The following is a 57,671-nucleotide window of genomic DNA, read 5'->3' as shown; positions in this document are numbered from 1 at the left end:
CGTTGTGCGGGTCATGCCAGACCTCGAGCCCGAGCTCGGCACAGCTGCCGAGCGTGTCGGCACGGCCGACATGCAGCAGCGGACGCCCGAGCCAGCCCGCCCCCGCCGTCACGACGGGATGCTCGTCGGTGTACTCCCGCAGACCGGCGAGACTCCCGGTACCTGACCCCCTGGCCAGGGCCAGCAGCAGTCCCTCCGCGTCGTCGTCGGCGGTGTGGGCGACGAGGACGGGGCGTCCGTCGGCGTACTCCCCCAGCGCCCGGTACCGCGCCTCCCGCGCCGCCGCCTCGCCCGCCCCGGCGACCGCCACCCGCACGGTCCGGGCCGTCGCGCCCAGACCGCGGCAGTTCCGTGCGGCGTCCCGTGCCACCTGTGCCGAGGCCTCCTGGAGACCGTGGTCGACGGTCACCGTGGTGACGTCCAGCCCGGCGTGCACGCAGGCGGCGGCCAGCGCCAGTGAGTCCCCTCCCCCGGAGACGCCGCAGACGACGGCGTCACCGGCGGTGATGTGCGGGGCCTGCGCCCGGAGGAAGCGGCGCAGGCTGCGCCGGACGGCGAGGGTGTGCGGCGTGTCAATCACGGGTCGCCACCCCGCTCATGACGCCGAACGCAGTGCCGCGGCGAGCCGGTCCAACGCCGCCCGGCCGTCCTCCGCGTCAGAACCGTTCGACAGGAAGGCGAAACTGAGGACTCGCCCCTCCTCCGACGTCACCGTGCCCGCCAGGGTGTTCACCCCGTCCAGCGTGCCGGTCTTGGCACGCACCCACCCCGCACCGCCGGACGCACCCGAGCCCGCACCGTAGCGGTCGAGAAGTGTGCCGTCACCGGCGGCGACGGGCAGTCCGTCCAGCAGCACCCGCAGGCTGTCGTCGGTCGCCGCCGCGGTGACGATGCCGTCGAGGATACGGGCGTTGAGCCGGTTGTCCTCACTCATCCCGGAGTTGTCGCGCAGCACCGCCGTACTCACGTCCAGACCTTCCTCGGTCAGCGCCGCCAGGGTCGCCTTCGCGGCACCCGCGAACGTCGGCTCCTCGCCCCGCGCCTCAGCGACCTCACGCGCCACGGCCTCGGCGAGCAGGTTGTCGCTGTGCAGGAGCATGTCCCGGATCCGGGTGCCCAACGGAGCGGACGACACCTCCCCCAACGGGGCACCGTCACCGACGTCGACGGCGCTGTCGGTCACCGACACCGAGGCACCGGACGCTCCCAACGCGTCGGCGAGGGCGCCGGCCACGTCGGAGGCCGGTGTCGTCGACCGGGGAGAGTAGGAGTCGGTGGGGTCCAGACGTCCGGCATCCAGCATCACCGCCGACAGCGGGGCGACATTGCCGGCCCCGATGTCATCACGCGACCACGTCTTGTTGAACAGGGACCCGGCGCGGGCGGAGTTGTCCACGACGATCTCCGTGACGGCACCACCACTGTCACCCAGTGCGTCCGTGACCTGCGCGGCGAGGTCGTCGATGTTCGCCGGGGAGGTGAAGAACCCTGACCCTGCCGAGCGTTCCAGGGTGATGTCGCCGTCGCCCTTGAGGACGATCTGCCCGGGCTCCGCACCCGCGTACACCCGGGTCGGGACACGATCATCCTCGTCGAGCGTGACCAGGGCGGCAGCGGCCGTCGCCAGCTTCGTCGCGGATGCCGGGACCAGCATCGTGTCCGGGTTCGTCGACCAGAGTTCCTCGCCGGTGACGACGTCGGTGACATGCCCCGACAGCCGCCCCAGTGCTCCGTCGGAGGCCGGGCCGGCGAGTTCGTCGCTGACGTCCGGTGCGGGGCCGTCCGTCTGCGCAGGGGCGAGGACCGCCGCCGGCTCCGGCAGCGGCGGTGCGTCCGCCACGGTGTAGGCGTTGCGCTGGTGCACCACCAGCGCGGCCACCACCACCACGACTACGACGACGACGAACGCAAGGATGCCGACCAGCCATCGGCGCGAGGCGGAAGTGCTCATCGGGGCATCGGTGCCTTCCTGGCGGGGGTGCTGACTGCGTGCGGGACCACACCAGCGTATCCGACGGAGGCCCGGGTTCCGTGTCCCGGTCGCGCACCCCGGCATTCTCCTGCGCCGGGCCGGAAGGGGGCCGTAGAGTCATCGTCATGTCGACCGCACTGATCACCGCCACACGTACCGTCAACGCCGCGCCCCGGGACGTCTGGGCCGTCGTCTCCGACCTGACGGCCATGGGCGACCGCAGCCCGCAGTGCCGGAAGATGGTCGTCCTGGGCGGCACACCCGGAGTCGGCACGACCACGCTGAACCTGAACCGGCGGGGCGTGCTCTTCTGGCCCACCTGGTCCACGGTCACACAGTGGGCACCGGAGGACGTGCTCGAGTGGCGTGTCCCGATCAACGGATCCCGCTGGCGGTTCAGTCTCACCGACAACGGCGACGGCACCACCGACCTCACCGAGTCCCGCCTCGTCGACGGCGACACCTCCGTCATTTCCCGCGCGATGGTGGCGGCCTTCCTGGGCGGCAACGACACCTTCGAGTCCGAGCTGGCGGAGGGGATGGAGCAGACGCTGGCGGCGATCGCGTCCTCCGCGGAACGGGCAGGGTAAACTCTCCACCCATGAGCATCGAAGTCACCATCGAAATCCCCAAGGGTTCCCGCAACAAGTACGAGGTCGACCACAAGACCGGCAAGGTCTACCTGGACCGCTACCTCTTCACACCGATGGCCTACCCGGCCGACTACGGATTCATCGACGAGACGCTCGGCGAGGACGGCGACCCGTTGGACGCCCTGGTGATCCTGCCGGAGTCCGTCTTCCCGGGAGTCATCGTCGAGGCCCGCCCGGTCGGCGTCTTCAAGATGACCGACGAGGCCGGCGGCGACGACAAGCTGCTCTGCGTCGTCGACGACGTGCGCTACGAGAAGTTCCAGGACATCAACGACATCGCGCAGGACGTCAAGGACGAGATCGAGCACTTCTTCGTCCACTACAAGGACCTGGAGCCGGGCAAGGAAGTCCACGGCTCCGGCTGGGGCGACAAGGCCGAGGCCGAGCGGATCCTCGCCGAGGCAGTGGAGCGTCACAAGTAGGACGCAGGAACGTCGAGGGGGGGATCGACGGGGTCGGAAGAGTCGGGCCGTCGCGTTTTATGACTCTTTATGGGTTGCCCGACTCATAGAGAGTCATAAAGCTGTGATCGCCACTCCCCCTCGGCGTCGCGGGTGAAACGCCGGAGTGTCCCGTCGGCGAGCCACACCGTGTCGCGGTCATCCACCTGAATGTGAGGACGCGGACCACAGGGTTCGCTGAACACAACGGCCAGGTTCTCCGGGTCCACCAGGGAGATCCGCACACCGGCCGACTCCCGCCCATCGTCGGCATAAGAGATGACGACCGACTGGACCACCAACCACGGGCCTGCCGTGTCGATATCGAGGTACTCAGAGCCCAGTTCAGACGGCAGCCGGGCCTCGGTTGTCACCTGCAGTTCAGGGCCCAGGAACTGCAGCACGTCGTTCTTCCAGGTCATGACGTTGCTGTCCGTGGCAAGGATCCGGGCACACGTGCTCGGACCGTTGGAGTCGTCTTTGTTCAGCCAGGTCAGAGAGCCTTCATCACTGACACGCCCGAGATGCAGGGCACCTCGCTGCTCTGGGCCGTGCCAGGTCCCGTCCGCCGCACGCGGCGCCTGCGGATCAGCCTCCTCATACCTGCCGACAATCCAACCGCTCCACGCCGCCGGCGCATCGACAACCTGGTCGATCCCCTCAGTAAGCACCGATGGCACCGGCACCTCACTCACGGAAATCCGACTGCCGTGAATCCCAGCCTGCAGCAGCAGCCTGCGGTGGCCCGTGAGTGCCACCAGACAACCGCCGCGCTGGGGCCCCACGATCACGCGCGGATGCTGCTTGAACTGGCTGATCTTCACCGGAAGAGTCACCGTCTCCGACTCGCCACTGTGCAGGTCGGTCTTCCAGACCAGGGGAAGCGCCTCATCAACACGCCAGAGTGTCCCTGACATCCCCGATTCCTCGGAGGGGGCCACAGAGCTGCCTGGACTGACAGCGAATCCGTCGAACCAGGTAGGTGTCGCCTTCCACGGCTCCGGCGCTGGTACCTCGTCGAGATCCAGTGTGAACCGGACTGATCGAACGCCGACATAGCTGCGTTTGTCCCTCACCGACGGGAATGGCAGTCGCACAGCCCCGACATCGACCTCGACGTCATCGCCGGCCAGCTGAATCCGGCAGACCCTGCCCCTCGTCGGAGATATGTCGGGAAGACCGATCCGGTAAGGATCATGCTGCAGGCTGCCGGTCACCCGCACATAGCCGATCACCGGCCGCGGTGCCGCCCACTGCGCCGTCCACCCGTCGCCACGCAAACTCGTCCACCACCGCCACTCGCCGCGCTGCTCGACATTCCAGGTCGGCGCGACTACCTCCTCGGCCCACGCATCCAGAGTCACGACGTCAGCACCGCCCACGTCTTCGTCACCGGCCTCGGCGAACACCAGGAGAAACGACTCGGTGTCGCCGAGCGACGGAAGCCGATGACCGTCATCCTCGATCATCCAGGCCGGCACCTGCACCGGCAGTATCCGGTGCCGGGCAGGCGGGGGTTCAGGCTGAGGTACAGCCAGCTTCTCCAGCTCCGCCCGGAATGAGGCGGCCGCGTTCCACCCAGCGTCCGAGGCTTCGTCAGCGTTTGCCATAGGTCCGACCGTACCGTGCAGCGGATGCCTCACGGGCCAGGGACGGCGTACACTGCGGCACCATGAGTGATTTCGAGACAGTGACACCGACCGAGGTCCCGGACGGGGCCCAGCTCATCGACATCCGCGAGCCGGACGAGTACAACCAGTGGCACGCCGAGGGCGCCACCAACCTGCCGCTCTCACAGCTGCAGGCCCGTTACGGCGAGTTCGACTTCGACCGGGACATCTACCTCATCTGCCTCTCCGGCGGCCGCTCGGCGAAGGCCGCCCAGTGGCTCGAACAGAACGGTATCGACACCATCAACGTCGGCTCCGGCACCATCGGCTGGCGCGACGCGGGCCTGCCGATCATCGGCACGGAAGGGTAGAAAGGCCCTCTCCGCGATAGCGGGGGACCCCCATAGTTCGTGTATCCCATTCGGGAGACGATAGAATGGTGGCATGCCAGAAACCGCGCATCTCCCCAGCGAGCTCCTGAAGTCGCCGTCCTTCCAGCTCGAGCGGCTCCGTCGCCGAACCCGCGTTTTCGTGGAGACCGCGCTGCTGTCCGAGGGGTTCAACCTCCGGGAGTACTGGGTGCTGACCTACCTGGTGGACGGCGACGCCGCCAGCCAGGCAGAACTCGGCGAGATCATCGGGGTCGACCGCTCCGACATGGTCCGACTCGTCGATTCGCTGGAGAAGCGCAAGCTGGCCAAGCGGGACAAGGACCCCAACGACCGGCGGCGCCAGATCATCTCCGTCACCAAGAAGGGCCGCAAGGCTCAGCTGGTCCTGTCCCCCATCGTGCAGAGCGCGGAGGACGAGGCGCTCGACGAATCGACTTCCAAGCAGCTCAAGCACCTCAAGAAGCTGGCGAAGTCGATCATCGCGGCCGAGGAAGAGGGCGACGGGGCGGACGGCGACAACATCGACGACTCCACCGGGGCTGCTGCCCCCACCCGCTGAGCGGGCCTCCGACCGGGACCGTGATCAGTCCCCGATCTGGTCCCGCCCGCGCTTCACGATCTTCGGGTCGGGCTGGCCGACGACATCATGGTCCTTGCCCGTGTAGTTGAACTTGCTCAGCACGTACCGCATCGCGTTGAGCCGGGCGCGCTTCTTGTCGTTCGACTTGATCGTGATCCACGGCGACTCGTTGGTGTCGGTGTAGCGGAACTGCTCCTCTTTCGCACGGGTGTAGTCGTCCCACTTGTCGAGGGACGCCAGGTCCATCGGGGACAACTTCCACTGCCGCACCGGATCCACCTGCCGGATGGCGAAACGGGTGCGCTGTTCCTTCTGCGTCACCGAGAACCACAGCTTCGTCAGGCTGATGTCGGAGCCCATGAGCATGTTCTCCAGCATCGGCACCTCCCGCAGGAACTCCGCGTGCTGGTCGTCCGTGCAGAATCCCATGACCCGCTCCACACCCGAGCGGTTGTACCAGGACCGGTCGAAGAAGACGATCTCACCGGCGCACGGGAAGTTCTGGATGTAGCGCTGGAAGTACCAGGAGGTCGACTCCCGCGGGCTCGGCTTCTCCAGCGCGACGGTGCGTGCACCACGGGGGTTGAGGTGCTCGTTGAACCGCTTGATCGTGCCACCCTTACCGGCGGCGTCACGGCCCTCGAACAGGATGATGTGCTTCTGACCGGTGTCTTTCGTCCAGTTCTGCCACTTCAGCAGCTCGATCTGGAGTGAACGCTTCGTGGTCTCGTACTCCTCGCGGCTGAGCCGTTCGCCGTACGGGTAGTTCTCCCGCCAGGTGTCCACGCGGTGACCGTCCGGCGTGATCAGGACCGGATCATCCTCGTCCGAGTCATCGACGATGTAGCCTTCAGTCGCCGCCAGATCGACGATGTGGAAGTCCTGCTCGTCCGGTGCGCCCTGATCGCTACTGTCGTTGGTCATACTTCCATGCTAGTGGTTCTCCGACGCGGCCACACGGCGCCACGAACCTGCCACCCCCACTCAGCGTCCGCCGGGCACCACCGACGGCTTTCCCCGGACACACCTCGACCCCGCCCCCGCCCCGCGACAGAAGTCGCAGGCAGGGAACGGGGTCGTGGAGTGCGGTCGGTGGACCGGACGGATCAGAAGGGGATCAGAATCCGCCCATGCCACCCATGCCGGCCATCTCGTCGGCACCGGCGCCGGCAGCCTCAGGCTCCGGCTTGTCGGCCACGACGGCCTCGGTGGTGAGGAAGAGGCTGGCGATCGAGGCGGCGTTCTGCAGTGCGGAACGGGTCACCTTGACCGGGTCGGAGATACCGGCGGACAGCAGGTCGACGTACTCACCGGTGGCAGCGTTCAGGCCGTGGCCCGCGTCCAGACCGGCGACCTTGTCGACGACGACGCCGGGCTCGAGGCCGGCGTTGAAGGCGATCTGCTTCAGCGGTGCGGACAGGGCGGCCTGGACGATCTGAACGCCCGTGGCCTCGTCGCCCTCAAGACCGAGGTTGCCGTCGAGCACGTGGGCCGCCTGCAGCAGCGACGCGCCACCACCGGCGACGATGCCCTCGTCAGCGGCAGCCTTGGCGTTGCGCACGGCGTCCTCGATGCGGTGCTTGCGCTCCTTGAGCTCGACCTCGGTGGCGGCACCGACCTGGAGGACGGCGACGCCGCCGGCCAGCTTGGCCAGGCGCTCCTGCAGCTTCTCCTTGTCGTAGTCGGAGTCGGCGTTGTCGATCTCCTGGCGGATCTGACGGACCCGGCCGGACAGCTGCTCGGAGGAACCGGCGCCGTCGACGATGGTGGTGTCGTCCTTGGTGACGACGACCTTGCGGGCGGTACCCAGCAGGGGCAGGTCAGCGGTCTCGAGGGAGAGGCCGACCTCCTCGGCGATGACCTGGCCACCGGTGAGGATGGCGATGTCCTGCAGCTGGGCCTTGCGGCGGTCGCCGAAGCCCGGGGCCTTGACGGCGACGGACTTGAAGGTGCCGCGGATCTTGTTGAGCACCAGGGTGGACAGGGCCTCGCCCTCGATGTCCTCGGCGATGATCAGCAGCGGCTTGCCGGACTGCATGATCTTCTCCAGCAGCGGCAGCAGGTCCTTGACGTTGGAGATCTTGGAGGAGACCAGGAGGATGTAGGGGTCCTCCAGGACAGCCTCGCCGCGCTCGACGTCGGTGGCGAAGTAGGCCGACAGGTAGCCCTTGTCGAAGCGCATGCCCTCGGTGGTCTCGAGGGTGACGCCGAAGGCGTTGGACTCCTCGACGGTGATGACACCGTCCTTGTTCAGCTCACCGTCGCCGACGGCGTACATGGCCTCGGCGATCAGCTCGCCGATCTTCTCGTCCGCGGCGGAGATGCCGGCGGTCGCGGCGATCTGCTCACGGGTCTCGATCTCCTTGGCACCGGCCAGCAGAGCCTCGGTGACCTTCTCGACGCCGGCCTGGATGCCGCGCTTGATGCCCATGGGGTTGGAGCCGGCCGCGACGTTGCGCAGGCCTTCCTTGACCAGGGACTGCGCCAGGACAGTGGCGGTGGTGGTGCCGTCGCCCGCGACGTCGTCGGTCTTCTTGGCGACCTCCTTGACGAGCTCCGCACCGATCTTCTCGTAGGGGTCCTCGAGGTCGATCTCCCGGGCGATGGTGACACCGTCGTTGGTGATCATCGGGGCACCCCACTTGCGCTCAAGCACAACGTTGCGGCCCTTGGGGCCGAGGGTGACCTTCACCGCGTCGGCGAGGGTGTTGAGACCCTTCTCCAGACCGCGGCGAGCTTCCTCGTCGAATGCAATCATCTTTGCCATGTGGCTCTTGATCCTCCGTTGTAGAGATAGGAGCGACACGTTCGGGTCAGATCCAGCGCCCGCGACGGCACGGATGGACGCATGTCGCGACGTCCACCCTCACTGCATCTGAGTGAGACTTTGTTTCTGTTGTTCGTTCTGGCACTCCGCAAGAGCAAGTGCTAACCCCGTTTCTAGCAGTCTCCCTCGCCGAGTGCAAGGTCACCTGCGTGCGGGACGTCCAGGGCCCGCTCCGGCCGTCCCCGGTACGCGCACGGTGAACGACGTCCCCACCCCGAGACTGCTCTCCACCTCGATGACACCCTCATGCGCCTGAACGATCGCACTGGCGATCGTGAGCCCCAGACCCAGACCCGGGATCGTGGACTCCTTGACCTCCGGGGTACGGAAGAACTGCTCGAAGACCCGCAGGCGGTCAGCCTCGGTCATACCCCGGCCGGTGTCACTGACACAGACCTCCAGACACCCCCCGTCCGACCGGCATGAGGTTGTGACGGTGTCTCCCGACGACGAGTACTTGATCGCGTTGACGATCAGGTTGTCGAACACCTGGTGCATCCGCGCCGGATCGAACTCCCCGGCCAACCCGGAAACCGTGCTGTCGACCAGGATGACCCCCGCCGACTCGGCGTACGGCCGTGCCGACTCCAGGCTGGACCGGACGACATCGGTGAGGTCACCGGACTGCAGACGGACCGACGGCCGCGACGCCGACTCGAGAAGATCGGAGACCCGCAGCAGCAGCCTCTCGGCGTTGCGCTCCACCACCTGGAGATTCGCCGCGAGCTGGTGGAGGTCATGATCCGCGCGCTCCTGCCCAACCCGGTCGACCTGCTCAAGTTCCTCCAGGGCGAGGTCGAGGTAGCCGAGAATCGACGTCAGCGGGGTACGGAGCTCATGGCTGACCCGGTGCAGGAAGGCGTCTTTGGCGTCCAACGCCTCCATCAGGTCCGTGACGTCGTTGAAGACGATGACCGACCCGGCGTACGTACCGTCCGGATCCTGGATCGGCCTCGCAGACACCGACATCGCCCGCAGGTGCCGCTCCCCGATCCACATCAGCTGATTGACCACCTCCTCACCCGCGATGGCCCGACGGACCGGTCGCTCATCGGCGGGGAGTGCCGTGGTCTTGTCCGCGGCGAAGAGGAGCAGCTGGTCCTCGCGCGGATCGTCGAGGTCGCCCGGACTCGCCACATGGTGCAGCTGCCGCTGGTGACTGTTCATGAGCACGTCGTTGCCGTCCCCGTCCACGACCACGACCCCGGTGGGCACGGTTTCGATGACCGTGTCCAGCAACTGCGCATGACGTTCGCGCTCCGCGGCGACGGACCGGAGTTTCCTGTCCTTGTCCCTCAGCTCCCACTGCTGGGTATGGATGCTGTGGCTGACGCTGGCGGTGAAGACACCGACCACACAGAGGATGGCGGGGACGAGCAGCAGCCCGAGGATGGACGTCGCCGAGAGCGTCGCCCCCGCCAGGATGATCGGACCCCAGACGATCACCAGGGTCGCCGCCAGGTTCAGCAGGTGCACCCGCCGGGTACCGTGGTAGATCCACGAGACCCAGATGACGGGGAACACAGCCACGAGGCTCAGACCGGTCAGGCTGTCGCTGCCTCCGGCCCGCAGGAGTGCGACCGCACCGAACTGCATCAGCGGAGTCAACCAGTTCAGCAATGCCGTGCGGTAGCGCAATGACGGAACGGCACCGGGAATCCTGGTGAGAACGGTGACCACGATTCCGGCGAGGAACAACGGATTTCCGTAGAGCTGCGGCAGGACGACAGCGACCAGAACCAGGACGAAACCGACGGTGAGCAGGAAAGGTCGCTGGTTGATGACCGCGCTTTCGGCCGCATCAGGTTCCCTCGTGCGGGAATTCGCGGCGCCGAACGCGGGAACCAACCAGGGCATGGTGGTCATCATAAGTGGTTTCTCCCGTGCTCGCCGGTGCTGGTGTTGCCTGTGCCACCCGTGCCACCCGTGCCACAGAGCTGACCGACGCGCACTCCCCCGGCCCTCGACTCGTTTTGTAGGATAAAATGCAGCATGTGAAACAGTGAAAGAACGATGAATGAATCTGGGCATGAGGAGTGGTCAGAGTGGCTCAACGTCATGGTGGTGACGATGCCGCGGGTACCGCGGTGGTGATCGAGGACGACCCCGACATCCGGGAACTGATTTCCTCGGTGCTCCAGCAGTCCGGTTTCCAGGTCCACACCTCCGCAGACGGAGCGGCGGGAGTCGCGGCCGTGGAACTCCACCACGCCGACCTCGTCACGGTCGACCTCGGCCTCCCCGGCATAGACGGTTTTGAGGTGGTGCGGCAGATCCGGCTGCACAGCGACTGCTACATCGTGATGGTGTCGGCGCGGACCGATGAAGTGGACACCCTGATGGCCCTGAACACCGGCGCAGACGACTTCATCACCAAACCGTTCCGGCCCCGCGAACTGCGTGCGCGGGTCACGGCGATGTTCCGTCGCCCGCGCGCCGCCCACGTGCCGGACGTCGGGGACCCCGCCGGGGACGGCGCCGGCGGCGCCCTCCGCGTCGGTCAGGTTCCCGGCGCGCTCTCCGACCCCGGTTCGCCCGGCGCTCCGGACGCCTCGGCAGGGTCGGCAGCCTCGGCAGGGTCGGCCGCTTCCCCGGCCGGGTCGCCGATCCTCTCGCACGACAACCTCCGGCTCGACCCGGATGCCAGGACGGTCAGCATCGGTGACGATGACATCGTGCTCACCAGGACCGAGTTCGAACTGTTGCACACCCTTCTGCTGAGTGGTCGGCGGGTGCGCACCAAGACGGACCTCGTCCGCCACCTGCGGGCCGGGGAATCGGCCGGTTCCGCCGCCTACGTGAGCGAGGCCGACGAACGCGCCGTCGAGGTGCACATCGGCAACCTGCGTCGGAAGCTCAGTCGGGGCGACCAGGCGGCACCGCCCGCCGCAGTCATCGAAACCGTCCGCGGCGTCGGCTACAAGCTGGCCCCGGCGTCTGCCTGACACGGGTCCACCGGACCGCCGTCCGCGGGCCGTCGTCGCGATCACGGAACCCGTCCTCGTCCGCTTCCCGGCCCCGCTAGACGGTGAAGCCATGATGGCGTCGCAGTGCCTTGCGGAGCATGAAGAAGGTCATGACCATGGTGGTGATGTAGAGCACCGGCCAGCCGAGGGAGAGGATCGCGGACTGCACACCGGCCGTCTGCTGGAACCACGCGTACATCGCACCACCGACGACCAGCGCCGCGACGATCAACGGAGCGAGGAACGCGGATCCGCGTCCGCCCTCGGCCTTCGCCTGGGCCGCCCAGTTGTCGGTCTGGGCCTTGCTGAAGAACTTCGCCCAGGCCCGGAGGAAGTGCCCCATACGGATCCACAGGTAGATCTCGGACGGGAAGAACAGCAGAGCGAAGAGGATGTCACGGGCGGTGTGGCCCCGGATCGACAACGCGATCCGCAGGTTCAGGATGACCGAGACGGCCGGGGGAATGAGCCAGACCGGACTGAACACGAAGGCGTCGATGCTGAGGGACGCGGCGAGCAGGAGCAGGAATCCGAGGCGGATCAGGATGTTCCCCAGCATCGAGATGTTCTCGAACCACCGCAGCCGCAGGTTCGGGTGGAACGGCTGTCCGGCGGTGGTCGAGCGTTGTCCCGGCCACATCAGGTCGATGGCCCCGAAGTTCCATTTGACCTGCTGCCCGTCCAACGCGCGGACGGTGTGCATGCCACCGACGAAAGCCCGGGCGGTCGCACTGATCTTGGTTGCGGCACCGATGCTGCGCAGCTGGAGGGACAGCAGGGAATCCTCGACCTCGCTGTCGCGTACCCACGGGGTCGCCTGCCGGTTGGCCTCCATCACGTCTTTCAGCGCCTGCATGGAGAACAGCGAGCACTGGCCCCCGAGGACGGCCATGTTCCGGCCCCGCAGGAGGTTGTCCATGGTGAACGCCGCGAACTGCGCGCGTTGGCCGGTGGTGAGGAAGGACGAGACGACACCGCGGCTCGACGCCTGGTCGACGGTGTAGATGGCCGAGATACCGCCGATGCGGGACTCCGCGCGTGCCTCCTGTTCAAGGCGTTCGACGGTGTCGTACTCGAGGATGGTGTCGCCGTCGACGCCGAGCAGGTAGTCGAAGTTGTCGCAGACCTTCGCGAACCCGTAGTTCAGGGCACCGACCTTCTTGTCCTCGTTCTCGCCGATGTCGTGGACGAAGACATAGGTGGAGTACGTCTCCACGGTGTGGCCCGGACCGTCACCGGACTGCAGGTGCTCGCCGGCGTATCCCCGGGCAATCGCGAAGGTGCGGTCGGTGGTGTTGTTGATGACCACGTGGACGACCTCAGGCGGGCGCGACTGGGACAGCAGGGAGTCCAGGACTCCGGCGATGGAGTCCTCTTCGTTGTACGCCGGAATGACACAGGCGATGGAGGTGTGCGGGCGGGTCCGCGAGACCGAGCCCTGGGAGGTGACGGTGACGAAGCCGTTGTCGGTGGACTCGACGGCGGGTTCCTGCGGTGTGGCGGTGGTCTGCACCGGTGTGATGGTCATTGCTCTCCCTCGATCGTCCTCGATGACCTGTGGTTTCGTGAGTCTTGCTGCCCTGTCCCGGGAGGTCCGGGAGGTTCATGGGTTCAGTCTGCAACGGCAACCTCAAGGAACAGCTCCGGGTACACGCAGGTTTTCCGCAGGAGATCCCGGCCACGGACGAAAGCTTCCCCCACCGGCACCGCATGACGCGGGAACGCGTCGGTCTAGGGTGGAGGCCATGCCTGACAACAATCCCCGCACGCTCTCCGCCGACTCCGCCCGCACCGCCGTCTCCGCACAGATGCCGTGGCTGCGGCAGGCGCTCACCGACCTCGTCGCCTTCCGTTCGGTGCACTCCACCCCGGGCCTCGAGGACGACAACGCCGGCGCCGCCCGATGGGTCACCGACGCCTTCCGCGCCGAGGGGATCCCCGTGGAGCCGCACACCACCACCGACGGGTCCGTGTCGGTCATCGGTGTCCGTGAGGCCGCCGAGGGCTGGCCCACCGTCCTGCTCTACTCCCACTACGACGTGCAGCCCGCCAGCGACGTCGACAACTGGACGTCCTCCCCCTGGGAGCTCACCGAGCGCGACGGCCGCTGGTACGGACGCGGCGCCGCCGACTGCAAGGGCCACGTCGTGATGCACCTCGCCGTCCTGCGCGCACTCAACGCCCTCGTCGACTCCGGCGACCTGGACGACGACACCGCCACGGCGCTGTCGAGCATCGGCATCCGGGTCGTCGTCGAAGGCTCCGAGGAGCGCGGCGGGTACGGCCTCGAGGACCTGCTGTCGTCCGACCCGGAGCTCTTCGCCGCCGACACCTTCCTCATCGCCGACTCCGGCAACGACGCCCTCGGCGTCCCCGCCGTCTGCACCGCGCTGCGCGGCACGGCACCGGTCACCGTCCGGCTGCGGACCCTCGAGCAGCCCATGCACTCCGGACAGTTCGGCGGTGCCGCCCCGGACGCCCTGCTCGCCCTTATCAAACTGCTGGCCACCCTGCACGACGATGACGGCCTCGTCGCCGTCGACGGGCTGATCTCCGGGGCACGCTGGGAGGGACGTGGCCCCGACGAAGCCACCTTCCGTGCCGACGCCGGCGTCCTCGACGGTGTGGACGTCCTCGGTGCAGCACAGGGCCTCGCCCCCAACGACCTCACGATCTCCCGCCCGTCGATCACCGTCACCGGCCTGGACTCCCTCTCCGTCGCCGACTCCGTCAACGCCGTCGTCGCCGAGGCCGGCGCGGTGGTGAGCCTGCGCATCCCGCCGGGAATGGACCCGAAGGACGGGCAGGACGCCCTGGTCCGGCACCTGGAGGCCCACGTCCCGCACCACGCCCGGCTCAGCATCGAACGCGAGTCACTCGCCTCCCCGTTCTCCGCCGACACCTCGGGCCCCGCCCTGAAACTGCTGTCGCAGGCCCTCGCCGACGCCTACGGGGCCGACGAGACAGCCGAGATCGGTTCCGGCGGTTCCATCCCGCTCAGCAACGCACTGCTGGAGAAGTACCCGGACGCTGAACTCGCCCTGTTCGGCATCGAGGAGCCGTCCTGCCGGATCCACTCGGCCGACGAGTCCGTCGACCCGACCGAGATCGCCGCCATCGGCACCGCTGAACTGCTGTTCCTCGCGCGGTCCGGCGCGCTGACGAGCTGAGGTCACCGGAAACTCACCCGGGTGTGGGCGAAATGTTGCCTGTCGGCAGTGATACAGATAACATCATCGGCATGATCAACACCCTCAAGCGAGTAGCCCACCCGGGTGGAGGCGCGGACTGACCCCTCCACCACGGGGAAGTCACGCTACTCGCAAGCGGTTGCGTCGGTCCACATCCCACCGACGGTAACCAGCACAAGGGAAAGACCCACTCATGTTCGAGTCACAGGACAACCGGATGCCCACCACCACGATGATTCGCTTCGCCCGGCCCGACGAGGCCCGCGACGACCGTCTCGCCCCCGTCTACACCGACCGCCCGGGTCTGCGCCGTTCCACAGCCGTCACCTACCGCGAGGGCAACCCGACCCGGCTCGAGAAGCGTCGCAACCGCACCCGGGTCTTCGCCGAGGACCCTTTCCGCGCCCGCTTCGGACAGCGCCTCCCCGCCGGGATGCGCCAGGAGGCGCGCGGCATGGAGTGGCGGAAGTTCATCACCACCTACGCCCCCTCCACCTACCGGGTCGAGTCGATGTCCACCACCCGACGCCCGGCCGGTCGGCGGGACTTCGACCTGACGATCTCGGGGTTCCGCGAGGACGCCGGCACACAGGTCTCGATCACCTCGATGGGTGCGGCGTCGGCGATGACGCAGATCCTCGCCGACCACGGACGACGCGTCGAGATCCTCGAGTTCCACCAGTACGACATCTTCGAGGCGACCGTCACTTTCGTCTTCGCCCAGCACGAGACGAAGAAGGTCTGGGCCGTCGGCTTCGGCTCCGACCGGGACCTCTCCATCGCCAGCGCCCTGGCGTCCGCCGCAGGCCGCCTGCACGGGTAGAACGGCCGGCCGCCGCTGACCCAAAGTAGCCGAGCCTCCCGTCGCTGACACGACCACGTGAGGGCGGTTTGTCCCGCTCAGACCGCCCTCACGTGGTCGTGCCGGGGGTGGGACTCTCCTGCTCCGCAGGCGGGGGCGCCGGCGAGGCAACCTCAAGCGATCTCATCCGGCGAAGAGCCCTGTCCCGCGCCTTCCCCACCCGTTCCTGAACCACCGCCGGCGACCGGATCGACTCCTTGGTGAACCGGAGCGCCTCCCAGTCCAGATCCCGCAGCGCATGGAACTGGTCGAAGTCCACGTCTGTCTGCCTGGCGGTCCCATGGTGCCCACCGTCGTAGTACAGAGCCAGCCGGAGCTCCTCGCAGCCCAGGTCAGGAAGTGTCCGCGGCGTCCATCCTGCCACGGCCCCCGGCGCGAGATCGACCCTGATCTGTGACTGCCACCGGTGCGGCGGGGCCAGGACGTCCCGGACGATCAACCTCATCACCGTCTCCATCGGTGACTGTGCACCGTCGTCCGCCAGCGCAAGCAGGCCCTCCATCACCCCACGGTCGATCGTCCCCCGTGCCGCCTCCAGGAGCTGGGCCCGGGTGACCCAGGTGCACTGGCAGAAAGCATCGATGAACTGCACCGCCCTCACCTCTTCCCTGCGCAGTCCCGGCACGTCGTGCACCCACCAGGTGTGCCGGCCGGTGAGGATCGTCCACAGACAGTGCACCGCCGCCACCTGCGGAGCAACCACCCTCAAACCCGGAAACCTACGGGACGGTCGCCTGGTCTCCAGCCCCGCAGGACGTGGACGGATGACCGGCCGCACCGGATGCCGTGCCGCCGTCGTGGACCGGGTCGACCCGTGGGAGGTCACGCCGCAGAGCAGCAGGACCGGCGCAGAATCGCACCAGTCCGGCAGCAGCCCGTACAACCCGGCCGCCGCCCATCCCGCCACCACCGCGTCCGGCCGGACGAGGTGGTGGGCCCAGGCCCGTGTGACACAGTCGACGCCGAATCCTCCATGGTCCGTCGGGTCGAACCCTTCCGGCGCAGGGACCACCATCCCGGGGGCCACCTGCACGTACCCCCGCTTCAGCTTCCAGTCGGTCACCGTCCCCGACGCCGCAAGCTCTTTCCGGACAACCGGCACCGTCGTCGGCATGCGCCTCCAGGTGTATTCCGGGCCGCGGCCCGGCGCTCCCCTACTTTCCCGCACACGTCCCCCACTGTGTCCGCTTGTGCCTGCTTGTGTCCGCTTGTGCCTGCTTGTGTCCGCTTGTGCCTGCTTGTGTCCGCTTGTGCCTGCTTGCTCCCGCTGTTTCCCACTGGATTGCGCCAGTGTCCCCGTCCCGCGCTTCATGAAGTACAGCAGAGCCCGTCCTCCGCTGTCCACCTGTCCCCTGTTGCTGTGGACAAATTCAGCCCCACGGCATCCAGCTATCCACAGCCCCTGGCAGCAGACCCCTACGAAGGGCACGTCCCAGTGCGTGGGACGACCACGTCAGGGCGGTCTGGCCCCGGCAAAACACCCTCACGTGGTCGTGTCAGCCTCGGATACACCATCCATACGGCGCCCCCGCCACACGGCACCGCCGCCGGTCTACCGCACCGACGCCCGCAAGGTCTCCACCGTGAGATCCACCGCCGCGATCCAGGCCTCGGGTTGTGTGAACCCTTCTTCGGCCCCGACATCGCCCCGGGTCCGCGTCCCGGGCTCCAGTGCAGCCCCGGCCTCGCGGGCGGCGGCGCGTTGCAGGGCGTAGTCCCCGCCGCGCTCCATGATCCCCCGGACGTCCTGCAGTGCATCGGCGCACCCGAACTCCTCGGCGATCGGCGCGAGGACGTCGAGCCAGTCGGAGATGTCCTGGGTGACCCACCGTTCCGTGGTGTCCCGGTCGGTGATGATCAGCGCCTCGAGGCCGTAGCGTGCCGCCCGCCACTTGTTCTCGGCGACGTGCCAGTGCTGCAGCGTCGGCAGCTCCCGTCCGGCCTCCCACTCCCGTTCGTAGTACACGACCAGGCAGTGGATGAAGGCCGCGATCGCCCCGACCTCACGGATGTCCATGGTCGCGTCGGCGAACCGGACCTCCACCGTCCCGTACTTCGACGGCCGCACGTCGAAGTGCATCGAACCGGTGTGGTTGATCACCCCGGAGCGGTCCTGGTCCTCGTTGAACGCCTCCCAGTCCGCCCAGTCGGCGAACTGGTAGGGCATGCCGGCGGTGGGCAGCTGCTGGTACAGCAGCGTCCGGTTCGACGCGTAGCCGGTGTCGAGCCCCTCCCAGGCCGGGGAGGACGCCGACAACGCCAGGACGTGCGGGTACTGCGTCATCACGGCGTTGATGATGGGCCAGACACGGTCCCGCCCACCGACGCCGACGTGCACGTGGATGCCCCAGATCAGCATCTGGCGTCCCCAGTACTGGGTACGCTGGATGATCTCCTGGTAGCTGCCCTTGTCGCTGAGGATCTGGTCACCCCAGTGGGCGAAGGGGTGCGTCCCGGCGGAGAAGACGTTGACCCCCAGGTCGTCAGCGACCTCGAGGATCTGGGTCAGCTGTTCGCGCAGGTCCTCCACCGCGTCCGGGATGGTCTGGTGGACGCCCGTGACCATCTCGACGGTGTTCGCGAGAAACTCGCGGGTGACGCGGTGCCCCGGAAAACGCTCGTCGAGGGCGTCGACGAGTTCGGGGGCGCGCGGGACGAGGTCCCTCGTCTCGGGGTCGACGAGGGCAACCTCCCACTCGATGCCGACCGTCGGGGCTGAGGACGGAAATTCCATGGGAGGGATGTTACTGCATCAGGGTCACAGCGGGCCGGTCAGCACGACGACCACACCGTCGGCACGCGGCCCGGTGCGGACGTCCGCCTCACCGAAGCGGTCGTAGTAGTCCGGGTTACCGGGGGCGGCGGTGATGCCCAGGTCTCCGGCGACCTGCTCGGCCGCCGCCTGCGACTGGGCGTTGCCCTCAGGATAGTAGACCCGCGACTCCTCGCTGATGCCGTCTATCCTGCCTCTGAGGTTGCCGTAGCCGACGTTGGTCCACTGTTCCCCCCGCAGCCGGTCTGCGGTGCTCTGGGCGACGGGCTCGCCGCTGTTGTTCAGGACGGTGACCGCGGTGGCTCCCCGGTCGACCCCGGGTGCACCCGCTCCGCCCCCGGAGTTCCCTGCGGCCTCCGGGTCGCCGCCGTTGCCGGTGGCGTCGGGGGCGGCAGGATCGTCAGGGTCGGCGGAGTCGGCAGGGTCGTCGCCGTTGTCCCGGTCGCCTGACGCGGCGTCCGTGCCCTCGCCGTCCTCCCCGTCCGCCCCGTCGGTCGCGGAGGAGGCGCCGTCAGCGCCCCGGCCACTGCCGTCCTGCGCCGCACCGGAGGCATCCTGACCTGCGACGGTCTCCTGCGTGGAGTCGTCACCGTCGTCGCCGCCGACGAACGAGTAGACGCCCCAGGCGATCAGGACGACGGCGACGGCGGTGAGCACCATGGCCAGGCCGCGCAACGGGGGGCCACCGGCGGCATCCGCACCGGCTGCACCGGTCGTGCCTGCAGCACCGGCACCTGCGGCGCCGGCATCCATCGCGTACTCGTCGTCGTATGCCGTGTCCGGGTTCGGGTCGTAGACGGCGTCGTCTCCGTGGCGGGGTCCGTTCTGATCAGTCACGCCCCAATACTAACGTCAGTCACACCAGTCACGTCCACGTGACACCCCGGGGGAGTGCCACCGGTCGTCACCGACGTCAGCCGGACACCCCCGTCACCGCTCCCGACGACGCAGCAGCGCCCCCACCACCACCGGGGCGACGTCCAACGCCTCCGGCCGCGATATCAACGCATTGAGCTGCTGGTAGTAGCGCACAGGACTCACCCCGAAACGGCGGCGGATCTCCTCCCCCTTCGCACCCTCGTCACGCCACCACAGTGACTCGAAGTCCAACATCTCCCGCTCCCGCTCAGAGAGGCCTCCCCCCGCCCCGTCCGTCGATTCATCCACGGTGAATCAGTTTAGCTGACCCGAGATGGTAGTTTCACTCCATCAGGGCGGCGCTGCTGCGTACAGTACATCTGCCCGGACGGACAGCTTCCCGGTGATCCGTCCCCTCATCCCGGAGAGACCCAGAGAGACACACATGAGCACCTCCCCGTCAGTCACCGACAAGGCGTCACCGTCGGCCCCGTCCAGCTCGAAGCAGACCCCGGAGCAGAGGCGTGTCCTCGCCGGCACCCTCGTGGGCACCACCATCGAGTGGTACGACTTCTTCATCTACGCGCAGGCCGCCGCCTTCGTCTTCGCGCCGCTGTTCTTCGCCCCACTGGGCGAGTCGACGCTGGCGCAGGTGATCTCCTGGGCCACCATCGGCATCAGCTTCCTCTTCCGTCCGCTCGGCGCCGTGATCGCCGGCCACCTCGGCGACCGCTACGGGCGCAAGATGGTCCTGGTCGTGACGCTGTTCGGCATGGGTGTGGCCACCGCGCTCATCGGTCTGCTGCCCACCTACGAGACGATCGGGGTGGCGGCACCGTTGCTGCTGATCCTGCTGCGCATCATGCAGGGCCTCTCCGCCGGCGGCGAGTGGGGCGGTGCGGCCCTGATGGCCGTGGAACACGCCCCCCGCGACAAGCGCGGCATGTTCGGCTCCTACCCGCAGATCGGTGTGCCGCTGGGCCTGATCCTGGCGTCGTCGTTCATGTTCCTGCTCACCAACGGCCTCTCCGACGAGGACTTCCAGAGCTGGGGCTGGCGCATCCCGTTCATCTCCTCGGTCGTGCTCATCGCCGTGGGCTACCTGATCCGCCGCGCGGTCGACGAGTCCCCGGTCTTCCTGGAGATGCAGCAGCGCCGCAAGGAGGCCTCGGCACCGCTGGGCAACCTGTTCCGGAACCACTGGCGTCGGGTCCTGCTCGCCGCCCTGATCTTCGCCGGAAACAACGCCGCCGGCTACATGATCATCGCCTTCTTCTCCTCCTACAGCGCCAACGAGCTCGGCATGGCGAAGTCGCAGACCCTGATCGCCACCCTCATCGGCGGCGTGTCCTGGCTGGTGCTCACCATCTGGTCCGGCCGGATCTCCGACAAGATCGGGCGTCGCGAGACCTTCATCATCGGTTACATCCTCATCGCGGCGTGGGCCGTGCCCATGTGGTTCTTCGTGGACAAGGGTGAGCTGCTCTGGCTGGTCCTGGTGATCGTCGTCCTGACGATCGGCCTGGCGCCGTCCTACGCCCCGCAGTCGGCCCTGTACGCCGAGATGTTCCCGGCGGAGGTCCGTTACTCCGGTACCTCGATCGGCTACGCCCTCGGCTCGATCCTCGGCGGTGCCTTCGCCCCGATGATCGCCCAGCTGCTGCTGGACTCCACCGGGAAGACCTGGACGATCGGGCTCTACCTCGCGGCCATCGCGATCGTCTCGGCCGTCGCCGTGTGGCTGGTGCCGAAGTCCGTGGAAAAGTCCGACCTCCACGTCTGACGCCACGCCCGGCGGTTATTCTGGAGGACATGTCAGTTCTCCCCGTCGTCATCTGCGGCGACCCCGTCCTCCATCATCCCACTGAACCCGTCGCCGAGACGGAGATCGGTGGCGAACAGCTCAGCGGCCTCATCGCCGACATGTACGAGACCCTGGACCGCGCCCACGGCGTGGGGCTGGCCGCGAACCAGGTCGGCGTGTCCAAGCGGCTGTTCGTGTACAACTGCCCCGACATCGACGGCCCCGACGGCTCCCGGAAACCCGGGGAGGACATCAGCGCCCAGGGCGGCCCGATGCGTCGCGGTTGTGTGGTCAACCCCGTGCTCGAGACCTCCGAGATCCCGGAGACCATGCCCGACGAGGAGGACGACGTCGAGGGCTGCCTCTCCGTCCCCGGCTACGACTTCCCCACCGGTCGCGCCGACTGGGCACGGGTCACCGGCGTCGACGAGCACGGTGAGCCCGTCACTGTCGAGGGGTACGGCTTCTTCGCCCGGTGCCTGCAGCACGAGGTCGGTCACCTGGAGGGTCTCCTCTACATCGACACCCTCATCGGACGGAACAAACGTGCCGCCCGGAAGACGGTGAAGCGCGAGGGGTGGACCGTCGCCGGCAACTCCTGGACCCCCGGGGTCGACCCGGACCCCTTCGGCCACGATGAGTGACGGTTCCCCCGACACCTCCTGGTCGGCGGCCCGTGCCGGCGCGGTTCCCCCCGAGGTCACCGGGCTGCCGTTCGCGGTGTCCCGGCACACCGACCCGCTCAGCGTCCGCACCGGGGCCCGTGCCACCGTCCGGCGACGTCTCCCCACGTCCGACCCGGCCACCGGCCGTCCCCGGGTCAGCGACGTCATCGGTGTGATCGAGAGTCTGGATCCGCTGCGCGTCCGGGCCACCGACGGGACGGTGCACACCGTCCCCGCCGACGAGGTCGTCGTCCTCAAGACCCTCGCCGACCGCCCGGTGCGGGTCTCCGACATCCGCGCCGTCGAGCAGGCCACGGCCGCCGCCTTCCCCGGGATCACCAACGACACGGTGTCCGGCTGGCTGATGCGCGCCGGTGACGGGATCACCGAACGCTCCAACTCGGCGGTACCCCTCGGCCCGGAGACCGGCACCACCCCGGTGCCGCTGGACGCCATCCACGCGTTCTACCGGACGCACGACCTCCCCACCCGGATCCTGCTGCCCGACCGTGCGGCACGTCCCGCCGAACACCTCCTCGGTCTGCCGGGCACGCAGGCGGGTCCGGAGATCATAGTGATGACCCGCCCGCTCGACGGTGAGCTTCCGCCGGTTCCCGACGGGCCCCCGGAGGTCAGGTTCTCCGTCTCCGACGAGCCGGACGACGAGTGGCTGAGCCTCTACCACTTCCGTGGTGAGCCGCTGCCCGAGCACGCGCTGCGGCTGCTCGCCGGTCGGATCGACGGCACGCTCGGCTTCGCCCGCCTCACCGTCGACGGTCGGATCGTCGCCGTCACCCGCGGGACCGTCACCACGGGGGGACGTGAGCAGCATCTCGGGTACTCGGCCGTGGAGGTCGCCCCGCAGTGGCGACGACGGGGGCTCGGACGCCTGATGGGCACCGCCATGCTGCACTGGGGTCGTGACCACGGGGCGACCCGCAGCTACCTGCAGGTCATCGCCTCCAACGCCGCCGGACTGGGGCTCTACCGCTCCCTCGGGTTCGCTGAACACCACCGGCACCGCTGCCTGACGGTCGACCGCTGACACCTGGGTAAGGTGTAGGGCATGAAGATCGCCACCTGGAACATCAACTCCGTGCGCAACAGGGAACAACGCGTCCGGGACTTCCTGGAACGCTCGGACGTCGACGTCCTGTGCCTCCAGGAGACCAAGTGCACCGACGACCAGTTCCCGGACTTCTCCGACACGGGCTACGCACACGCCCACGTCGGGGAGAACTCCTGGAACGGTGTGGCGATCCTGTCCCGGGTGGGCATCGAGGACGTGCGTGCGGACTTCGGCCAGCCGGGCTTCGACAAGGACCCCGCCGCCGAGCCGACCCTGGAGCCCCGCGCCGTCGGCGCCCGGTGTGGCGGGGTCGAGGTCTGGAGCCTCTACGTCCCCAACGGACGGGAGATCTCCGACCGCCACTTCACCTACAAACTCGACTTCCTGGACAGCATGGCCTCCTACCTGGAGAAGGGGAAGGACGGCGGGGACCCGGTCGTCGTCGTCGGTGACTTCAACATCATCCCCACCGACCGGGACCTGTGGGACCGTTCCTGGTTCGAGGGCAAGACCCACGTGACCCCGCGGGAACGCGCGGCGCTGGACGAGATCCTCGGGCGCGGCGGCATGACCGAGGCCACCGCGCCGCTCCAGGGCAGCTACACCTACTGGGACTACCAGGCCATGCGGTTCCAGAAGAACCAGGGGATCCGCATCGACCTGCAGTACTCCCGCGGCCTGACCTCCTCCGACCCTGTCGTCGACCGGGACGAGCGGGCCGGTAAGGGGGCGTCCGACCACGCCCCCGTGACCGTGGACTACGCGCTGTGACCGCCACTGCGGCCGGCGCTGTGACCAGTACCGTGACCGCGTCGGACTTCTGGTCGTTCATCACCCCGGACAACTTCGGCATCCCGCTCTTCGGCAACGTGATCGGCGGCGGCCTCGAGTGGTGGCAGTGGGCGCTGGTGCTGCTGGACTACACCCTGAAGTTCATCGCCCTGGGTTACGTTCCCTCCCAGCGCAAGCCCACCAGTGCGATGGCCTGGCTGCTGGCGATCTTCCTCATCCCCTTCGCCGGCGTGATCCTGTTCCTGTTCATGGGGTCGCCGTACATCAACCGACGCCGCCACAACATCCAGAACCAGGCCAACGAGCTCATCCGCACGGTCAGCGAGGACGAGCCGGACGTCCCCGCCGGGTTCGAGGTCTCCGACGAGATCGTCAGCATGATGCACCTCAACCGCCACCTGACGTCGATGCCCGCGGCCACCGGCCGGCTCGTCGCACTGCACTCCGGCTACGAGGAGTCGATCCGGGCGATGGCCGCGGCCGTGGACCATGCCGAGAACTACGTCCACGTGCAGATCTACATCACCGCCTGGGACGACACCACCGGTGTCTTCTTCGATGCGCTGGAACGCGCGGTCGGCCGCGGGGTGAAAGTCCGCTTGATGTTCGACCACGTCGGCAGCTGGAAGTACCCCGGCTACCTCAAACTCGGCCAACGCCTGACCGACATCGGCGTCGACTGGATGGTCATGCTGCCGCTGAAGCCGTGGCGGTGGCGTTTCCGCCGGCCGGACCTGCGCAACCACCGCAAGATCGTCGTCGTCGACGGCCACACCGCGTTCATGGGCAGCCAGAACATGATCGACTCCAGCTACCTGCTGTCGAAGAACCGGAAGAAGGGACGGCACTGGATCGACGTCATGGTCGAGGTCACCGGCCCGATCGTGATGAGCCTCGACGCCGTCTTCGCCGTCGACTGGTTCACCGAGTCCAAGGAGGAGCTCGACCTGCTCTCGCCCTCGCAGGCCGCCGACTGGCTCAACACCTCCAGCGCCCCGGAGGTTCCCGACTCCGGCAACGAGATCCTCCAGGTCGTCCCGTCCGGTCCCGGATTCACCACGGAACCGAACCTGCGGCTGTTCACCTCGGTCGCCCACCACGCCAAGGAACACCTCGTCCTGGTCAGCCCCTACTTCGTGCCGGACGAGTCCCTGCTGGACGCGGTCACCACCGCCGCCTACCGCGGGGTGGAGGTCGAGCTCTTCGTCTCGGAGAAGGCGGACCAGCCGATCGTCGACTTCGCGCAGTCGTCCTACTACGCCGAGATGCTCGAGGCGGGGGTACGGATCCACCGCTACCCGTACCCGGCCGTCCTGCACTCGAAGTTCGTCCTCGCCGACAACGAGGTGGCGATCATCGGCTCCTCGAACATGGACATGCGTTCCTTCGGGCTGAACTACGAGGTGACGATGCTCGCCGGCCACGGCGACCTGCTGGATTCGGTGCGCGACCTCGCCGACGGCTACCGGTCGACCTGTACCGAACTGACCGCGGAGGAGTGGGGGAACCGCCGGTTGATGCGCCGTTATGTCGAGAATGTCGCCCGGCTTACGTCCGCGCTCCAGTAAATGGCTTACAATGACATAAACAATAGGTCGCAGAAACTACCACGGGTCAGCTACCGTGTTAGCGGAGCATACCGACACCCCGTCAGAAGCTCGTCAGAAGCAGACAAGGAGCCCACCATGGCCAAAGATATCCGGGACACCGCGGACACCACGGACTCCACAGAGTCTGCCGACAGTTTCGCCGATCTCATCCACGACCTCGACTCCGATCCGGTGCAGGACCAGATCCGGGGACACCGCGCGCCGGAGATCCTCCCCGAGATCGACGTCGCCGAGATCGCGACGGCCGTCTACGACTTCCTCTCCGCACTCCGTCGCCTCATGGACCGGCCGAACCACAAGCTGGCCATCTCCCAGTCGGAGATCGAGGTGCTGCACTTCATCGCCCAGCACCCCGGGTGCGGTGTCTCCGACATCGCCCGCCTGCGCTTCCTGCGGGCCTCGAACGTGTCGGCCACGGTGCGTCGCCTGATCAACTCCGGTCTGGTGCTGCGGCAGGCGAACGACCAGGACCGTCGCGCCCAGGATCTCTACCTGTCCGACGAAGGCATCGAGATGCTGAACTCGATCACCGACGAGTGGGCGATGCTGATCGCCCGCGCCGCGCGCCGCATGGACGGGCGTGACCTGGCGAAACTGCGCCGTGGCGTCCCCGCCCTGCGCAACCTGTCGATCGCCGCCGAGAGCCTCATCGAGGACATCCAGCGCAGCCGCAACTAGGCGGCGCGGTCGGGTTTCCCCACCACCGCCCGGGATCTCATCCCGCCGCCCGTGCCCCACGGCGGCCGTAGAGGCCACCGACGACGGCGACCGCGGCGCAGGACGCCATCACCGTCGCCATGGTCAGCAGACCGTCCTCCCCCAGCCCGACGATCGGGGCGACGATGCCGGCCGCGAGGAACTGACCGGCACCGAGCAGGGCCGAGGCGGCACCGGCACGACCCGGTGCCAGGTCCATGGCCAGCGCCGTCGTATTGCCCAGGTTCAGCCCCGTGCCGATCGTGGCGACGAAGGTGAACACGATCACCGGGACCAGACTGTGCGCCGTCAGGGCGATCACGAGCAGGCCGAGTCCCCCGGCGAGGAGCAGCCCCTGCCCGGTCGCCTGCATGCGGGCCGGACCGAGCTTCGTCACCACCCGTGCATTCACCATGTTCGCCAGCACCAGCGCGACGGCGTTGCCGGCGAACACCAGACTGAACTGGGACGCCGACAGCCCGAACTGCTCCTGCATCACGAAGGACGAGCCGGAGACGAAGGCGAAGAACCCGCCGAAACCGATGGCGAAGGCCACGAGGTGGCCGACGTAGGGGCCGACGCGGAACAGTCCGGCCATGCGCCGGTACACCACGAGCATGGCCCCCTCGGTGCGGTTCTCTGCGGGGTGCGTCTCCGGCAGCAGCAGGGCCACCACAACCTGCGCCACGGCAATGGCCGCCAGTGTCCAGAACACCGCGCGCCACCCTGCGAGACCTGCGACCGCGCCGCCGATGACCGGGGCGATGATCGGAGCCACCGAGGTGAAGATCATCATCGTCGACAGGGCCGCGGCCGCCGCCGCACCGTTGAGCCGGTCAGCGATCATCGAGCGCCCCAGGGTCACCCCGGCTCCGCCGGCGGCACCCTGGAAGAAGCGCACGACGATGAAGAGCCAGACCGACGGTGCCAGCGCACAGATCACCGAGGCGACGAGCCCCACCACCGTCGCCGCGACGAGCAGGCGGTGGCGTCCCGCCCGGTCGGACAAGGGACCCACGACGAGCTGGCCGACGGCCATGCCGACCATGAAGGCGGTGATCGTCAGCTGAGTGAGTGATGCGGTGGTGCCGAGGTCGTCGGTGATCTCCGGCAGGGACGGCAGGTACATGTCCGTGCCGAAGGGGCCGCCGGTGGAGAGCAGGGCGATGCCGGCGAGCATCGCGAGGGACACGGTGGCGGTCGCGGAGGACCGGACGGGTCCGTGCGCCTCCGCCCGGGCCCCGTCCCCGCCCCGGGGGGAACGGTCAGGCATCGCGACGACGCAGCGTGACCGTACCGATGACGAAGATGACGAGGCAGACGACGGCGAAGTAGATCACCGAGCCGGTCTGGCCCCACGGGGCGTTGGCGAGGTCGTTGAGGTTGACCGCGGCACCGATGTTCTTGAACGGCAGGTACTGCGGCACCCAGTCGTCGGCCTTCGGGATCATGCCCGGGATCTCCTCGAGCACCAGCACCCAGAGCAGCAGGACCGCCATCGCGCCGGCGGTGCGTCGCAGCAGGTAGGCGACGCCGATGGACAGCGCCACGGCACCGAGCGCGTAGACCACCATGCGCAGGATGACCGTCCAGGAGTCGTCCGCGGACAGGGAGATGGCGGACAGGATCGCCTCGTCGTCGATCTGCGTGCCTGCGGCCCACCGGGTCACCAGCACGCTGAGCACGGCGGAGACCAGTGTGACCACCGCGGCGATCACGCCGTAGACGATGAACTTGGCGACCGGCAGCTGCCACCGCTTCGGCACCGCCAGGGCGTTGGATTTGGCGGTGTTGTTGCCGTATTCGCCGGTGACCAGCAACGCACCCTGGATGAGGATGATCATGACACCGAAGAGCTGCAGCCCCAGCAGCGCGCTGCTGAAGGTCAGTCCCTCGGCGCTGACGGCCGCCAGCTCCGCATTGTTGTCCTCGACGGAGGTGCGGTAGCTCATGGCGTTCGCCCAGCCCAGGAAGGCGCCGAAGGCGACGGAGAAGACGACGATGAGTGCCGAGGTCCAGTAGACCGCCTTGGTGGTGCGGATCTTGATCCACTCGGCGTTGACGGCGTGTGCGAGCATTACTTCTCCCCCTCGGTGGTCGGCTGGACGTCCTGCGGGGTGCCTGCCTGTTGGTCGGTCAGGGCACCCAGGTCGGGGACGTCGCCGAGGTCCCCGCCCAGGTTCGCGTGGTAGTCCACCGCGTGTCCGGTCATGCGCATGAAGGCGTCCTCCAGGGACGCCCGGCGTTCACTGAGCTCGCGCAGCAGCAGCCCGTAGGTGTAGGCGATCCCACCGACCTCGTCGGGCTCGGTGTCCTCCATGACGAGGATGTCGCGGCCGTCGTCGTCGGTGCTCTGGGTGAAGCTCACCGACTGCTCGGTCAGGGCGTTCTTCATCTCCTCGAGATGGTCGGTGCGCACCACGGTCGTCGCCGTCGAGGCGTTCTTGATGAAGTCGTGGGTCGAGGTGTTCGCGACGAGCCGCCCCCGCCCGATGACCACGAGGTGGTCGGCGGTGAGCGCCATCTCACTGAGCAGATGCGAACTGATCATCACCGTGCGACCCTCGGACGCGAGGTGCCGCACGAAGTCGCGTACCCAGCGGATGCCCTCCGGGTCGAGGCCGTTGACCGGCTCGTCCAGGATCAGCACCTCCGGATCGCCGAGCAGTGCCACGGCCAGGCCGAGGCGCTGTCCCATGCCGAGGGAGAAGTTCCCCGCCTTCTTGCCCGCCACGTCGGCGAGTCCGACGAGGTCGAGAACCTCGTCGACCCGCTTCCGGGAGATCCCGTTGGCCGCGGCGAGCCACTTCAGGTGGTTCGCCGCGGTGCGGTTGGGGTGCACCCACTTCGCGTCGAGCAGCGTCCCCACCTTGTGCAGCGGCCGGGGGTACTGGTCGTAACGTTTGCCGTCAATGGTGGCGGTGCCGGACGACGCGCGGTCGAGTCCGACGATCATCCGCATGGTCGTGGACTTACCTGCACCGTTCGGCCCGAGGAATCCGGTGACGATTCCCGGCTGCACCGAAAAATTCAGGTCATCCACGACGGTCGCGGAACCGTACCGCTTGGTCAAGGAATCGACTTCAATCATTCCCCTATGGTGCCATACGCCCCGTGGCCGGGTGACTGACACTTCTTCGCCCGACGAATGTAGGATGTCCTACATGCCCGTGCCGACACGAGACTCACGTGACGGGGCCGCCGATCCGGCCTCGACCGGCACGTTCACGACCCCCGACACAGAGGCCACGTCCGCAGACACCGGCGCGTCGTCCATCGGGCCGGGCGGACGTCGCCAGGACACCGACCGGTGGATGGACGACGCCCCCACCGACGGCGCCGGGTCCCGTCGGCTGAGTGTCTTCACCCCGGCGTTGGAGGTCCCCCGCCGGTTCCGCCGGTTCGTCTCCACCACACCCGGCCTGCTCACCGTCGTGTCGGTGATCCTGGTCCTGGCCATCCTCGCCGCCGGCGGAGCGATGGCGGCCCAGTCCTCGACACAGCAGGGCGACCTCAACACCCTGGTCAACCGGACCGAGCCCGTCTCCTTCGCCGCGCAGGAGCTCTACAACTCCCTGTCGGTCGCGGACTCCGTCGCCACCACCGGCTTCGTCGAGGACGCCGCCGGCGGCGCCGACACGGACCCGTCCTACCGCGAGGCCGTGGACATCGCCTCCCGCGCCATCGTCCGCGCCGCCAACGGCATCGACGACCCGTCCACCCGCGAGATGGCGCTGATCCTCGAGATCCAGGAGAAGCTGCCGATCTACACGAGCCTGATCACCGAGGCCGGTGTCAACAACCGCCAGGGCAACCCGGTCGGCGCGGCGTACGTGACGCAGGCCAGCACCATGATGCAGGACGAGATCCTGCCCGCCGCCGGGGAGCTGTACTCCAACACCAGTTCGGAGGTCGGTGAACAACAGCTGGCGCTGACCAAACCCGGCTGGTTCGCGCTGTCCGGTCTCGTGGCCGCGGTCGTCCTGCTGGTCATCGCACAGTTCTGGCTCGCAGCCCACACCAACCGGCGCATCAACGGCGGGTACGCCACCGCCACCGTGCTGATGACCGTCGCCCTGCTGTGGGCCAGCGGGTCGGCGCTGACCACCTGGACCGACGGCACCCGTGGCCTCGACGGCACCGCGCAGCCGCTGGAGACGCTGACCTCCCTGCGCATCACCGTGCAGCAGGCGCGTACCACCGAGGCCCTGAGCCTCGTCGAACGCGAGTACTCCGACGCCACCCAGAACGACTTCTCCGGCCAGGTGTCCCGCATCGACAGGGACCTCGAGACGCTGCGGACCACGGTCGGCGACCGCGGGGTGCTCGACGAGGCCCGCGAGAACCTGCGGGCCTGGGACAACGCCCACGCCGAGATGCTCGCCTACGTGCAGCAGGGCGACTACTCCGCCGCGATCGGCGCCACGATCGGCGACTCCGACCTGCATCCCTACCAGCGGCTCGACGGGAACCTGCGTTCACTCATCGACGACACCCGTGAGCAGCTGCGCAGCTACCTCGCCGACTCCCGGGTGTCGGCGCAGCAGGTGTCCGCCCTGGTGATCCTCCTCGGGGTCCTCTCGGCCCTGTGCATCGTCTACGGAACCCGCCCACGGCTCCAGGAGTACCTGTGAACACCCGCGCCCGCATCCTCACCCCGCTGGTCGCCACCGTGGTGGCGGCCGCCAGTGCCGTCGTCCTGGCCGCCTGCGTCACCGACGAACAGAGCCTGCAGCAGTGGCCGGACGCGCCGAACCCGACCCTCGCGCTGCCCAACGGGTCGCGCCTCTCCGACAACGTCGACGACCTCACCTCCCAGACCCCCGACAACACACTCGACGGGGCAGACCAGGCCTACGGCTCACTGCGCCCCGACACCGACGCGCGCACCGGACAGGACGTCGCCCCGGCGCGGCGCGTACCGGCCATCGTCGAGCGCGGCCGCCTGGTCGTCGGTGTCGCCCAGTCGCTCAACCAGCTCGGGTTCCGTGACCCGGTCACCGGTGAACTCGCCGGATTCGAGATCGACCTGGCGCGTGAGATCGCCCGCGACATCTTCGGTGACCCCGACCGCATCGAGTACCGCTACGTCGAAGGAAACGACCTCGAGGACGTCCTGTCCGCGGGCACGGTGGACCTGGTGATCCGCACCTTCACCATCACCCGGCCACGCCAGGAGCAGGTCGAGTTCTCGGTCCCCTACCTCACCACCTACCCGCGCATCCTGGCCATGCGGGACTCCGGCATCACCGGGGTGCAGGACCTCGGTGACAAGACGGTGTGCGTCACCCACGACTCCACCAACCTCCAGGAACTGCGTGAGGACGTCCCCCACCAGGACATCCTCGCCACCCAGACCTGGTCGGACTGCCTGATGGCGATCCAGCGACGACAGGCCGACGCCATCTACTCGGACTCGGCGATCCTCTCGGGCCTCCAGGCGCAGGACCCCTACACCGAGATCATCGGCGACAGCACCGACGGCACCGACTACGGGGTCGCCGCCGCGCTACCCGAAGACCGCGACACCGCCGGACTGATCCGCCAGGTCAACTCGACGATGGAACGCCTCCGCGAGGACGGGACCTGGAACGACATCTACGACGAGTGGCTGGAAGGGTATCTCGGGGACGCCGGCCAACCGCCCGCCGAATACCGCTCGGACGCCGAGAACGACGAACTCACCGCCATCCGCGACCGGGCACAGCGCACCGGCGGCGACCGGTCCACCGGCCGCGCCGAGAGGGAGGACGACCAGTGATGAACTCCGACGAACACGACGCGCGGGCTGACCGTCCCGACCATCCCGACCACCCCGACCACCCCGACCACTACGATGCCGGTCCGGCGACCGAAGCGACCTTCTTCGACCCCTTCGCCGACGACGATGACGCTGACGACGCTGCCAGCAACGGTGGCGACGACGCTGCAGGCAGCGCAGACGGCGACGACGAGGACACCGGAGGCCAGTCCACCCAGGCCACACCCTTCGACCCCTTCGCCGACGACAGTGACGGCGACGAGATCCACGACGACTCCGCGGCCACCGGACCGTCCACCGGTCCCGGCGGCTCGGCCCAGGCCGGCGACACCGAACGGCAGCCCACCGTCGACTCCGGCGAGCGCAGTCGACGTGAGGCTCTCTCGACCTTCCGCCGTCGACGCGGCACCTCCCGCGCCGGCGCAGAGGTCGCCGGCGGTATGGTCCGGCTCCCCTTCATCCCCCCGACCAACCCGCAGGACGCCGTCATCAGCGACGACGCCATCGAGAAGGCCGTCGCGGACGGCACCGAACGTCCCGTCCTGAAACCGGGGGACATGGTCGCCGCCCAGTACGAGGTGCTGGGCCCCATCGCCCACGGTGGCCTGGGCTGGATCTACCTCGCCGTGGACCACAACGTGTCCGACCGGTGGGTCGTCCTCAAGGGCATGATGGCGACGACGACCGCGCACGAGCGGGCCGTCGCCGAGTCCGAGCGGGCGTTCCTCGCCGACATCACGCACCCGGGGATCGTGAAGATCTTCAACTTCATCGACGACCCGCGCAGCCCCGGTGGCTTCATCATCATGGAGTACGTCGGCGGACCGTCACTGCGCCACCGGCGCCGCCGCCAACCCGGCAACACCCTGCCCATCGACATCGCCATCGGCTACATCCTCGAGGTCCTGCCGGCCCTGGACTACCTGCACTCGCGCGGAGTGGTCTACAACGACCTGAAACCCGACAACATCATCATCACCGAGGACCAGGTCAAGCTCATCGACCTGGGCGCAGTCTCCGGCATCGGCGCCTTCGGACACATCTTCGGGACCCGCGGTTTCCAGGCGCCGGAGATCGCCCGCACCGGCCCCACCATCGCCAGCGACATCTACACCGTGGGTCGCACCCTGGCCAGCCTCATCGTGAAGCTCCCGGTCACCGACGGGGTCTACGACCGCGGCCTGCCGACCCCGACCGACGAACCGCTCTTCCGCAAGTACCTGTCCCTCTACCGGCTTCTGCTGCGCGCCACCGACGAGAACCCGGAACGCCGGTTCACCTCGGCGGGTGCCATGGCGAACCAGATCATCGGCGTGCTGCGGGAAGTCCTGGCGATCCGGGACGGCCGCCAGTACCCCCACCTCGACACCCGCTTCACCGCACAGCGCTCCACCTTCGGCACCAAGCACCTGCTCTTCCGCACCGACCAGCTGATCGACGGGATCGAACGGTCCGTGGAGACCACCGCCCCCGAGGTCGTCGCCGCGCTGCCGACCCCGCTGACCGACCCGAACGACCCCGGCGCCTCCCTGCTCTCCGCGGCGAGTCTGACCGAACCCGGTGAGGTCCTCGACACCCTGAAGGCCGCCCAGAAACAACCAGACCTGTCCTCGTCGACGGAGATCCCGCTGACCATCGTCCGGGCCCAGCTCGACCTGGGCATGACCACCGAGGCGGTCCTGACCCTGCGGGGCATGGACGACCGCTTGCACCAGGACTGGCGCCACCAGTGGCTCTCCGGCGTGTCCAATCTGCTGACCAGTGACTATGTCACCGCACAGGCCTGTTTCAACGAAGTGCTCAACACCCTGCCCGGTGAGCCTGCACCGAAACTGGCCCTGGCGGCGACCGATGAGCTGATGCTGCAGCACCAGGGCATGAACACCACCCGGCTGCTGGACTCCAACGTGCAGAAGGCGGCCCTGGCGCTGACCTACACCCAGGGTGCCCAGCAGTCGCCCGACTACAGCGAGGTGCCCGGGTGGACGCACCTCTCCCAGGATCCCGTGGCACTGCGGTTCCACACGATCCGACTGTACGGCCTGGTGTGGGCCACGAACGCCTCCACCGTCTCGGCGGCGTTCGGGCTGGCCCGCCAGTTGCATGCCGAGGGCCTGGTGGACGCCGCCGTCGCCGCGCTCGACCGGCTGCCGCAGTCCTCCCGGCACCACCGGATGGCGCGGCTGACCACCGTGCTGATGCTCATCACCGAACAGTCGTCCCTCAACGAGGCGCGCCTCCGGCGGGCGGCCCGACGCCTGGAGATCCTGCCCACCAACGAGCCCCGGATTCCCCAGGTGCGACTGGCGGTGCTGGCCGCCGCCCTGGAATGGCTGCGCGCGGAGCAGGAGAAGACGGACGGTCCCGTCCGCGTGGCCAAGGCCCCGTTGTTCGACGTGGAGTTCACCGAACGGGGACTGCGTACCGGGATTGAACAGGGCCTCCGCGACATCGCCCGCCAGTCCCCCTTCGCCCGCCACCGCTTCCGCCTGGTGGACATGGCCAACCGGATCCGGCCCCGGACCTGGTTCTGAGCTGCTCCGGTCCGGCTCCCGGTTCGCCACCCTCCCGACAGCGTCGCCGATTACGCCGTCCCGTCGACGACTGCGTCAGCGAACTGGGGTTTTACCGACCTCTCCGCCAGCGGCGGCGTAATCGACAACAGTCCGCTCACCGGAGCCTCCGTCGTGCCACCGCGATCCCGTCGGTGACGGTCTGCCGCAGGAGTTCCCGGTCGGTCAGGTGCCCCCAGGTCAGCCGCAACACGTGCCAGTCCGCATTTGCCAGATCCGTCCCGACACGCGAATCCCGGTCCCGCCTGCTCCGGGCGAGATGATCCGCACCGTCGTACTGCAGGGCAAGCTTCAACTCCGCACACCCCAGGTCCACCCGCGCCACCACCCGTCCGGTGGTCCTCTCACCGGTGTGCACCGGATCAGCGATCGACCCGTCCTGGAAGACCACCAGCTGGGAGACAAAACCCTTCGCGACCTGGTCACCACAGATGTCACGGATCTGGAGCCGGAGGACGGTCTCCATCGGCGACTCCCCACCACGGTCCGCCAGCGCCGCCAGCCGTCGCAGTTCCCGACGTGGGAACAGCCCCGCACATGCACCCGGCAGCATGGACGGGTCGATGCCGAAGAGACGGCAGGCGGCGTCCAGGAACTGCACCGACCGCACCGTCACATCATCCAACCCGGTTCCCGGCGGCACAGGCCAGCGATGCTCACCCGCGCGGAGCGACCGCAGGCAGTGGACGATCGTCACCACCGGCGAGGTGACCTGTAGCGAGGGGAACTCGGGGTCGACTGCGGCAACCGGTAACCCCACGGCCATCCACCCTGCCCGACGGTGACGGGTCACCTCCCCTGCGTGTGTGGCCAGACGGCGGTCCCCGCCGGACAGGACGCAGGTGTCGGCGTCGTCGCAGAAGTAGGGCATCCCCCAGACGGCCGCGGCCGTCCACGCGGCTCCCGTCCAGTCGGGGTGCGCGACATGCGCCAGCCGCATTCGCGTCAGTGCCTCCAGGTCGTAGCCGATCCCCCGTGGGTGCCCTCGTGCTCCCCACCGCACCACGCCGGGGTCGCGGACCGCGGTCGTCGGGATCCAGAGGTCGCCGACTCTGGTGAACACGTCGTCCCCGCCGCTGTGGAGATGACGCCGGTGCCGTTCCAACGTGTCCGGGCGAATGGTCCGGCAGACCCGCGTCGGGACAGTCCAGCGGTGGATGATGGCACCGTCGAGTGCGTGCCCCTGATACCCCATGAACTCCCCCGGTGCCCGTGTCCCCGTTACCCCCCTCGGATAACGCTGACGAGTATACCGGCCAACCAGGCCGTGCGCCGATTACGCCTCCGCACCGACTGAGCGTTCAGCGACCTGGGGTTTTACCGGAAGATCCGTCAGTGGAGGCGTAATCGGCGGAGGCGCCCAGCCCCCGCCCCTGCCCCTGGAGCGGAACCTGCCGTCAGGCCTCGGACAGTTCCTTCGCCGCACGGGCGATCGCGAGCTCCTCGTTCGTCGGCACCACGAGGACCTTCACGGTGGAATCGTCGGAGGAGATCACCCGCGGTCCCTCGACGCCCTCCTCGTTGTTGTTCCGCGCCTCGTCGATGATGATGCCGAAGTTCTCCAGCTCAGCCATCGTGTCCCGGCGGATACCCGTGTGGTTCTCGCCGACGCCCGCGGTGAACACGACCGCGTCGAGGCTGCCGAGCTGCAGCATGAACGCACCGACGTAGCGCCGTACGCGGTGGACGTAGATGTCGTAGGCGTCCTGGGCGTTCTGGTCGCCCTCGTTGATGAGTTCCTGGAGCAGGCGGAAGTCGTTCGCCCCCGCCAGCCCCTTGAGTCCGGAGCGCTTGTTGAACAGCGTGTCGATCTCGTCGATGGTCATCTTGCCCTCGCGGAAGAGGTGGAAGATGATGCCGGCGTCGATGTCACCGGTACGCGTCCCCATGACCAGGCCCTCCAGAGGAGTCAGCCCCATGGTCGTGTCGACGGGACTGCCACCGCGGATCGCGGCCATCGAGGCACCGTTGCCGAGGTGCAGGGTGATCTGGTTGATGTCGTCGGCGTCCTTGCCCAGGATCTTCGGGACAAGGCCGGAGACGTACTGGTGGCTGGTGCCGTGGAACCCGTAGCGTCGGATGTGGTACTGGTCGGCGACCTCGCGGTTGAGACCGTACCGGGACGCCGCCTCCGGAAGGCTGTGGAAGAAGGCGGTGTCGAACACGGCGACGTGCTTGACGTCGGGCAACAGGGCCCGGGCGTTCTCGATGCCGTCGATGTTCGCCGGGTTGTGCAGCGGGGCCAACGGAATCAACGAGCGGATGTCGTCGACGATCGCGTCGGTGATCACCACCGGCTCAGAGAACTTCGAACCACCGTGGACCACGCGGTGACCGACCGCGGAGATGTCGAGGTCCTGGGGGCCGACCCCGAGCAGGGACATCATGCCGAAGGCGCGCTCAAGGCCGACGGAGTGGCTGAGGATCGGGCGCCGGTCCTCGATCGTCTGGTCCTCGGTGATGAGCTTGATGTGCCCGCGGTTCTCACCGATCTGCTCGACGAGCCCCGACAGGAACGGAGGATCCTGCGGATCGGCGCTCAGATCGAGGACCTGGAACTTGATCGACGAGGAACCGGAGTTGAGGACGAGGACATAGGTGGTCATGGTGTGGTGGCCTTTCGGTTAGTTTCCGGCCTGGATGGCGGTGATGGCGACGGTGTTGACGATGTCGGGGACGGTCGCCCCGCGGGACAGGTCGTTGACCGGCTTGTTCAGCCCCTGCAGGATCGGTCCGACGGCGAGGGCGTCGGCGGTGCGTTGCACCGCCTTGTAGGTGATGTTGCCGGCGTTGAGGTCGGGGAAGACGAAGACGGTGGCCTTGCCCGCCACGTCGGAACCGGGCATCTTCTTCTGGCCGACGGAGTCGACGACGGCGGCGTCGAACTGCAGCGGACCGTCGATCTCCAGGTCGGGGGCCTGCTCGCGGGCAACGGTGACGGCCTCGGCGACGGCCTCGACGTCCTCTCCCGCGCCGGAGGTACCGGTGGAGTAGGACAGCATGGCGACCTTGGCGTCGATGCCGAACTGCCGGGCCGTCTTGGCCGAGACGACCGCGATCTCGGCGAGCTGCTCCGGTGTCGGGTTGGGGTTCACCGCACAGTCCCCGAACGCCCAGAGCACCCCGTCCATGACCATGAGGAAGATCGAGGAGACGATCGAGGCGTCCGGCGAGGTCTTGATGATCTGGAAGCTGGGCTTGATGGTGTGCGCGGTGGTGTGTGCGGCACCGGACACCATGCCGTCGGCCATGCCGAGGTGGATCATCATCGTCGCGTAGTAGGAGATGTCCTTCATCGTCTCCCGTGCCTCGTCGATGGTCACCCCCTTGGACTTGCGCAGTTCGGCGAACTCCTCGGCGAAACGTTCCAGGTCGCTGCCGCTGGTCGGGTCGGTGAGGGTGGCCGAGCTCAGGTCGTAGCCGAGCTCGTGCGCCCGGGCGGCGATGGCCGACGGGTCACCGAGGATCGTCAGGTCGCACACGCGGCGGGCCAGAAGCTGGTCGGCCGCCTCGAGGATGCGGTCGTCGTTGCCCTCCGGCAGCACGATGTGCGCCTTGGCGGCCCGTGCCTGGATGATGAGGTTCCGTTCGAAGGATTCCGGCCCGACGACGGGTGTACCGGGCTCGGCGGATCCGACGGAGTCCAGGGCGACGAACGGGACCGCGGTACCTTCGGACTCCAGGGCCGAGGAGGACCCCTGGGGACGGTCGAGCAGGGAGATCCCTCGCGGCACCCGCCCGGAGCGCACGAGCTGCCCGGAGACCTGCTGCAGCTGGAGGTGGTCCTGCTCACCGGCCGCGATGAGGAAGTGGGCGACTCCGGCGGCAGCCGCCAACCGGGAGTCGAACATCGGCTCACCGGTGGCGACGAGGATGTCCACCTCACTGGTCAGCGCGGTGTCCAGGGCTGCGCTGAAATCCGGCGCCGCGGGGCGCAGAGTCTCGAAGATGTCGGTCACCTGGCCTGACAGGCTGGTGATCAGTTCGTCTCGGCGTCCTGCGGCGGTGGCGATCGGACTGAGCACTGCTCGAACGGTCACGGGGTCTCCTTACATGGTTGACGGTCCCCGTCACGTCCGGCCTCTGGTGGCGGTGCCGGAGCGTGGGGATGTTCCTCCCCCATTGTGCCGTGAATCACTGACACCGACCAACGCAGAAGTGTCTCGTTGCTCTCAATACCCCCATTGCTGTGTCTTACCCCACTCACGCGGGGGTGAAACCGCCCCGGACCGCGGTCACCGACTCACCGCGGTGTATCTACGGCGATAACTACCGGGTCGGCCGGTTCCGGTGTCACGTCGTCCTCCACACCCCGTGCCCGCCGTGCCCGCCGTGCCCGCCGTGCCCGCAGCCCGCGGACGACGGCGGCCAGGCACACCGCGACCACCAGGGCGGTCAGCACGACCCCGGTCCAGCCGAGCGACACGCTCACCCGCGTACCGTTGAGCCCCACCAGCACGGCCCCGACGATGCCGCCGAGGACGTCCGGTTTGATGACCGTCACGATCCAGGCGGCGATCGGCGCGCCGATGAGTCCGCCGATGAGCAGGCCGAGGACGGGCTGCCAGGACTCGTGCACGCGGTCGAGTCCGATGATGAACCCGGCGGAGGCTGCCACTGCCACGAGGAACTCGGCGGTGTTGACCGTGCCGATGATCTTGCGGGGTTCACTGCGTCCCACACTCATCAGCGTCGAGGTGGTGACCGGGCCCCATCCACCACCGCCGGACGCGTCGAGGAACCCTCCACCCAGACCCAGGGTGACCAGGCCGAGGCGGGACCGACGGGACGGGGACGCCGGGGCACCGTCGGACGCCGCGGTCTTCTTCCACGGCACCAGGATGCTGCGGACCAGGACGTAGGCGCCGAGCACGAGCAGCAGTGTCGAGACGACCGGCTCGGCGGATTCCGCGGACAGGCCCGCCAGAACGGTCGCGCCGATGAACGCGCCGACAGCCCCGGGAATGCCGAGGAAGACCACCGTGGGCCAGTGCACGTTGTTGAGCCGCCAGTGCGCGATCCCTGAGAACAGGGTCGTCCCCACCTCGGCGAAGTGGACCGCCGCACTGGCCTGGGCCGGGGCGGTACCCGACAGGATCAGCATCGTCGTCGCGGTCACCCCGAACGCCATGCCGAGGGCCCCGTCGACGAGTTGCGCCATCAGGCCAGCGACGGCGAACAGCAGCAGTTTCATCGGGTCATCCCCTTCCCGTCATCTTCCCGTCGCCGGCCCGCCCCGATCCGTGCGGCGACGAGCGGGGCGACCGCTGCGGCCAGCGGCTCCCCCGTCGTCACCGTCGCGGCGGATGCCGACCGACGCAGTGCACGTACGGCGTCGTCCCAGAGCCTGCCCGGGCAGATGAACAGGGGCTCCACGGCGATTCGCCGGGCACCGCCCTCCTCCGGGCCGGCCACGTCGTCGACGTGGGCGACCAGAGCGTCCGGCCCGGTGCCGGGTCCACCGGTCGCGACCAGGGCGTCGGCAGGGATTCCGAGCCGGTCACCGACGGCGTCCGCCAGATCGGCGACCCGCCCGTTCGCGCCGGCGACGCTCGACCCGACCGAGTAGAGGACGAGCCGGTCGACGGCGTCTGCGTCACCGTCCCGGTCACGGCGGCCGCGGATCCGGGAAGCCAGCAGGTCGGCGAGGTCGTCGCCGGTTCCGATGCCGTCGGCCTGGTGCAGTGTCACCCCGGTCTCCGCGGTGGCCTGTGCCAACGCCTCGGGGACGTCGGTGGTCATGTGGAAGGCCGTGGTGAACAGCAACGGCACGACGACGGCCTCGGAGTGTCCCTCGGCGGCGAGCAGGCCCGCCACCGTGGTCACCGTCACCGGCGAGAAGTCCAGGTAGGCGGCCCGGGCCTCACGTCCGGTCAGCCCGGCGACGGCCCGGGCGATGTCGACCACCGTACGGTCCGCCTCCGGGTGCCGGGAGCCGTGAGCCAGACACACGACGGGCGGCGGGGCGGACTGGTCAGCGGTGCTCATCGGTGGGTTGTCGTCGTCCGGCCGCTCAGGCCTGTGCGCCCTCGGTGACCAGCCCGGCGGTGAGCGTGTCACCGGTGCCCGGGTTGATCAGCAGGAAGGACCCGACGCGTCCGCCACGGCGGTACGCCTCGAACGGCAGCGGCTCGGCGACGGTGACGCGCACCTCGGCGATGTCGTTGAGGGCGAGCTCGGTGCCCAGGTCACCGTCGTCGGCGGTCTCGTTCCGGTCGAGGATGTGCACGCGGCTGACGATCTCGTCGACGCGGGCACGCACGGTGGCCGACCCGTAGCGCAGCAGCACGTTGCCGCGCAGCTTCACCGGGGTCTCGGCGAGCTGGAACACCAGGGCGGTGGCCGAGTTCGACAGGGCCGGTGCCGCGTCCCCCTCGACGTCGGAGGCGATGAGGTCACCGCGGGAAATGTCGATGTCGTCGGCCAGCCGCAGGGTGACGGACTCACCGCGCTCGGCGCGGTCCTGTTGCCCGGCCGGGCCGTCGATGCCGACGACGGTGGTCGTCCGACCGTCACGGCCCCCCACGGAGACGGTGTCGCCGACGGCGATCGAACCGGACGTCAGGCGTCCCGCGTAACCGCGGTAGTCGCTGGCGTGGTCGCGGATGACGACCTGCACCGGGAAGCGCAGCCCGCGGACCTTGCCGGCGTTGACGCGGGCCGGACGGGCCTCCTCGAGGATGTCGAGGACGGTGGGCCCGCCGTACCAGGGGGTGTTCTCCGACGGGGAGACGACGTTGTCGCCGAGCAGCGCGGAAGTCGGCACCACGTCGATCTTCGGGAGGTTCAGTTCCTCGGCGAGGTCGCGGACCTCGGCGGTGATCGAGCGGAAGACTCCCTCGTCGAAGTCGACGGCGTCGATCTTGTTCACGGCGACGACGACATGCGAGGTCTTCATCATTGCGGCGACCGTGAGGTGGCGGCGGGTCTGCTCGATGACGCCGTTTCGGGCATCGATGAGCACGATGACCAGGTCGGACGTCGACAGGCCGGTGACGGTGTTGCGGGTGTACTGCACGTGGCCGGGGCAGTCGGCGAGGATGAAGGAGCGCTTGTCCGTGGCGAAGTAGCGGTAGGCCACGTCGATGGTGATGCCCTGCTCGCGCTCGGCGCGCAGCCCGTCGACCAGCAGCGACAGGTCCGGGTTCTCCAGTCCCTTGGCGGCGGAGACACGCTGGACGGCCTCGTACTGGTCGGCCAGGATGGACTTGGTGTCGTGCAGCAGACGCCCGACGAAGGTGGACTTGCCGTCGTCGACGGAGCCGGCGGTGCACAGGCGCAGCGTCGGGAGGGTGGCGGCGGCGTCGGTCACGGGGACCTCCCGTGTGGCGGTCGGAGCGGTCATCAGAAGTAGCCTTCCTTCTTGCGGTCCTCCATGGAGGACTCGGAGAGTTTGTCGTCGGCACGGGTGGCGCCACGTTCGGTGGTGGTGGAGAGGCGGATCTCGTCGATGACCTCGTCGATGGTGGCGGCGTCGGACAGGACGGCACCGGTGCAGGACATGTCGCCGACGGTGCGGTAGCGCACGGTCCTGGTCTCGACGGTCTCGCCCTCGGCCGGACCGCCCCACTCACCGGCGGTCAGCCACATGCCGCCGCGGTTGAAGACCTCACGGTCGTGGGAGTAGTAGATGCCGGGGATCTCGACGTCGCGGGCACGCAGGTAGTCCCAGATGTCGGCTTCGGTCCAGTTCGAGATCGGGAAGACGCGGATGTTCTCACCGGCCTGGTGGCGGCCGTTGTAGAGACCCCACAGCTCGGGACGCTGCCGGCGCGGGTTCCAGCCGCCGAAGGAGTCGCGGACGGAGAAGACACGCTCCTTGGCGCGGGCCTTCTCTTCGTCGCGGCGGGCGCCGCCGAGGACGGCGTCGTAGCCGCGGTCCTGGATCGTCTCGACCAGCGGGACGGTCTGCAGCGGGTTGCGGGTACCGTCGGGTCGCTCCTGGATCGCACCGGAGTCGATCCAGTCCTGCACGTGGGCGACGTGCAGGCTGATGCGGGGATCCTCGGCGACGCGGTCGCGGAACTCGATGACCTCGGGGAAGTTGTGGCCGGTGTCGACGTGGACCAGTTCGAAGGGCACGGCGGCGGGGAAGAAGGCCCGCTTGGCCAGTTCCAGCACGACGACGGAGTCCTTGCCGCCGGAGAACAGCAGGGCGGGCCGCTCGAACTGGCCGGCGACCTCGCGGAGGATCTCGATGGCCTCGGCTTCGAGGCTGGCCAGGTGGGGGCTGAGGCCGACGCTGGGGCTGACGCTGGGTGTCTGGCGTTCTGTCGCAGTAGTCACAGGTGGAGTCCGCATTCTGTCTTGGAGGAGTTGGCCCAACGGCCGGAACGGGGGTCTTCGCCGGGAGCGACCGGCATCGTGCAGGTGGCGCAGCCGATGGAGGGGTAGCCCTGCGTGGTCAGCGGGTGGATGATCAGGTCGTGGGACTCGATGTAGTCCTCGACGTCCTGGTCGGTCCACGCGGCGATCGGGTTGATCTTCAGACGGCCGGTGCGGTCGACGTCCAGGATCGGGGTGTTCCTGCGCAGCTCACTGTCCACACGCTTCACCCCGGAGATCCAGGCCTCGTAGGGGTTGAGCATCCGGGCCAACGGCTCGACCTTGCGCATCCGGCAGCACGCCGTGGGGCTGCGCTTGTACAGGTCGCGGCCGTAGACCTCGTCCTGCTTCGTCACGGAGTAGACGGGTTCGACGGTGCGCAGCGGCAGGGTGTAGCGCTCGTCGACCTCGCGTGCCACGTCGATCGTCTCGTCGAAGTGGTAGCCGGTGTCGAGGAAGACCATCTCCGCGTCGTGGACACGGCCCTCGGCGAGCTCGGCGAGGACGGTGTCCTGCATCGACATCGTCACCGCCACGGTCCCGGTGACGTGTTCGTTGACCCAGTCGAGGATCTGCTCGGCGGTGGCGCCGTCGAGTTTCCCGTTCCACTCGTCGACGAGTGCCTGGTGCGCGGCGGTCTGCTCCGCGCTGAGGTGGGTGGTCGTCGTCGGGGCGTCGGACGGGCTGACCTCCGGGTCGCGGAGGTCCGGGCGCCCCTCCGTGCCCTGCGTTCCCGCGACGCCGGATGCGCCGATCAGACCGGTGAGCGTCGCGAAGCCGACGTCTGGTCCTGTGTTCGTCATTGCTGCTCTTCTTCAGTCGGGGATCAAGCACGACAGACCGGTCGGTCTGCGGTATGAGTCACCAGACTAGAGCAGACACCTCCCCGGGGCAACCAGAATCTCATGTACGGACACAAACAGTACTTGTCTTACCTGTTCACGATATGTTTATTCTGTAGACCGAGGGGTCTGTATCGACCGGCTGGCACGTGCCCGTCCCCCGGATCCCCCGATTTGATTCGCCGTGAAACTCCCCCGTGCGTGCGCGCGTACCGGATTCCGGGGGCACGTGTCACCGATCCGCCGGATCGGGTACGCGTGCACGCACCTGCCCGCCATCCCTACCGTCCCCGCGACCAGACCTCCCACAGCGTCGCGTAGCGTCCACCGGCCGCGACGAGGTCGTCGTGCGGCCCCTGCTCCACGATCCGGCCGTCCTCCATCACCAGCACCTCGTCCGCCAGACGCGCCTGGTCGAGGCGGTGCGCCACCGTCAGCGCCGTCCGCCCCTCGGTGAGACGGCGGGCGGCGGCCTCCAGGGCCTGCGCCCCGGCAGAGCCCGCCTCCGCCGTCGCCTCGTCGAGGACGACGACCCGCGGATCACGCAACAACACCCTGGCCAGCGCGATCTGCTGGGCCACCACCGGGTCCGGCACCAGACCACGCGCACCGACGACCGTGTCCAGCCCCTCCGGCAACCGTCGGAACCAGTCGAGCGCCCCGACATCGCCGAGTGCCGCGATGAGCTGGTCGTCGGTGACCTCGGAAGCGTCCCCGTCCACCGCGAGACCCAGGTCGTCCCGCAGCGTGCCGGAGAACGTGTGCACCTCCTGCGAGACCAGCGCCAGCCGCGCCGCACGTTCGTCGTCGGAGAGCGCGGTCACCGGCACCCCGTCCACCGTCACCGACCCACCGGTCGGTTCCCGCAGCCCGGCGAGCAGCGTCGCCACCGTCGTCTTGCCCGCACCGGACGCCCCCACCAGGGCGACCGTCCGGCCGGGGGCGATGGTGAAGGTGACGTCCCGCACCGCCCAGGAGTCGTCCCCGTACCGAAAGTCCACCCCGGCCAGGCGCACCTCGCCGCGGGCGTCGGGCGCACCGGCGTCCGGCACCGGACGCGGCGGATCCACCGTGACGCCGACGATCCGGGCCAGGGAGGCGTAACCGGACTGTGCGACGTCGAGGACGCGCATGATCTGCTGCAACGGCCCCCGCACCCGGATGAGCATGAGTGTCGCGGCGGTCACCGCCCCGACACCGAGCACCCCGTGGTCGACGAGGACGAACCCCAGCACGATCGCGCTGGACAGCATCACCAGCTCGGCGCCGAGCATCTTGTTCATCAGCAGCACCATCACCCGGTTGGCACGGACCGCATTGGTCATCACCTGGCGCGAGGAGTCCGCGATCCGGTCGTGCATCGCGTCCTCCATGCGGAAGGCACGCACCGTGGCCCGGCCGTGGATGGCCTCGAGGACGCGGCGGGCGCGCAGCCCCATCGACGCACGCTCGGCGGCGTAGAGCGCCGGCGCGCGCCGCAGGTAGGACCGTGCCGCCAGCCAGTACACCGGGGACACCACCAGGATGATCAGCAGGAACCGCCAGTCCACGGTGACCAGGCTGACCGCCGTGGCCGCGATGACGAACACCGCGCCCGACAGGATCGGCAACGCCTCCATGATCGCGGCGGACACCTGGGCGACGTCGTCGGTCGAGCGGCTGACGACGTCGCCGGTACCGGCGTCCTCGACGGTGTGCATCGGCAGTCCCAGGGCCGTGCCGACCATCTCCTCACGCAGGTTCGCGATGAGCCGCTCGGAGAGTCGGGCGAGGATGAAGTAGCCGGTCCCGTTGAACACACCGGCACCGACGGCGATGACCACCATCACCCCGGCGGTGCGCCACAGGTCGGTCTCCGCCTGCGGGACCGACGCCGCCGACGAGACGATGTCCACGATGCGCCCCAGCAGGCGTGGGATGGTGACCGTGCAGGTCGATCCGACCGCGAGGAGCAGGAAGGCGACCAGCGCCTGCCGCCGCGCCCGCGGCACCTTCCGTGCCTGGGCGACGACCTCACGACGGGCCTGGGACCAGGTGGCCAACGGAAAGGTACGCACCGGGCCGGTGTCGTCTCCCGCGGTGTTCAGCGGGGCCAGGGACGCCGCCCTCATCGCTGCTCCTCCCCGGTCAGGACCGCCGGCCCCGTCGGACCGGTCAGTTCAGCCAGCGCCACCAGCTCAGTGGGTGTGAGTTCGTTGCCGGCGGCGACGTGCCACGCGGGGGCGTCGCTGACGACCAGCACCCGGTGACCTGCGCGCCTGCCGTCGGCGTAGAGTGCGGCGACGCGGTCGGCGATGTGCTGCTCCGTCACCGAGTCCACCGCGGTCGTCGGGTCCGACAGCACGAGCAGTTCGGGGTCCGCGGCGATCGCGCGTGCCAGGGCGACACGTTGGCGCTGGCCGCCCGACAGGCGTCGCCCGCCCTCCCCCACCGACCGGTCGGGTCCGCCGGGGATGTCGGAACAGTCGGCGACCTCCAGCGCCCCGGCGGCGACCGCCGGATCCGGGTGGACGTTGTCCTGCAGGGAACCGTCGAACAGGTCCGCCCCGTGCGGCGCGACGATCACCCGGTGGCGTGGCAGCCGGCGCAGTGCCGCGACGGCGCCCGCCTCGCCGCCTGCCCCTGATCCACCGCCCCGCACGACGGTGACCCCGGCGGGCACGGCGGCGAGCACGGTGTCCGTCGCCGCGTCGGACCGCTCGTCCGGATCGGCGTAGGGCGCGGTGAGGATCTCCCGCACCCGACGTCCCGACGCCGCCGAGATCGCGACCCGGGTGGCGAAGTTGCGGCCGAGCATCGTCATCGGCTGCACCACGTACTGCGACAGGCCGACGACGGTGATCAGCTGCCCCACGCTCAGACCGTCGTGCAGGGCGATCCACCCGGCGGTGACGCCGATGGCGACGACGTAGATCGCCCCGACGGACTCCGTGACCATCGTCAGCCGTGCCTCCGCGGCGTTGGCGCGCACCGTGGCGTCCAACGCGCTCGTCGAGTACCCGTGGTAGCGGCGCCGCATCGTGCGCACCACACCGAGGCCCTTGACGATCCGCAGTCCCTGCACCGCGTCCGCCGCCACGGACGCCGCCTGCGCGAGCGCCTGCTGGCGGGCCTGGGCGCGGGCACGCAGCGGGCGGGCCGCGCGCACCGAGAGCGCCACCACCAGCGGCGCTCCGATCAGCACGGCGAGACCGAGCTGCCAGTGGATCGACAGGACGACGACGGCGACGTAGAGGATCGAGCCGAGTTCGGCGATCGGGAAGACGGTCATCACCACGATCTCGGCGGCCTTGTTCGCGTCGGTGCTGGCGATCGACAGCAGTCCACCGGCGGTGCGTTCCCGCCCGCCGGCACCGCTGACGCCGCGCGGGTCCTGGATCCGGTCGGTGACCGTGGTGCGCAGGTCGTGGCTGAGCTGCTGCATCGTGATCTCGGTGTAGCGTCGCGCCAGCCAGAACGCCACGGCGTTGACCGCGAACAGGCCGATGAGCAGAGCGACCCACAGGACCAGGCGTCCCCACCGCCCGGTCGCGACGGCATCGTCGATCGCACGTCCCACCACGATCGACGTGGTGGCGTTGCAGATGAACCCGACGAGCATGCCGGTGGAGGCGATGAACTGGAGCGGGCGCTGCGCGACGGCGAGCTTCAGCAGCCAACGGCGGTCGGTGGGGTCCGGGAGTTTCGAGGGGCGGCTCCGCAGGAGTCCGGATCTGATGGTGTCGAGCCCGGTACCGTCTGTCTCCTCATCTCCCGCCATGACGACTGAGGTTACATGACGGGAAAGGGTGACCTATATTTCCCGGTCAGCTCCCCGGTCGACTCCCCTGTCGACTCCCCTGTCGATGTGGCCGTGCAGCTTCACCGAGAATACCCGGCAGCAGTCCCGGCACTGCCAGGCGTTGTCGGTCTCACTGTCGGGGAACAGGTTCTCCGAGGTGCAGTAGGGGCAGTTCATGACGGTGGCCCTCCTGGGGTTGGGGTGTGCGGTCTTTCCGGGGATCCGGGCGTTCGTGTCATCCATTCCGGAGCCTCACTGCAGCACCGCCTCGTCGGCGCGCAGCACCCAGTCACGGAACTGCTCACCGTCGTTGCGCTGCTCCTTGTAGTGCTCCACGACGCGCACGACGTAGTCGTCCAGCTCGGCGGAGGTGACCTTGTGGCCGCGCAGCTTCTTGCCGAAGTCCGGATGCATGCCGATCGCGCCGCCGAGGTGCACCTGGAAGCCCTCGACCCGGTTACCGTCGTCGTCGGTGACGATCTGGCCCTTCAGCCCGATGTCGGCGACCTGGGTGCGGGCACAGGAGTTCGGGCAGCCGTTGAGGCTGATCTTCAGCGGCACGTCCAGGTCCCCGAGGCGTTCCTCCAGCTGGTCGGCCAGGGTGATCGCGCGCTGCTTGGTGGTGACCAGGGCGAGCTTGCAGAACTCCAGGCCGGTGCAGGAGATGATGTCACGACGGAAGGACGAGGGCCGCGCGGACAGGCCCTCGGCCTCGAGGGCGCCCACCAGGGCGTCGACGGAATCCCTCTCGACGTTGAGGAAGATGAGTTCCTTGTCCGGCGTGGTCCGGGTGTCGGTGACACCGTGGGCCTCGGCGATGTCCGCCAGACGCTGCAGCTGGTCACCCTCGGTGTGCCCGACGGTGGGCTTGACGCCGACGTAGAACCGGCCGTCCTTCTGCTCGTGCACGCCGACGTGGTCGCGGTAACCCGGGAAGACCTCCGGCTCGGGGCCGTCGGTGAGTTTCCGCCCGAGGTAGTCGTCCTCCAGGATGCGGCGGAACTTCTCGATACCCCAGTCGGCGACGAGGAACTTCAACCGGGCACGGTTGCGCAGCTTGCGGTAGCCGTAGTCGCGGAAGATCCGCACGACCCCGCACCACACCTCGGCCACCTCGTCGATGGAGACCCAGGTGCCGAGACGCTGGGCGAGCATCGGGTTGGTCGACAGTCCGCCGCCGACCCACACGTCGAACCCGGGGCCCTTCTCCGGGTGCTCGGAGCCGATGAAGGCGATGTCCTGGATCTCGTGGGTGATGTCCTGGCGGACGGACCCGGAGATGCCGGACTTGAACTTGCGGGGCAGGTTGGCGAACTCGTCGCGGGTGAGCCAGTTCTCCTTGATCTCCCTGATCGCCGGGGTCGCGTCGATGATCTCGTCCTTGGCGATGCCGGCGACCGGCGAGCCGAGGATGACCCGGGGCACGTCACCGCAGCCGAAGAAGGTGTCCAGGTTGACCGAGGCGAGCCGGTCCCAGATCTCCGGGACGTCCTCGATACGGATCCAGTGCAGCTGGATGTTCTGGCGGTCGGTGAAGTCGGCGGTGCCGCGGGCGAAGTCGGAGGAGATGCCGCCGATGACCCGCATCTGCTCGGCACTCATCTGGCCACCGTCCAGGCGGATACGCATCATGAAGTAGCGGTCCTGGAGTTCGGCGTTGGACAGTACACCGGTCTGCTCGCCGTCCATGTCCTGACGGCGCTGGGTGTACATGCCGATCCACTTGAACCGTGGCGCCAGGTCCTCCGCGGGGATCGAGTCGAAGCCCTGCTTGGAGTAGATCTCGCGGACACGGTCGGCGACCGCGAGGCCCGCGTCGTCCTGTTTGATGCGCTCGTCGTCGTTCAGCGGCTTCGTGCCGTCGATCAGCCACTGCCCCTGCGGTTTCGGGGCCTTACGGTCCTCCTTCTCCTCGTCGGTGAGGACCCTCGGGGCCGGCGGTGCGGCAGCGACGGCGTCGTCGAGTGCCTTCGCCGCCTTCTGGACGGCCTTGCCGGCCTTCAGTTCGTTCCACCGTGCCTTGCGGGCGGCGGAGAACAGCTCCTTGTTGTCCGGGTCCGCCTCAGCCGCGGCCTCCGCGGCCTTCGTGGTGGCGGCGAGATCCGCCTGTTCCGCCTCGACCCGCGCCAGCTCGTCGCGCGCCGCCGTCACGGTCGGATCCTCGGGGGCCTCCGGGACGTCAGCGGCATCAGCGGCATCAGCGGCATCACCGTTCCCGGGGGCCTCAGGGGTTCCGGCATCGTCCGGGGCGATACCCAGCACGGATTCGACCGTGCGCACCGCCTGTGCCGCCTGCTGTTCCGCCGAGCGGGTGTCCTTCGCCGCCCCCGCGAGTGCGGCGTCACCGGGTTGAGCGGCGGCCGCCCCCTCCGCCGTGGTCGCGGCGACGGCCAACACGGACGCACCGGCACGGATCAGCGACAGGGCGTCCTGCAGGGAGACTGCGGAACCCGGGGACGATGCCGGGGACGCCGCCGCCTCCTCGGTCGCGGGTGCGTCGCCCCCCGTCGCACCATCAGCGGCACCGCTGTCGGCCGCGCCAGCATCGTCCCCGGCCTCGGCGGCGTCCTTCGCCTTCTTCAGCGCACGGGCCGCCTTCTTCTGCGCTGCACGGGCCTTACGTGCCGCGGCCGCCAGGGCCTTGTCGTCAGGGTCCGCCGCCGCAGCCGCCTCCGCCGCTTCGGTGTGACCGGCGGCCTCGTCGGCCTGACGCTGTGCCTCGGCCACCGGGTCGGCGGAGGGGGCAGAGGTTCCGGACGGAGCCTCCGGCGCTGCCGTGGTGGTCAGTTCGTCGGTCGCGGTGGTCATTCCTTCTCTTCTCCTGAGCTTCCTGGTCGTGGAGGGTCCCGCGCCCCGCAGCCGCGAGACCGAGGAACGCTGGAGCCGGCCAGGAGACCGGCCACACAGACCGCTTGGTCTGGTCCTTAGGTGTCGCCCCAGACTAGACCGGTCTGTCCGCGGACACAACGTAGGAGATACTCACCCGCCGTGACGAGGGCATTCGCCGATGACCCTTGCAGATTCCAGACCGAGTGGTCTATAGTCTGTCCCTGACATCCGGTCGCCCGTGTGCGTGACCGTCCTCACCTGCGCCGTCCCGACACTTTCGGTTCGCCTCAGGGCAGACTAACGTACACGGCAGACCACTCCCGCCCGGCCGCCGAGCTGCCGCACGAACCTGCCAACACCCGCCAACCACGGATTGGACCAACGCATTCATGTCTGAGAATCGCCCGCTGCGCGTCGCCGTCATCGGATCCGGCCCGGCCGGCATCTACGCCTCCGACGCACTGATGAAGTCCGGCAAGGACGTCTCCATCGACCTCTACGAGAAGATGGCCGCCCCCTTCGGACTCATCCGCTACGGCGTCGCCCCTGACCACCCGCGCATCAAGGGCATCATCAAGGCCCTGCACAAGGTCATGGACAAGCCCCAGATCCGTCTGCTCGGCAACGTCAACGTCGGCGAGGACATCACGCTGGAGGACCTGAAGAAGCACTACGACGCGGTCATCTACGCCACCGGTGCCACCGACGACCGCGACCTGAACATCCCCGGCGGCGAGCACACCCTCGGCGCCGGCAAGTTCGTCGGTTTCTACGACGCGAACCCGCACTTCGAGGACTCCTGGAACGTCGACGCCGAGTCCATCGCCGTCATCGGCGTCGGCAATGTCGGCCTGGACATCGCCCGCGTCCTGGCCAAGACCGGCGAGGAGCTGCTCGTCACGGAGATCCCGGACAACGTCTACGAGTCCCTGAAGGACAACAAGGCCAAGGACGTGCACGTCTTCGGCCGCCGCGGACCCGCCCAGGCGAAGTTCACGCCGTTGGAGCTCAAGGAGCTCAACCACTCCGACACCATCGAGGTCGTCGTCAACCCGGAGGACATCGACTACGACGAGGGCTCCGAGAACGCCCGGCACAACTCCAAGATCACCGACCAGGTCTGCACCATCCTGGAGAACTACGCCGTCGCCGAGCCGAAGGGCGCCCCCCACAAGCTCTACCTGCACTTCTTCGAGTCCCCCGTCGAGGTCAAGACCGATGACGACGGCCGGGTCACCGCCCTGGTCACCGAGCGCACCGAGCTCGACGGCTCCGGCGGCGTCCGGTCCACCGGCGCCCTGACCGAGTGGAACGTCGGCCAGGTCTACCGCGCCGTGGGCTACAAGTCCGACCAGCAGGCGGACCTGCCGTGGGACGGCAAGGAGAACGTCCTGCCCAACGTCGGCGGCCGCGTCCTGACCGAGGGCCCCACCGCCGACGGCATCGCCGGCGTCCCCGGCTCCGCGGACCCGGAGGCGGAGCTGCGCGAGACCCTGCCCGGCGTGTACGCCACCGGCTGGATCCGCCGCGGTCCCGTCGGTCTGATCGGCAACACCAAGGGTGACGCGAACGAGGCCGTCGCCAACCTGCTCTCCGACTACGACGCCGGCATCGGTTTCGACCCCGAGGCCCCCGCCGAGGACGACGTCATCGAACTGCTGCACTCGCGCGGCATCGACTACACCACCTGGCAGGGCTGGTACAACCTGGACGCCCACGAGCGGGCCCTGGGCGAGGCCGAGGGTCGCGAGCGCAAGAAGGTCCGTTCCCACGACGAGATGGTGCACTACTCCTCCGGAGAGGCACGCGTGAAGGCGTAGCCCCTCCCGTGACGTGGATTCCCGTAATTCACCGGGAGAAATTATAATTAGCGCGATACTTTTTCGAAAGCCCTGGTAGATCCTCTGATCGTCGCGGCTTTTCGTCATTCCCGGCGAAAGTCACGGTTTTCCCGCGGTTTTCTCCGCCTTTTGGTGATTCATTGCGTTGATACCGTTATCCTTAGGGTCATGAGCGACACCACGAACACCGCAGGCAGCAATCCCGCCACTGAAGCGCCCGAGGTCCACCTCACCGGCAAGCAGGTGCTGAACATGCAGCCCCAGCAGGTCCACGCACTCTACAAACTGCGGGTGGACGTCTTCGTCAACGAACAGCGCGCCAGCTTCGCCGAGATCGACGACACCGACATCGACCCGGGTACCCACCAACTCCTGGCCTACGTCCACCCCGGGTCCGGTCCCGACTACCCCTGGGGTCTGCCCGACCCCGCCTCCCCCCTGCGCCTCGTCGGCACCCTCCGTGTGTTCGGCCCGCCGGAGGAGCAGCACATCGGCCGGCTCTGCGTGCATCCGGACTTCCGCGGGTTCGGCATCGCCTCGAAGCTGGTCGACGACGCTCTCGAGGTCATCCGTGGCCGCGCGGCGGCCCTCGACCCCTCCATCCAGAAGACCGTGGTGAAGATCGAGGCACAGACCTACCTGATGCCCTTCTACAAGTCCTACGGTTTCGAGGCCGCCGACGAGCCGTTCATGGCCGAGGGCATCGAACACCAGGAGATGCACCTCACCCTCGACTGAGGCGTCCCGCTGAGGCAGGTTGCGTTCTCCCGGAGAACACGGGATGTACGGGGGCATACGGGGGCGGTGGGGCGTCGTCGGGCGCGATGCCCGATAGAGTGTCCCGGGTGGGAACCAAAGGGACGAACTCCGAGACGCGCATCCTCCTCTACTACCGCTTCACCCCGGTCGCCGACCCGACCGCGGTGATGCTGTGGCAGCGCACGCTGTGCGAGTCCCTCGGCCTGCGCGGCCGCATCATCATCAGCCGGCACGGCATCAACGGCACCGTCGGCGGATCACTCACCGGCGTCAAACAGTACATCCGCCGGACCCGCGAGTACCCCGGCTTCCACGACATGGAGTTCAAGTGGTCCGCCGGCTCCTCCGAGGACTTCCCGAAACTATCCGTGAAGGTGCGCGACGAGATCGTCAGCTTCGGTGCCGCCGGGGAACTGCAGGTCGACGAGAACGGCGTGGTCGGTGGCGGCACCCACCTCTCCCCTGCCGAGGTCAACGACCTGGTTGAGCGGAAACGCGGCACCGGCGACGACGTCGTCTTCTTCGACGGCCGCAATGCCATGGAAGCTCAGATCGGCAGGTTCAAGGACGCGGTGGTGCCCGACGTCGACACCACACACGACTTCATCCGCGAACTCGACTCCGGCAAGTACGACGACCTCAAGGACCGTCCCGTGGTCACCTACTGCACCGGCGGGATCCGCTGCGAGGTCCTGAGCTCGCTCATGCGCAACCGCGGTTTCACCGACGTGTACCAGATCGACGGCGGCATCGTCCGCTACGGCGAACAGTTCGGTGACACCGGACTGTGGGAGGGATCCCTCTACGTCTTCGACAAGCGGATGCACATGGAGTTCAGTGAGGACGCCGTCTCGTTGGGCGCGTGCGTGCACTGCGGCACCGCCACCAACACCTTCCACAACTGCGCCAACGGGGACTGCCGCGAGATGGTCCTGCTGTGCGGGACGTGCGCGTCGACACCGTCCACCGCCCACTGTGGCGCGGAGGCCTGTGCACAGGTCTGCGCAGCGGCCGTCTCCTGACGACGGGGCCTGACGACGGGGCTCCGGCCCCCACCCCGACCCCGGGTCCCCCCCCGGACCGTAGAGTCAGTGCCAGAACAGCTGTGCGCCCCCACACCGTGACTTTCCTGCAGGAGCACCCCATGATCCGCATTCCCGTCGTCCGTACCGTGCTGTCCCTCAGCACCGGCGCCGCGCTCCTCGTCGGTGCGTCGGCCTGCTCCTTCGAGACGGTGTTCACCACCACCGAGGACGACGAGTCCGCCGACCGAGCCCAGGCTCTGTCCGCACCCGGCAGCGCCGACCTGTGGCGGACCTCCGGGCTGGGCCCCGACGCCCTCAACGACGACGCCGAACCCGGCTCCCCCATGGCGTTCGTCGACCCCGCACTGCTGGAGGACGGCGAGCTGCCGCCCCGCATGACGGTGACCGAGGCCCAGGCTCTCCAGGTCCTCCAGAAACTCACCGACATGGTGCAGGACGAAGGACGCCGGATCTCGGAGGTCGCGACACTGCGGGTCTACCTCAGCCCCGAGAACGGCGACGGGGGCGAGAGCGCTGAGGGCGCCGACTTCGAGGGCTGGAACCGCGCCTACCGGACGTTCTTCGCCAACCTCGACCCGTTGACCGGGGATTCCCTGCTGACCGGGACCTCAGCGGTGACGTTGACGGCGCAGACCGCCCCGGCGACGTCGACGACCTCGGAACCCTCCGACGACGACGACGGCGACAACACCTCAGCGTCCTCACCGTCCTCACCGTCCGGGACGGCTGAACCGACCGACACCACCGGCGACCTCGACCTCCTCGACGATACCGACGAGGAGCCGTACTCCGGGGAAACCAACCCCACCAAACCGACCGTGGTCACCGTCGGTGTGGCAGAACAACCCGTCGCAGGCTGGCTGGTGCAGGTCGAGGCCGAGGTCCTCTACGACAACGAGTGACGCTCAGGAGCGCCCCCACCGACCGGAGACGGCGTCACCCCGGTCACCCCGGTCACCCGACTCACCCGGCTCGACGGCGACCGTGACCGCCGACGCCGCCTCGGTGGCCCGCTGACGCGCGATATCCACGGTCTCCGCGGTGGAGAATGCGACCCCCATCCGGCGCCGCTCGTGACTGACCGGCTTCCCGAAGATCCGCACCTCGGTCTCCGGCACCGTGAGAGCCTCCGCCAGGCCGGAGTAGGAGGGCACGTCAGCAGATGCGCCACTGTCCACACCCCCGTAGATCACCGCGGACGCACCCGGGGAGATCAACGTGGTGTCGATCGGCAGTCCGAGGATCGCCCGGGCATGCAGGTCGAACTCGCTGAAGCGCTGTGACCCCATCGTCACCATGCCGGTGTCGTGCGGACGTGGGCTGACCTCGGAGAAGTACACGTCGTCGCCCTTGACGAACAGCTCCACCCCGAACACGCCACGTCCGCCCAGGGCGCCGGTGATACGCGCAGCGACGGAACGGGCGGACTCCAGCGCCGCCGTCGTCATCTGTGCCGGCTGCCACGACTCCACGTAGTCGCCGCGGTCCTGACGGTGACCGATGGGTTCACAGAACCAGGTGGCGTCCTCGCCGGACTCCGGGTCCACCGACCGCACCGTGAGCAGGGTGATCTCGTAGTCGAAGGGCACGAACTGCTCAATGATCACCCGTCCCGACGACACCCGCGCCCCGCTCATGGCGTACTCCCACGACCGGCGCAGGTCGTCCTCGGAGCGCACGTAGGACTGTCCCTTGCCTGACGAACTCATCACCGGCTTGACCACACACGGCATACCGATCGCGGCGACACCGTCGAGGAACTCCTCGTAGGTCGAGGCGAAGACGTGGCGGGAGTTCGGCAGTCCCAGATCGCGGTCGGCGAGGGTGCGGATGCCCTCCCGGTTCATCGTCAGCCGGGTGGCCCGTGCGGTGGGGATCACTGTGGTCAGACCCTCGTCCTCCACGTCCTGCAGCGCGTCGGTCGCCAATGCCTCGATCTCAGGCACGACGAAATGCGGACGCACCTGGTCGACCAGTGCGCGCACCGCGGCAGGGTCCGTCATGTCGAGGGTGTGGTGGACGTCGGCGACGTGGTGCGCCGGTGCCCCCTCGTAACGGTCCGCGGCGTGGACCTCCACCCCGTAGCGCTGCAGGGCGACGGTCACCTCGCGGCCGAGCTCCCCGGAGCCCAGCAACAGGACCTTGGTGGCATTGGGTGCAAGGGGTGTACCGATGACATCAGGCGTGTACATGGGTCAAGACGCTACCAGCCGGTGCCCCGGTCTTCGCCCACGCAGGTCAGGCCACCGCGAGATGCCCCGGGTAGTTCGCCAGGCGACCGGCGTCGTCGATGACCGAGTAGGCCGAGGCGTCGCCGGTGATGACACGGGAACGCCGACCGGACACACTGACGGGCACCGGGCCGGCGAGGGTCACACGGTGGTTCTTCCGGCGCTGGTCACCGAAGTCCGCCACACCGTAGTGCTGGGTGGCGAGGTTGTCCCAGATCGCCACGTCGCCCTCCTCCCAGTGCCACCGCAGGGTGTTGTCCGGTCTCAGGATGCGGGCCTGGAAGAGTCGGATCAGGTCGCGTGACTCGTCGGCGTGGAGTCCGGACAGGTGGGACACGAACTGCCCGAGCAGCAACGAACGCTCCCCGGTGGCGGGGTGGACGTGGACCAGCGGGTGCTCTGTCTCGAACCGCACCCGGGTGAACTCGGCGTAGGAGAAGCCGCTGGAGTCGGTGACGTCCGGCTGCTTCGCCGAGGCGTAGTCGTAGTCGTTGGTGTGCACCGCCCACAGGGAGTCCGCCAGGTCGCGCAGCGGCCGCGGGAGCCTCTCGTAGGCCGTCACCGTGTTCGCCCATTCCGTGGCTCCCCCGTAGCCGGGGAGCTCCACGGCACGCAGGACGGAGATCTTCGGCACACGGTCGACGAACGACACGTCGGTGTGCCATGCGTTCGCCGCCCCTTCGAGGGTCAGCGTGTCCGTGCCGTGGGAGACCACGGTGGGGTGCGCGAGCGTCGGTGTGCCCAGGAGACTGGCGAAGGCGTACTGGTCGTCGTCGGTGAGGTGCTGCTGACCGCGGACGATGAGGACCTTGTGCAGCGCCAACTCGGTGCGGATCCGGTCGACGGTGGCCGAGTCCAGGTCGCCGCCGAGTCGGAGGCCCTCGACCGCCGCTCCGACATTGTGGGAGAGCCGGGTGAACTCAATAGACTGATCTGTCTGTTTCTGTGTCATGGCGACAGCGTCGCACACCGCGGACCTGCCGTACACCCCTTCGCGTCACCGTGAACAGAATCGGCCGCGGCCTCCCCGAGACGGCCGCACGGGGTCACCACACCGGGTTCTCCACATCCACCCCGTGACCGGCCGCGTTCGCTCGGATGAGCTCCACGAGATAGTCCGTGTGGTCCACCCCGTCCACCGTCCAGTTCGTCCGGAACCGGACGTCGCCGACGTACATCGCCGAGAGGATGACCTGCCGACCGTGTGGGCAGTCGTACCACCGCGAGATCGACCGGCGCTGCCGCTCTGCCACAGCATTGCCCTCCTCCGACCCCGGCGCGACGCCACGCTCATGGGCCTCGGCGAGGGCACGGGCGAAGGCATCGCCCTCCGCACGGACCGCGCGCCAGTCGTCCTCGCCCATCTGTGACATGATCTCCTGGGACTGCGCCCACTCGGCGGTGTCGCCCCAGCGCTCCTCGGCCTCACGTTGGTGGTCGGGGTCCCAGTCGGGGCCGAGGATCTCGCGCACCCGGTCCGGCGGCACCGGCCCGGTGTACACCCCGGAATTCACCTCGGCGAGGAGTCCGTCCACCGCAGTGAGCATGCGCTCCACCCCGTCGCGACGTTCCAGCAGCATCTCGCGCTGGCGCAGCAGATGGGCGCGCTCATCCTCCCCCGCGGCGTCCAGGAGGTCGGCGATCTCGGCGAGTGGGACGCCGGACTCGCGGTAGACGAGGATGCGTTGGCCACGGGCCAGGTCGTCGGCGGTGTAGATGCGGTAGTCAGACCAGGTCCGGACCTGCGGGACCAGCAGTCCCTTGGCGTCCCAGTGGTGCAGGGTGCGCACGGTGACACCGAGGAAGTCCGCGGCCTGGCTGACCGTGAGTTCTGTGTTGTTGCCTGTGTTGTTCTCCATGCCAGTGATCATCGTCCCTCACGCAACGTGAGGGTCAAGTGCCCGAGGAGGACGCTGGCAGAGG

Annotated in this window: 49 protein-coding genes (1 of these 49 running past the window's edge); 20 read left to right on the top strand and 29 right to left on the bottom strand. The window is 68.5% G+C overall.

Annotated elements, in window-relative coordinates:
• On the bottom strand, positions 1-580 hold the 5' portion of the coding sequence (tilS, locus tag PQI66_RS10960) for a tRNA lysidine(34) synthetase TilS (protein ID WP_339998258.1). The gene continues 488 nt to the left of window position 1, outside the view; only the first 580 of its 1,068 coding nucleotides appear in the window; it begins with the start codon at positions 578-580; the stop codon falls past the left edge of the window.
• A gap of 15 nt (positions 581-595) precedes the next feature.
• Complete coding sequence (gene dacB / locus PQI66_RS10955; protein ID WP_339998256.1) at positions 596-1,951, bottom strand: D-alanyl-D-alanine carboxypeptidase/D-alanyl-D-alanine endopeptidase; 1,356 nt, start codon at positions 1,949-1,951, stop codon at positions 596-598.
• A 146-nt stretch (positions 1,952-2,097) separates the two neighbouring features.
• On the opposite strand from dacB, the gene PQI66_RS10950 reads away from it, so the two are divergent.
• The gene (locus tag PQI66_RS10950; protein ID WP_339998254.1) at positions 2,098-2,562 is read left to right on the top strand and encodes an SRPBCC family protein; all 465 of its coding nucleotides are present in this window, start codon (positions 2,098-2,100) and stop codon (positions 2,560-2,562) included.
• Positions 2,563-2,573: 11 nt separating this feature from the next.
• On the top strand, positions 2,574-3,047 hold the full coding sequence (locus PQI66_RS10945) for an inorganic diphosphatase (RefSeq protein ID WP_339998252.1): 474 nt from the start codon (positions 2,574-2,576) through the stop codon (positions 3,045-3,047).
• An 83-nt stretch (positions 3,048-3,130) separates the two neighbouring features.
• On the opposite strand, the gene PQI66_RS10940 is transcribed toward PQI66_RS10945, so the two are convergent.
• On the bottom strand, positions 3,131-4,534 hold the full coding sequence (locus PQI66_RS10940; protein WP_339998250.1) for a hypothetical protein: 1,404 nt from the start codon (positions 4,532-4,534) through the stop codon (positions 3,131-3,133).
• A gap of 203 nt (positions 4,535-4,737) precedes the next feature.
• Here PQI66_RS10940 and PQI66_RS10935 point away from each other — a divergent pair, with 203 nt between their 5' ends.
• Entirely contained in the window at positions 4,738-5,046 is a 309-nt protein-coding gene (locus PQI66_RS10935; protein WP_339998248.1) for a rhodanese-like domain-containing protein, read from the top strand.
• A 73-nt stretch (positions 5,047-5,119) separates the two neighbouring features.
• Positions 5,120-5,626, top strand: a complete 507-nt coding sequence (locus tag PQI66_RS10930; RefSeq protein ID WP_339998246.1) for a MarR family winged helix-turn-helix transcriptional regulator — start codon at positions 5,120-5,122, stop codon at positions 5,624-5,626.
• Positions 5,627-5,650: 24 nt separating this feature from the next.
• On the opposite strand, the gene ppk2 is transcribed toward PQI66_RS10930, so the two are convergent.
• The 3 genes from ppk2 to PQI66_RS10915 all read right to left on the bottom strand — a co-directional run bounded on the left by ppk2 (position 5,651) and on the right by PQI66_RS10915 (position 10,331).
• A complete protein-coding gene (gene ppk2 / locus PQI66_RS10925; RefSeq protein ID WP_339998245.1) occupies positions 5,651-6,571 on the bottom strand; it encodes a polyphosphate kinase 2 in 921 nt (306 codons plus the stop codon).
• 193 nt (positions 6,572-6,764) lie between these two features.
• Positions 6,765-8,414, bottom strand: a complete 1,650-nt coding sequence (gene groL / locus PQI66_RS10920; RefSeq protein WP_339998242.1) for a chaperonin GroEL — start codon at positions 8,412-8,414, stop codon at positions 6,765-6,767.
• Positions 8,415-8,615: 201 nt separating this feature from the next.
• Entirely contained in the window at positions 8,616-10,331 is a 1,716-nt protein-coding gene (locus PQI66_RS10915; RefSeq protein ID WP_339998240.1) for a sensor histidine kinase, read from the bottom strand.
• A 188-nt stretch (positions 10,332-10,519) separates the two neighbouring features.
• On the opposite strand from PQI66_RS10915, the gene PQI66_RS10910 reads away from it, so the two are divergent.
• Positions 10,520-11,419 (top strand): response regulator transcription factor, encoded by a 900-nt coding sequence (locus PQI66_RS10910; RefSeq protein WP_339998238.1) that lies wholly within the window; start codon positions 10,520-10,522, stop codon positions 11,417-11,419.
• Positions 11,420-11,495: 76 nt separating this feature from the next.
• Here the strand turns inward: PQI66_RS10910 and PQI66_RS10905 are convergent, their stop codons facing one another.
• Positions 11,496-12,968: a glycosyltransferase family 2 protein gene (locus tag PQI66_RS10905; RefSeq protein WP_339998236.1), complete on the bottom strand. Its 1,473-nt coding sequence runs from the start codon at positions 12,966-12,968 to the stop codon at positions 11,496-11,498.
• 217 nt (positions 12,969-13,185) lie between these two features.
• On the opposite strand from PQI66_RS10905, the gene PQI66_RS10900 reads away from it, so the two are divergent.
• Positions 13,186-14,610 carry a dipeptidase gene (locus PQI66_RS10900; protein WP_339998235.1) on the top strand — a complete coding sequence of 475 codons (1,425 nt, stop codon included), beginning with the start codon at positions 13,186-13,188 and terminating at the stop codon, positions 14,608-14,610.
• A 214-nt stretch (positions 14,611-14,824) separates the two neighbouring features.
• Entirely contained in the window at positions 14,825-15,454 is a 630-nt protein-coding gene (locus PQI66_RS10895; RefSeq protein ID WP_339998233.1) for a hypothetical protein, read from the top strand.
• Between the two features lie 88 nt (positions 15,455-15,542).
• Here the strand turns inward: PQI66_RS10895 and PQI66_RS10890 are convergent, their stop codons facing one another.
• From PQI66_RS10890 to PQI66_RS10875, 4 genes are all read right to left on the bottom strand, one after another.
• Complete coding sequence (locus PQI66_RS10890; protein ID WP_339998231.1) at positions 15,543-16,607, bottom strand: DUF559 domain-containing protein; 1,065 nt, start codon at positions 16,605-16,607, stop codon at positions 15,543-15,545.
• Between the two features lie 438 nt (positions 16,608-17,045).
• Positions 17,046-18,227, bottom strand: a complete 1,182-nt coding sequence (locus PQI66_RS10885) for a glutamate--cysteine ligase (protein ID WP_339998230.1) — start codon at positions 18,225-18,227, stop codon at positions 17,046-17,048.
• 24 nt (positions 18,228-18,251) lie between these two features.
• On the bottom strand, positions 18,252-19,103 hold the full coding sequence (locus PQI66_RS10880; RefSeq protein WP_339998229.1) for a LytR C-terminal domain-containing protein: 852 nt from the start codon (positions 19,101-19,103) through the stop codon (positions 18,252-18,254).
• Between the two features lie 93 nt (positions 19,104-19,196).
• Positions 19,197-19,433 carry a DUF3263 domain-containing protein gene (locus PQI66_RS10875; RefSeq protein WP_339998227.1) on the bottom strand — a complete coding sequence of 79 codons (237 nt, stop codon included), beginning with the start codon at positions 19,431-19,433 and terminating at the stop codon, positions 19,197-19,199.
• A gap of 136 nt (positions 19,434-19,569) precedes the next feature.
• On the opposite strand from PQI66_RS10875, the gene PQI66_RS10870 reads away from it, so the two are divergent.
• From PQI66_RS10870 to PQI66_RS10845, 6 genes are all read left to right on the top strand, one after another.
• The gene (locus PQI66_RS10870) at positions 19,570-20,907 is read left to right on the top strand and encodes an MFS transporter (protein WP_339998226.1); all 1,338 of its coding nucleotides are present in this window, start codon (positions 19,570-19,572) and stop codon (positions 20,905-20,907) included.
• A 29-nt stretch (positions 20,908-20,936) separates the two neighbouring features.
• Positions 20,937-21,572 (top strand): peptide deformylase, encoded by a 636-nt coding sequence (locus tag PQI66_RS10865; protein ID WP_339998225.1) that lies wholly within the window; start codon positions 20,937-20,939, stop codon positions 21,570-21,572.
• A complete protein-coding gene (locus PQI66_RS10860) occupies positions 21,565-22,638 on the top strand; it encodes an N-acetylglutamate synthase, CG3035 family (RefSeq protein WP_339998223.1) in 1,074 nt (357 codons plus the stop codon). Before PQI66_RS10865 ends, PQI66_RS10860 begins: the two co-directional genes overlap by 8 nt.
• 21 nt (positions 22,639-22,659) lie before the next feature.
• Positions 22,660-23,433: an exodeoxyribonuclease III gene (locus PQI66_RS10855; RefSeq protein ID WP_339998222.1), complete on the top strand. Its 774-nt coding sequence runs from the start codon at positions 22,660-22,662 to the stop codon at positions 23,431-23,433.
• A gap of 98 nt (positions 23,434-23,531) precedes the next feature.
• Positions 23,532-25,022, top strand: a complete 1,491-nt coding sequence (cls, locus tag PQI66_RS10850; RefSeq protein ID WP_339998303.1) for a cardiolipin synthase — start codon at positions 23,532-23,534, stop codon at positions 25,020-25,022.
• 117 nt (positions 25,023-25,139) lie between these two features.
• A complete protein-coding gene (locus tag PQI66_RS10845; protein WP_339998221.1) occupies positions 25,140-25,742 on the top strand; it encodes a MarR family winged helix-turn-helix transcriptional regulator in 603 nt (200 codons plus the stop codon).
• Between the two features lie 37 nt (positions 25,743-25,779).
• On the opposite strand, the gene PQI66_RS10840 is transcribed toward PQI66_RS10845, so the two are convergent.
• The 3 genes from PQI66_RS10840 to PQI66_RS10830 are packed head-to-tail and all read right to left on the bottom strand — an operon-like array spanning position 25,780 to position 28,851.
• Entirely contained in the window at positions 25,780-27,033 is a 1,254-nt protein-coding gene (locus tag PQI66_RS10840; protein ID WP_339998219.1) for a multidrug effflux MFS transporter, read from the bottom strand.
• On the bottom strand, positions 27,026-27,838 hold the full coding sequence (locus PQI66_RS10835) for an ABC transporter permease (protein WP_339998218.1): 813 nt from the start codon (positions 27,836-27,838) through the stop codon (positions 27,026-27,028). The genes PQI66_RS10840 and PQI66_RS10835 overlap by 8 nt, the downstream gene beginning before the upstream one ends.
• Entirely contained in the window at positions 27,838-28,851 is a 1,014-nt protein-coding gene (locus tag PQI66_RS10830) for an ABC transporter ATP-binding protein (RefSeq protein ID WP_339998216.1), read from the bottom strand. The genes PQI66_RS10835 and PQI66_RS10830 overlap by 1 nt, the downstream gene beginning before the upstream one ends.
• Before the next feature lie 73 nt (positions 28,852-28,924).
• Between PQI66_RS10830 and PQI66_RS10825 the strand changes: the two genes are divergently transcribed.
• From PQI66_RS10825 to PQI66_RS10815, 3 genes are read left to right on the top strand one after another with little or no spacing between them, the layout of a single operon-like run.
• Positions 28,925-30,394 carry a hypothetical protein gene (locus PQI66_RS10825; protein ID WP_339998214.1) on the top strand — a complete coding sequence of 490 codons (1,470 nt, stop codon included), beginning with the start codon at positions 28,925-28,927 and terminating at the stop codon, positions 30,392-30,394.
• Complete coding sequence (locus tag PQI66_RS10820; RefSeq protein ID WP_339998213.1) at positions 30,391-31,521, top strand: transporter substrate-binding domain-containing protein; 1,131 nt, start codon at positions 30,391-30,393, stop codon at positions 31,519-31,521. Before PQI66_RS10825 ends, PQI66_RS10820 begins: the two co-directional genes overlap by 4 nt.
• Positions 31,521-34,055, top strand: a complete 2,535-nt coding sequence (locus tag PQI66_RS10815; protein ID WP_339998212.1) for a serine/threonine protein kinase — start codon at positions 31,521-31,523, stop codon at positions 34,053-34,055. Before PQI66_RS10820 ends, PQI66_RS10815 begins: the two co-directional genes overlap by 1 nt.
• Before the next feature lie 136 nt (positions 34,056-34,191).
• Here the strand turns inward: PQI66_RS10815 and PQI66_RS10810 are convergent, their stop codons facing one another.
• The 12 genes from PQI66_RS10810 to PQI66_RS15450 all read right to left on the bottom strand — a co-directional run bounded on the left by PQI66_RS10810 (position 34,192) and on the right by PQI66_RS15450 (position 48,911).
• Positions 34,192-35,289: a hypothetical protein gene (locus PQI66_RS10810; RefSeq protein ID WP_339998211.1), complete on the bottom strand. Its 1,098-nt coding sequence runs from the start codon at positions 35,287-35,289 to the stop codon at positions 34,192-34,194.
• Positions 35,290-35,491: 202 nt separating this feature from the next.
• The gene (locus tag PQI66_RS10805) at positions 35,492-36,700 is read right to left on the bottom strand and encodes an acetate kinase (RefSeq protein ID WP_339998209.1); all 1,209 of its coding nucleotides are present in this window, start codon (positions 36,698-36,700) and stop codon (positions 35,492-35,494) included.
• 18 nt (positions 36,701-36,718) lie between these two features.
• Entirely contained in the window at positions 36,719-38,134 is a 1,416-nt protein-coding gene (gene pta, locus PQI66_RS10800; RefSeq protein WP_339998206.1) for a phosphate acetyltransferase, read from the bottom strand.
• Between the two features lie 203 nt (positions 38,135-38,337).
• Complete coding sequence (locus PQI66_RS10795) at positions 38,338-39,288, bottom strand: sulfite exporter TauE/SafE family protein (RefSeq protein ID WP_339998204.1); 951 nt, start codon at positions 39,286-39,288, stop codon at positions 38,338-38,340.
• On the bottom strand, positions 39,285-40,082 hold the full coding sequence (locus tag PQI66_RS10790; RefSeq protein WP_339998202.1) for a sirohydrochlorin chelatase: 798 nt from the start codon (positions 40,080-40,082) through the stop codon (positions 39,285-39,287). The genes PQI66_RS10795 and PQI66_RS10790 overlap by 4 nt, the downstream gene beginning before the upstream one ends.
• 25 nt (positions 40,083-40,107) lie before the next feature.
• Positions 40,108-41,439, bottom strand: coding sequence for a sulfate adenylyltransferase subunit 1 (locus tag PQI66_RS10785; RefSeq protein WP_339998200.1), 1,332 nt, complete (start codon positions 41,437-41,439; stop codon positions 40,108-40,110).
• On the bottom strand, positions 41,439-42,395 hold the full coding sequence (cysD, locus tag PQI66_RS10780) for a sulfate adenylyltransferase subunit CysD (protein WP_339998198.1): 957 nt from the start codon (positions 42,393-42,395) through the stop codon (positions 41,439-41,441). The genes PQI66_RS10785 and cysD overlap by 1 nt, the downstream gene beginning before the upstream one ends.
• Positions 42,377-43,222: a phosphoadenylyl-sulfate reductase gene (locus PQI66_RS10775; RefSeq protein WP_339998196.1), complete on the bottom strand. Its 846-nt coding sequence runs from the start codon at positions 43,220-43,222 to the stop codon at positions 42,377-42,379. The genes cysD and PQI66_RS10775 overlap by 19 nt, the downstream gene beginning before the upstream one ends.
• Positions 43,223-43,542: 320 nt before the next feature.
• Positions 43,543-45,372 carry an ABC transporter ATP-binding protein gene (locus PQI66_RS10770; protein ID WP_339998195.1) on the bottom strand — a complete coding sequence of 610 codons (1,830 nt, stop codon included), beginning with the start codon at positions 45,370-45,372 and terminating at the stop codon, positions 43,543-43,545.
• Positions 45,369-47,021 carry an ABC transporter ATP-binding protein gene (locus PQI66_RS10765; protein ID WP_339998193.1) on the bottom strand — a complete coding sequence of 551 codons (1,653 nt, stop codon included), beginning with the start codon at positions 47,019-47,021 and terminating at the stop codon, positions 45,369-45,371. The genes PQI66_RS10770 and PQI66_RS10765 overlap by 4 nt, the downstream gene beginning before the upstream one ends.
• 33 nt (positions 47,022-47,054) lie before the next feature.
• Positions 47,055-47,285 carry a hypothetical protein gene (locus PQI66_RS10760; RefSeq protein ID WP_339998192.1) on the bottom strand — a complete coding sequence of 77 codons (231 nt, stop codon included), beginning with the start codon at positions 47,283-47,285 and terminating at the stop codon, positions 47,055-47,057.
• A gap of 9 nt (positions 47,286-47,294) precedes the next feature.
• A complete protein-coding gene (locus PQI66_RS15450) occupies positions 47,295-48,911 on the bottom strand; it encodes a nitrite/sulfite reductase (protein ID WP_445228028.1) in 1,617 nt (538 codons plus the stop codon).
• Between the two features lie 1,349 nt (positions 48,912-50,260).
• Here PQI66_RS15450 and PQI66_RS10750 point away from each other — a divergent pair.
• The 4 genes from PQI66_RS10750 (at position 50,261) to PQI66_RS10735 (ending at position 54,419) form a co-directional block, all read left to right on the top strand.
• Positions 50,261-51,691: an FAD-dependent oxidoreductase gene (locus PQI66_RS10750; protein WP_339998188.1), complete on the top strand. Its 1,431-nt coding sequence runs from the start codon at positions 50,261-50,263 to the stop codon at positions 51,689-51,691.
• Between the two features lie 189 nt (positions 51,692-51,880).
• Positions 51,881-52,450, top strand: a complete 570-nt coding sequence (locus PQI66_RS10745) for a GNAT family N-acetyltransferase (protein WP_339998186.1) — start codon at positions 51,881-51,883, stop codon at positions 52,448-52,450.
• 107 nt (positions 52,451-52,557) lie between these two features.
• The gene (trhO, locus tag PQI66_RS10740; RefSeq protein WP_445228026.1) at positions 52,558-53,493 is read left to right on the top strand and encodes an oxygen-dependent tRNA uridine(34) hydroxylase TrhO; all 936 of its coding nucleotides are present in this window, start codon (positions 52,558-52,560) and stop codon (positions 53,491-53,493) included.
• A gap of 122 nt (positions 53,494-53,615) precedes the next feature.
• Complete coding sequence (locus tag PQI66_RS10735; protein ID WP_339998182.1) at positions 53,616-54,419, top strand: hypothetical protein; 804 nt, start codon at positions 53,616-53,618, stop codon at positions 54,417-54,419.
• A 3-nt stretch (positions 54,420-54,422) separates the two neighbouring features.
• Here the strand turns inward: PQI66_RS10735 and purT are convergent, their stop codons facing one another.
• The 3 genes from purT to PQI66_RS10720 form a co-directional block, all read right to left on the bottom strand.
• Positions 54,423-55,709 (bottom strand): formate-dependent phosphoribosylglycinamide formyltransferase, encoded by a 1,287-nt coding sequence (gene purT / locus PQI66_RS10730; RefSeq protein ID WP_339998180.1) that lies wholly within the window; start codon positions 55,707-55,709, stop codon positions 54,423-54,425.
• A 46-nt stretch (positions 55,710-55,755) separates the two neighbouring features.
• On the bottom strand, positions 55,756-56,700 hold the full coding sequence (locus PQI66_RS10725; protein WP_339998179.1) for a TauD/TfdA dioxygenase family protein: 945 nt from the start codon (positions 56,698-56,700) through the stop codon (positions 55,756-55,758).
• Positions 56,701-56,794: 94 nt separating this feature from the next.
• Entirely contained in the window at positions 56,795-57,607 is an 813-nt protein-coding gene (locus PQI66_RS10720) for a MerR family transcriptional regulator (RefSeq protein WP_339998177.1), read from the bottom strand.
• Positions 57,608-57,671 lie beyond the last annotated feature (64 nt).

Source organism: Corynebacterium sp. USCH3, from assembly GCF_037619475.1.
Classification (GTDB): Bacteria; Actinomycetota; Actinomycetes; order Mycobacteriales; family Mycobacteriaceae; genus Corynebacterium.
The sequence above is the reverse complement of the archived record's forward strand: the minus strand, read 5'-3'. Positions and strand labels throughout refer to the sequence as shown.

Excerpts from the sequence above, each read along its gene's own strand:
- dacB (WP_339998256.1), bottom strand. The coding sequence starts at position 1,951 with ATGAGCACTTCCGCCTCGCGCCGATGGCTGGTCGGCATCCTTGCGTTC.
- PQI66_RS10950 (WP_339998254.1), top strand. The coding sequence starts at position 2,098 with ATGTCGACCGCACTGATCACCGCCACACGTACCGTCAACGCCGCGCCC.
- PQI66_RS10945 (WP_339998252.1), top strand. The coding sequence starts at position 2,574 with ATGAGCATCGAAGTCACCATCGAAATCCCCAAGGGTTCCCGCAACAAG.
- PQI66_RS10940 (WP_339998250.1), bottom strand. The coding sequence starts at position 4,534 with ATGATCGAGGATGACGGTCATCGGCTTCCGTCGCTCGGCGACACCGAG.
- PQI66_RS10935 (WP_339998248.1), top strand. The coding sequence starts at position 4,738 with ATGAGTGATTTCGAGACAGTGACACCGACCGAGGTCCCGGACGGGGCC.
- PQI66_RS10930 (WP_339998246.1), top strand. The coding sequence starts at position 5,120 with ATGCCAGAAACCGCGCATCTCCCCAGCGAGCTCCTGAAGTCGCCGTCC.
- ppk2 (WP_339998245.1), bottom strand. The coding sequence starts at position 6,571 with ATGACCAACGACAGTAGCGATCAGGGCGCACCGGACGAGCAGGACTTC.
- groL (WP_339998242.1), bottom strand. The coding sequence starts at position 8,414 with ATGGCAAAGATGATTGCATTCGACGAGGAAGCTCGCCGCGGTCTGGAG.
- PQI66_RS10915 (WP_339998240.1), bottom strand. The coding sequence starts at position 10,331 with ATGCCCTGGTTGGTTCCCGCGTTCGGCGCCGCGAATTCCCGCACGAGG.
- PQI66_RS10905 (WP_339998236.1), bottom strand. The coding sequence starts at position 12,968 with ATGACCATCACACCGGTGCAGACCACCGCCACACCGCAGGAACCCGCC.
- PQI66_RS10900 (WP_339998235.1), top strand. The coding sequence starts at position 13,186 with ATGCCTGACAACAATCCCCGCACGCTCTCCGCCGACTCCGCCCGCACC.
- PQI66_RS10895 (WP_339998233.1), top strand. The coding sequence starts at position 14,825 with ATGTTCGAGTCACAGGACAACCGGATGCCCACCACCACGATGATTCGC.
- PQI66_RS10890 (WP_339998231.1), bottom strand. The coding sequence starts at position 16,607 with ATGCCGACGACGGTGCCGGTTGTCCGGAAAGAGCTTGCGGCGTCGGGG.
- PQI66_RS10885 (WP_339998230.1), bottom strand. The coding sequence starts at position 18,227 with ATGGAATTTCCGTCCTCAGCCCCGACGGTCGGCATCGAGTGGGAGGTT.
- PQI66_RS10870 (WP_339998226.1), top strand. The coding sequence starts at position 19,570 with ATGAGCACCTCCCCGTCAGTCACCGACAAGGCGTCACCGTCGGCCCCG.
- PQI66_RS10865 (WP_339998225.1), top strand. The coding sequence starts at position 20,937 with ATGTCAGTTCTCCCCGTCGTCATCTGCGGCGACCCCGTCCTCCATCAT.
- PQI66_RS10860 (WP_339998223.1), top strand. The coding sequence starts at position 21,565 with ATGAGTGACGGTTCCCCCGACACCTCCTGGTCGGCGGCCCGTGCCGGC.
- PQI66_RS10855 (WP_339998222.1), top strand. The coding sequence starts at position 22,660 with ATGAAGATCGCCACCTGGAACATCAACTCCGTGCGCAACAGGGAACAA.
- PQI66_RS10845 (WP_339998221.1), top strand. The coding sequence starts at position 25,140 with ATGGCCAAAGATATCCGGGACACCGCGGACACCACGGACTCCACAGAG.
- PQI66_RS10840 (WP_339998219.1), bottom strand. The coding sequence starts at position 27,033 with ATGCCTGACCGTTCCCCCCGGGGCGGGGACGGGGCCCGGGCGGAGGCG.
- PQI66_RS10835 (WP_339998218.1), bottom strand. The coding sequence starts at position 27,838 with ATGCTCGCACACGCCGTCAACGCCGAGTGGATCAAGATCCGCACCACC.
- PQI66_RS10830 (WP_339998216.1), bottom strand. The coding sequence starts at position 28,851 with ATGATTGAAGTCGATTCCTTGACCAAGCGGTACGGTTCCGCGACCGTC.
- PQI66_RS10825 (WP_339998214.1), top strand. The coding sequence starts at position 28,925 with ATGCCCGTGCCGACACGAGACTCACGTGACGGGGCCGCCGATCCGGCC.
- PQI66_RS10815 (WP_339998212.1), top strand. The coding sequence starts at position 31,521 with ATGAACTCCGACGAACACGACGCGCGGGCTGACCGTCCCGACCATCCC.
- PQI66_RS10810 (WP_339998211.1), bottom strand. The coding sequence starts at position 35,289 with ATGGGGTATCAGGGGCACGCACTCGACGGTGCCATCATCCACCGCTGG.
- PQI66_RS10805 (WP_339998209.1), bottom strand. The coding sequence starts at position 36,700 with ATGACCACCTATGTCCTCGTCCTCAACTCCGGTTCCTCGTCGATCAAG.
- PQI66_RS10795 (WP_339998204.1), bottom strand. The coding sequence starts at position 39,288 with ATGAAACTGCTGCTGTTCGCCGTCGCTGGCCTGATGGCGCAACTCGTC.
- PQI66_RS10790 (WP_339998202.1), bottom strand. The coding sequence starts at position 40,082 with ATGAGCACCGCTGACCAGTCCGCCCCGCCGCCCGTCGTGTGTCTGGCT.
- PQI66_RS10785 (WP_339998200.1), bottom strand. The coding sequence starts at position 41,439 with ATGACCGCTCCGACCGCCACACGGGAGGTCCCCGTGACCGACGCCGCC.
- cysD (WP_339998198.1), bottom strand. The coding sequence starts at position 42,395 with ATGCGGACTCCACCTGTGACTACTGCGACAGAACGCCAGACACCCAGC.
- PQI66_RS10775 (WP_339998196.1), bottom strand. The coding sequence starts at position 43,222 with ATGACGAACACAGGACCAGACGTCGGCTTCGCGACGCTCACCGGTCTG.
- PQI66_RS10770 (WP_339998195.1), bottom strand. The coding sequence starts at position 45,372 with ATGAGGGCGGCGTCCCTGGCCCCGCTGAACACCGCGGGAGACGACACC.
- PQI66_RS10765 (WP_339998193.1), bottom strand. The coding sequence starts at position 47,021 with ATGGCGGGAGATGAGGAGACAGACGGTACCGGGCTCGACACCATCAGA.
- PQI66_RS10760 (WP_339998192.1), bottom strand. The coding sequence starts at position 47,285 with ATGGATGACACGAACGCCCGGATCCCCGGAAAGACCGCACACCCCAAC.
- PQI66_RS10750 (WP_339998188.1), top strand. The coding sequence starts at position 50,261 with ATGTCTGAGAATCGCCCGCTGCGCGTCGCCGTCATCGGATCCGGCCCG.
- PQI66_RS10745 (WP_339998186.1), top strand. The coding sequence starts at position 51,881 with ATGAGCGACACCACGAACACCGCAGGCAGCAATCCCGCCACTGAAGCG.
- PQI66_RS10735 (WP_339998182.1), top strand. The coding sequence starts at position 53,616 with ATGATCCGCATTCCCGTCGTCCGTACCGTGCTGTCCCTCAGCACCGGC.
- purT (WP_339998180.1), bottom strand. The coding sequence starts at position 55,709 with ATGTACACGCCTGATGTCATCGGTACACCCCTTGCACCCAATGCCACC.
- PQI66_RS10725 (WP_339998179.1), bottom strand. The coding sequence starts at position 56,700 with ATGACACAGAAACAGACAGATCAGTCTATTGAGTTCACCCGGCTCTCC.
- PQI66_RS10720 (WP_339998177.1), bottom strand. The coding sequence starts at position 57,607 with ATGGAGAACAACACAGGCAACAACACAGAACTCACGGTCAGCCAGGCC.